Source organism: Polaribacter sp. Q13, from assembly GCF_016858305.2.
In the GTDB taxonomy this organism is placed as follows: Bacteria; Bacteroidota; Bacteroidia; order Flavobacteriales; family Flavobacteriaceae; genus Polaribacter.
In genome coordinates this window covers 1,692,476-1,750,146 of sequence record NZ_CP074436.1, presented here as the reverse complement: position 1 = coordinate 1,750,146, position 57,671 = coordinate 1,692,476, and the positions used below count along the sequence as shown (strand labels likewise).

49 protein-coding genes, 5 tRNA genes and 3 rRNA genes (2 of these 57 running past the window's edge) are annotated in these 57,671 nt (G+C 30.7%); 31 read left to right on the top strand and 26 right to left on the bottom strand.

Features of this window, described 5'->3' with window-relative positions:
* Nucleotides 1-723, top strand: the 3' end of a protein-coding gene (gene gyrA / locus JOP69_RS07330) for a DNA gyrase subunit A (protein ID WP_203394954.1). Its footprint begins 1,794 nt before the window's first position; 723 of the gene's 2,517 nt are visible here — the last part of the coding sequence; the start codon falls outside the window, past its left edge; its stop codon occupies nt 721-723.
* A 22-nt stretch (nt 724-745) separates the two neighbouring features.
* The gene (locus JOP69_RS07325; protein ID WP_203394953.1) at nt 746-1,990 is read left to right on the top strand and encodes a tetratricopeptide repeat protein; all 1,245 of its coding nucleotides are present in this window, start codon (nt 746-748) and stop codon (nt 1,988-1,990) included.
* Between the two features lie 77 nt (nt 1,991-2,067).
* Here the strand turns inward: JOP69_RS07325 and JOP69_RS07320 are convergent, their stop codons facing one another.
* On the bottom strand, nt 2,068-2,838 hold the full coding sequence (locus tag JOP69_RS07320; RefSeq protein ID WP_203394952.1) for a C40 family peptidase: 771 nt from the start codon (nt 2,836-2,838) through the stop codon (nt 2,068-2,070).
* 41 nt (nt 2,839-2,879) lie between these two features.
* Nucleotides 2,880-4,055, bottom strand: coding sequence for an acetyl-CoA C-acyltransferase (locus JOP69_RS07315; RefSeq protein ID WP_203394951.1), 1,176 nt, complete (start codon nt 4,053-4,055; stop codon nt 2,880-2,882).
* 134 nt (nt 4,056-4,189) lie between these two features.
* On the opposite strand from JOP69_RS07315, the gene JOP69_RS07310 reads away from it, so the two are divergent.
* From JOP69_RS07310 to JOP69_RS07280, 7 genes are all read left to right on the top strand, one after another.
* Nucleotides 4,190-6,253, top strand: coding sequence for an HD family phosphohydrolase (locus JOP69_RS07310; protein WP_203394950.1), 2,064 nt, complete (start codon nt 4,190-4,192; stop codon nt 6,251-6,253).
* Nucleotides 6,254-6,358: 105 nt separating this feature from the next.
* A tRNA-Ser gene (locus tag JOP69_RS07305) sits at nt 6,359-6,440 on the top strand.
* Between the two features lie 15 nt (nt 6,441-6,455).
* A tRNA-Pro gene (locus tag JOP69_RS07300) sits at nt 6,456-6,530 on the top strand.
* A gap of 30 nt (nt 6,531-6,560) precedes the next feature.
* Nucleotides 6,561-6,634, top strand: a tRNA-Arg gene (locus tag JOP69_RS07295).
* A 287-nt stretch (nt 6,635-6,921) separates the two neighbouring features.
* Nucleotides 6,922-10,089 carry a site-specific DNA-methyltransferase gene (locus JOP69_RS07290; protein ID WP_203394949.1) on the top strand — a complete coding sequence of 1,056 codons (3,168 nt, stop codon included), beginning with the start codon at nt 6,922-6,924 and terminating at the stop codon, nt 10,087-10,089.
* A gap of 8 nt (nt 10,090-10,097) precedes the next feature.
* Complete coding sequence (locus JOP69_RS07285) at nt 10,098-13,139, top strand: DEAD/DEAH box helicase family protein (protein ID WP_203394948.1); 3,042 nt, start codon at nt 10,098-10,100, stop codon at nt 13,137-13,139.
* Nucleotides 13,140-13,158: 19 nt separating this feature from the next.
* Nucleotides 13,159-13,971, top strand: a complete 813-nt coding sequence (locus JOP69_RS07280) for a hypothetical protein (RefSeq protein ID WP_203394947.1) — start codon at nt 13,159-13,161, stop codon at nt 13,969-13,971.
* A 251-nt stretch (nt 13,972-14,222) separates the two neighbouring features.
* On the opposite strand, the gene JOP69_RS07275 is transcribed toward JOP69_RS07280, so the two are convergent.
* The 9 genes from JOP69_RS07275 to JOP69_RS07235 form a co-directional block, all read right to left on the bottom strand.
* On the bottom strand, nt 14,223-14,972 hold the full coding sequence (locus JOP69_RS07275; protein WP_203394946.1) for a relaxase/mobilization nuclease domain-containing protein: 750 nt from the start codon (nt 14,970-14,972) through the stop codon (nt 14,223-14,225).
* Nucleotides 14,962-15,576, bottom strand: coding sequence for a hypothetical protein (locus JOP69_RS07270; RefSeq protein WP_203394945.1), 615 nt, complete (start codon nt 15,574-15,576; stop codon nt 14,962-14,964). Before JOP69_RS07270 ends, JOP69_RS07275 begins: the two co-directional genes overlap by 11 nt.
* A gap of 9 nt (nt 15,577-15,585) precedes the next feature.
* Nucleotides 15,586-15,927: a plasmid mobilization relaxosome protein MobC gene (gene mobC / locus JOP69_RS07265; protein WP_203394944.1), complete on the bottom strand. Its 342-nt coding sequence runs from the start codon at nt 15,925-15,927 to the stop codon at nt 15,586-15,588.
* Nucleotides 15,928-16,052: 125 nt separating this feature from the next.
* Nucleotides 16,053-16,895 carry a toprim domain-containing protein gene (locus tag JOP69_RS07260; protein WP_203394943.1) on the bottom strand — a complete coding sequence of 281 codons (843 nt, stop codon included), beginning with the start codon at nt 16,893-16,895 and terminating at the stop codon, nt 16,053-16,055.
* 221 nt (nt 16,896-17,116) lie between these two features.
* Nucleotides 17,117-18,322: a primase-helicase family protein gene (locus JOP69_RS07255; RefSeq protein ID WP_203394942.1), complete on the bottom strand. Its 1,206-nt coding sequence runs from the start codon at nt 18,320-18,322 to the stop codon at nt 17,117-17,119.
* Between the two features lie 104 nt (nt 18,323-18,426).
* A complete protein-coding gene (locus tag JOP69_RS07250; protein ID WP_203394941.1) occupies nt 18,427-18,726 on the bottom strand; it encodes a helix-turn-helix domain-containing protein in 300 nt (99 codons plus the stop codon).
* Nucleotides 18,727-18,856: 130 nt separating this feature from the next.
* On the bottom strand, nt 18,857-19,924 hold the full coding sequence (locus JOP69_RS07245; RefSeq protein ID WP_203394940.1) for a hypothetical protein: 1,068 nt from the start codon (nt 19,922-19,924) through the stop codon (nt 18,857-18,859).
* An 11-nt stretch (nt 19,925-19,935) separates the two neighbouring features.
* On the bottom strand, nt 19,936-21,171 hold the full coding sequence (locus JOP69_RS07240) for a site-specific integrase (RefSeq protein WP_203394939.1): 1,236 nt from the start codon (nt 21,169-21,171) through the stop codon (nt 19,936-19,938).
* Nucleotides 21,172-21,699: 528 nt separating this feature from the next.
* On the bottom strand, nt 21,700-22,521 hold the full coding sequence (locus tag JOP69_RS07235) for a transposase (RefSeq protein ID WP_215602686.1): 822 nt from the start codon (nt 22,519-22,521) through the stop codon (nt 21,700-21,702).
* A gap of 40 nt (nt 22,522-22,561) precedes the next feature.
* Between JOP69_RS07235 and JOP69_RS07230 the strand changes: the two genes are divergently transcribed.
* Nucleotides 22,562-23,724, top strand: a protein-coding gene (locus JOP69_RS07230; RefSeq protein WP_203395325.1) for an IS3 family transposase whose coding sequence is annotated in 2 segments (ribosomal slippage) — nt 22,562-22,799 and nt 22,799-23,724 — 1,164 coding nt in all. Because the reading frame shifts where the segments join, the coding sequence is not laid out codon by codon here.
* 204 nt (nt 23,725-23,928) lie between these two features.
* Here JOP69_RS07230 and JOP69_RS07225 read toward each other — a convergent pair.
* A complete protein-coding gene (locus JOP69_RS07225; RefSeq protein ID WP_215602677.1) occupies nt 23,929-24,282 on the bottom strand; it encodes a transposase in 354 nt (117 codons plus the stop codon).
* 1,238 nt (nt 24,283-25,520) lie between these two features.
* Between JOP69_RS07225 and JOP69_RS07220 the strand changes: the two genes are divergently transcribed.
* The 5 genes from JOP69_RS07220 to rrf all read left to right on the top strand — a co-directional run bounded on the left by JOP69_RS07220 (nt 25,521) and on the right by rrf (nt 30,712).
* Nucleotides 25,521-27,038 (top strand): 16S ribosomal RNA (locus tag JOP69_RS07220).
* Nucleotides 27,039-27,122: 84 nt separating this feature from the next.
* Nucleotides 27,123-27,196 (top strand) — tRNA-Ile (locus JOP69_RS07215).
* Nucleotides 27,197-27,279: 83 nt separating this feature from the next.
* Nucleotides 27,280-27,353 (top strand) — tRNA-Ala (locus JOP69_RS07210).
* A 191-nt stretch (nt 27,354-27,544) separates the two neighbouring features.
* Nucleotides 27,545-30,429: ribosomal RNA gene (locus JOP69_RS07205) — 23S ribosomal RNA — on the top strand.
* 173 nt (nt 30,430-30,602) lie between these two features.
* A 5S ribosomal RNA gene (gene rrf, locus JOP69_RS07200) occupies nt 30,603-30,712 on the top strand.
* Together the 16S, 23S and 5S rRNA genes with 2 tRNA genes alongside form the textbook arrangement of a ribosomal RNA operon.
* A gap of 165 nt (nt 30,713-30,877) precedes the next feature.
* Here rrf and JOP69_RS07195 read toward each other — a convergent pair.
* The 3 genes from JOP69_RS07195 to JOP69_RS07185 form a co-directional block, all read right to left on the bottom strand.
* Nucleotides 30,878-31,033 (bottom strand): transposase, encoded by a 156-nt coding sequence (locus JOP69_RS07195; protein ID WP_252191228.1) that lies wholly within the window; start codon nt 31,031-31,033, stop codon nt 30,878-30,880.
* 1,190 nt (nt 31,034-32,223) lie between these two features.
* Nucleotides 32,224-32,373: a fibronectin type III-like domain-contianing protein gene (locus JOP69_RS18800; protein ID WP_203395200.1), complete on the bottom strand. Its 150-nt coding sequence runs from the start codon at nt 32,371-32,373 to the stop codon at nt 32,224-32,226.
* Nucleotides 32,374-32,596: 223 nt separating this feature from the next.
* On the bottom strand, nt 32,597-34,372 hold the full coding sequence (locus tag JOP69_RS07185; RefSeq protein WP_203395201.1) for a long-chain fatty acid--CoA ligase: 1,776 nt from the start codon (nt 34,370-34,372) through the stop codon (nt 32,597-32,599).
* Nucleotides 34,373-35,137: 765 nt separating this feature from the next.
* On the opposite strand from JOP69_RS07185, the gene JOP69_RS07180 reads away from it, so the two are divergent.
* Together JOP69_RS07180 and JOP69_RS07175 are read left to right on the top strand one after the other, a co-directional pair.
* Nucleotides 35,138-35,884: a head GIN domain-containing protein gene (locus tag JOP69_RS07180; protein WP_203395202.1), complete on the top strand. Its 747-nt coding sequence runs from the start codon at nt 35,138-35,140 to the stop codon at nt 35,882-35,884.
* A 244-nt stretch (nt 35,885-36,128) separates the two neighbouring features.
* Entirely contained in the window at nt 36,129-36,281 is a 153-nt protein-coding gene (locus JOP69_RS07175; protein ID WP_203395203.1) for a hypothetical protein, read from the top strand.
* A 263-nt stretch (nt 36,282-36,544) separates the two neighbouring features.
* Here JOP69_RS07175 and JOP69_RS07170 read toward each other — a convergent pair whose 3' ends face one another.
* The 4 genes from JOP69_RS07170 to JOP69_RS07155 form a co-directional block, all read right to left on the bottom strand.
* Nucleotides 36,545-37,477 (bottom strand): peptidylprolyl isomerase, encoded by a 933-nt coding sequence (locus JOP69_RS07170; RefSeq protein WP_203395204.1) that lies wholly within the window; start codon nt 37,475-37,477, stop codon nt 36,545-36,547.
* A 152-nt stretch (nt 37,478-37,629) separates the two neighbouring features.
* Nucleotides 37,630-39,210 carry a hypothetical protein gene (locus tag JOP69_RS07165; RefSeq protein ID WP_203395205.1) on the bottom strand — a complete coding sequence of 527 codons (1,581 nt, stop codon included), beginning with the start codon at nt 39,208-39,210 and terminating at the stop codon, nt 37,630-37,632.
* 5 nt (nt 39,211-39,215) lie between these two features.
* Nucleotides 39,216-40,808 carry a peptide chain release factor 3 gene (locus tag JOP69_RS07160; RefSeq protein ID WP_203395206.1) on the bottom strand — a complete coding sequence of 531 codons (1,593 nt, stop codon included), beginning with the start codon at nt 40,806-40,808 and terminating at the stop codon, nt 39,216-39,218.
* A gap of 175 nt (nt 40,809-40,983) precedes the next feature.
* Entirely contained in the window at nt 40,984-41,670 is a 687-nt protein-coding gene (locus JOP69_RS07155; RefSeq protein WP_203395207.1) for a peptidylprolyl isomerase, read from the bottom strand.
* A 123-nt stretch (nt 41,671-41,793) separates the two neighbouring features.
* Here JOP69_RS07155 and idi point away from each other — a divergent pair, with 123 nt between their 5' ends.
* The 5 genes from idi to JOP69_RS07130 are packed head-to-tail and all read left to right on the top strand — an operon-like array spanning nt 41,794 to nt 44,428.
* Entirely contained in the window at nt 41,794-42,312 is a 519-nt protein-coding gene (gene idi / locus JOP69_RS07150; protein ID WP_203395208.1) for an isopentenyl-diphosphate Delta-isomerase, read from the top strand.
* Nucleotides 42,305-42,718 (top strand): 6-carboxytetrahydropterin synthase, encoded by a 414-nt coding sequence (locus tag JOP69_RS07145; protein ID WP_203395209.1) that lies wholly within the window; start codon nt 42,305-42,307, stop codon nt 42,716-42,718. Before idi ends, JOP69_RS07145 begins: the two co-directional genes overlap by 8 nt.
* 31 nt (nt 42,719-42,749) lie before the next feature.
* Nucleotides 42,750-43,481 carry a 3-deoxy-manno-octulosonate cytidylyltransferase gene (gene kdsB / locus JOP69_RS07140; RefSeq protein WP_203395210.1) on the top strand — a complete coding sequence of 244 codons (732 nt, stop codon included), beginning with the start codon at nt 42,750-42,752 and terminating at the stop codon, nt 43,479-43,481.
* A gap of 3 nt (nt 43,482-43,484) precedes the next feature.
* Nucleotides 43,485-44,186, top strand: coding sequence for an HAD family hydrolase (locus JOP69_RS07135; RefSeq protein ID WP_203395211.1), 702 nt, complete (start codon nt 43,485-43,487; stop codon nt 44,184-44,186).
* Nucleotides 44,183-44,428: a CatA-like O-acetyltransferase gene (locus JOP69_RS07130; protein WP_203395212.1), complete on the top strand. Its 246-nt coding sequence runs from the start codon at nt 44,183-44,185 to the stop codon at nt 44,426-44,428. Before JOP69_RS07135 ends, JOP69_RS07130 begins: the two co-directional genes overlap by 4 nt.
* A gap of 36 nt (nt 44,429-44,464) precedes the next feature.
* Here the strand turns inward: JOP69_RS07130 and JOP69_RS07125 are convergent, their stop codons facing one another.
* Nucleotides 44,465-45,661, bottom strand: a complete 1,197-nt coding sequence (locus JOP69_RS07125) for an IS256 family transposase (protein WP_215602623.1) — start codon at nt 45,659-45,661, stop codon at nt 44,465-44,467.
* An 85-nt stretch (nt 45,662-45,746) separates the two neighbouring features.
* Here JOP69_RS07125 and JOP69_RS07120 point away from each other — a divergent pair, with 85 nt between their 5' ends.
* The 3 genes from JOP69_RS07120 to JOP69_RS07110 all read left to right on the top strand — a co-directional run bounded on the left by JOP69_RS07120 (nt 45,747) and on the right by JOP69_RS07110 (nt 46,767).
* Nucleotides 45,747-46,154 carry a CatA-like O-acetyltransferase gene (locus tag JOP69_RS07120; protein ID WP_252191206.1) on the top strand — a complete coding sequence of 136 codons (408 nt, stop codon included), beginning with the start codon at nt 45,747-45,749 and terminating at the stop codon, nt 46,152-46,154.
* A 28-nt stretch (nt 46,155-46,182) separates the two neighbouring features.
* A complete protein-coding gene (locus JOP69_RS07115; RefSeq protein WP_203395167.1) occupies nt 46,183-46,443 on the top strand; it encodes a hypothetical protein in 261 nt (86 codons plus the stop codon).
* 129 nt (nt 46,444-46,572) lie between these two features.
* Entirely contained in the window at nt 46,573-46,767 is a 195-nt protein-coding gene (locus JOP69_RS07110) for a hypothetical protein (protein WP_203395168.1), read from the top strand.
* Between the two features lie 34 nt (nt 46,768-46,801).
* Here the strand turns inward: JOP69_RS07110 and JOP69_RS07105 are convergent, their stop codons facing one another.
* From JOP69_RS07105 to JOP69_RS07090, 4 genes are read right to left on the bottom strand one after another with little or no spacing between them, the layout of a single operon-like run.
* Nucleotides 46,802-47,257 carry a sensor of ECF-type sigma factor gene (locus JOP69_RS07105; RefSeq protein ID WP_203395169.1) on the bottom strand — a complete coding sequence of 152 codons (456 nt, stop codon included), beginning with the start codon at nt 47,255-47,257 and terminating at the stop codon, nt 46,802-46,804.
* A gap of 10 nt (nt 47,258-47,267) precedes the next feature.
* The gene (locus JOP69_RS07100) at nt 47,268-47,807 is read right to left on the bottom strand and encodes a hypothetical protein (RefSeq protein ID WP_203395170.1); all 540 of its coding nucleotides are present in this window, start codon (nt 47,805-47,807) and stop codon (nt 47,268-47,270) included.
* Between the two features lie 33 nt (nt 47,808-47,840).
* Nucleotides 47,841-48,389 (bottom strand): RNA polymerase sigma factor, encoded by a 549-nt coding sequence (locus JOP69_RS07095; protein ID WP_203395171.1) that lies wholly within the window; start codon nt 48,387-48,389, stop codon nt 47,841-47,843.
* A gap of 43 nt (nt 48,390-48,432) precedes the next feature.
* Entirely contained in the window at nt 48,433-49,887 is a 1,455-nt protein-coding gene (locus JOP69_RS07090; protein WP_203395172.1) for a TonB-dependent receptor, read from the bottom strand.
* 77 nt (nt 49,888-49,964) lie between these two features.
* Here JOP69_RS07090 and JOP69_RS07085 point away from each other — a divergent pair, with 77 nt between their 5' ends.
* From JOP69_RS07085 to JOP69_RS07065, 5 genes are all read left to right on the top strand, one after another.
* On the top strand, nt 49,965-50,747 hold the full coding sequence (locus JOP69_RS07085) for an MBL fold metallo-hydrolase (protein ID WP_203395173.1): 783 nt from the start codon (nt 49,965-49,967) through the stop codon (nt 50,745-50,747).
* 98 nt (nt 50,748-50,845) lie between these two features.
* Nucleotides 50,846-51,199 (top strand): hypothetical protein, encoded by a 354-nt coding sequence (locus JOP69_RS07080; protein WP_203395174.1) that lies wholly within the window; start codon nt 50,846-50,848, stop codon nt 51,197-51,199.
* Nucleotides 51,200-52,009, top strand: a complete 810-nt coding sequence (locus JOP69_RS07075) for a cell envelope biogenesis protein OmpA (protein ID WP_203395175.1) — start codon at nt 51,200-51,202, stop codon at nt 52,007-52,009.
* A gap of 20 nt (nt 52,010-52,029) precedes the next feature.
* Complete coding sequence (locus JOP69_RS07070; RefSeq protein WP_203395176.1) at nt 52,030-52,515, top strand: Rab family GTPase; 486 nt, start codon at nt 52,030-52,032, stop codon at nt 52,513-52,515.
* A 5-nt stretch (nt 52,516-52,520) separates the two neighbouring features.
* The gene (locus JOP69_RS07065) at nt 52,521-54,047 is read left to right on the top strand and encodes an ATP-binding protein (RefSeq protein ID WP_203395177.1); all 1,527 of its coding nucleotides are present in this window, start codon (nt 52,521-52,523) and stop codon (nt 54,045-54,047) included.
* 49 nt (nt 54,048-54,096) lie between these two features.
* Here JOP69_RS07065 and JOP69_RS07060 read toward each other — a convergent pair whose 3' ends face one another.
* Nucleotides 54,097-55,953: an LTA synthase family protein gene (locus JOP69_RS07060; RefSeq protein WP_252191205.1), complete on the bottom strand. Its 1,857-nt coding sequence runs from the start codon at nt 55,951-55,953 to the stop codon at nt 54,097-54,099.
* 50 nt (nt 55,954-56,003) lie between these two features.
* Nucleotides 56,004-57,035: a tRNA (adenosine(37)-N6)-threonylcarbamoyltransferase complex transferase subunit TsaD gene (gene tsaD, locus JOP69_RS07055; RefSeq protein ID WP_203395178.1), complete on the bottom strand. Its 1,032-nt coding sequence runs from the start codon at nt 57,033-57,035 to the stop codon at nt 56,004-56,006.
* A 220-nt stretch (nt 57,036-57,255) separates the two neighbouring features.
* On the opposite strand from tsaD, the gene JOP69_RS07050 reads away from it, so the two are divergent.
* A protein-coding gene (locus JOP69_RS07050; RefSeq protein WP_203395179.1) for a translocation/assembly module TamB crosses the window boundary here: on the top strand, nt 57,256-57,671 show its 5' end (the start). It continues 3,988 nt past the right edge of the window; 416 of the gene's 4,404 nt are visible here — the first part of the coding sequence; the start codon lies at nt 57,256-57,258; its stop codon lies off the right edge, out of view.

Here is a 57,671-nt window from a genome sequence, read left to right as displayed (position 1 = left end):
GTAACAGAAGACTTAAAGGATGAAGACTATGTAAATAGCCATTATGTTATTATGGCAACTAAAAAAGGTCAGGTTAAAAAGACTTCTTTAGAGCAATATTCTAGACCAAGAACTAATGGTATTAATGCAATTACTATTAAAGAAGGAGATGAGTTATTAGAGGCGAAGTTAACTACTGGAGACAGTCAGGTTATGTTGGCTTTAGCGTCTGGTAAATCTATCCGTTTCGAAGAAGCTAAAACCCGACCAATGGGAAGAACTGCTTCTGGTGTTAGAGGAATTACTTTACAACATGAAAATGATGAGGTAATTGGTATGGTTGCTGTAAATGATATGGAAAGTAATATACTTGTTGTATCTGAAAAAGGATACGGTAAACGTTCTAAATTAGAAGATTATCGTGTTACAAATCGTGGAGGTAAAGGGGTGAAAACTTTAAATATTTCTGAAAAAACGGGTAATTTAGTCGCTATTAAAAATGTAGATGATTCTAATGATTTAATGATTATTAATAAATCTGGATTAACAATTAGAATGGCTGTAGAAGATTTAAGAGTTATGGGGCGTGCAACACAAGGTGTTCGTTTAATAAATATTAAAGATTCAGATAGTATTGCCGCTGTTGCAAAAGTTGTCCATGAAGAAGAGGTAGAAGAAGAAGTTGAAGGTGAAACAGAGAATGGCACGGAAATTGAAAATGATTCAAATGAAAATCAAGAATAACAATAAATTAATAATTAGTAAGATGAAAAATCAAATATTAGCGTTAACGGTTGGCTTATTATCAATAGCTTCTTATGCGCAAAAAGACGAAATAAAAGCTGCGGAAAAGGCAATTAAAAAAGGGCAGTTTAAAGAGGCGAAAGCAGCATTAGCTGGATTAAAAGCTACAGAAGATTCAATGGATCCAAAATACAAAGCAAAATATTACTTTTTAAAAGGAACTGCTATTGGAAAATCTGATGTTAAAAAAGCTGCTGAAGCATATAATAAATTAATTTCTTATGAAAAAGAAATAGGTAAACCTAAGTATACTAAAGAAGCACAGCCTAAATTGTCAGAGTTAGTACAGTTTACTTCTAAAAAAGCAATTGATTTTTATAATAATAAGGACTATGCAAAAGCAACTAATAATTTTTATTTAACATATGTATTAAGTCCTACTGATACTTCGTTTTTATACAATGCAGCTTTAAGTTCTTCTTTGGCTAAAGATTATGATGGTGCTTTAAAATATTATAAAGAGTTACAGGATGTTAATTATACAGGTATTGCTACACAGTATATTGCCGTAAATAAAGAAACAGGTAAAGAAGAAAATTTAGGTACCAAAGCAAATAGAGATGCTATGGTTAAGTTTGGTAAATACATAAAACCTAGTAATAAAACAACTGAATCTAAACAAGCAGAAATTATTAAAAACATTGGTTATATATATGTAAACCAAGGAAAACCAGAATTAGCTGTTGCAGCTTTAGAAGAAGCTAGAAAAGCAAATCCTAAGGATTTAAATTTACTATTAAATCAGGCGCAAATGTATATTCAGCTAGAAAAAATGGATAAGTTTGGAGAATTAATGAAGGAGGCTGTAAAAATGGATCCTACAAATCCTACCTTGTTTTTTAATTTAGGTGTTGTTAGTGCTCAAGAAAAACATATTGAAGAGGCTATTGGTTTTTATAAAAAGGCTATAGAATTGAATCCAGAATATGGAGATGCTTATTTAAATTTAGGTGTTACTGTTTTAAATAAAAGAATTGATGTTATTAATGAGATGAATGAAAATTTATCGAACGAAAAAAAATACACAGAATTAGAAGGTGAGTTAAAAGTGATCTGTAAGGAAGCTTTACCTTATATTATAAAAGCAGATAATCTTAGTAGAACAGAAGGTACCGTAAGCACATTGTTAAATATTTACGATACTTTAGAAATGACTTCTGAAGCAGATGCTTTAAGACCAATTTACAAGGAAATGAAAGGTCAATAGTTAAGACTTTTAAGGATAAAAAAAACCGGAACTAATTTTAGTTTCGGTTTTTTTTATATTAAATTTTTATAAAAAAATTATATCATTTTTTTTATAATTCTTAATTTGTGCGTGTGTTTTTGAAGTTCTGCATTAAAAATACCACTATGGTCTAAAGTATCTATTCTTACTTTACCATGAGCATGTATAATATGGTAATCACTTAAAATAATACCTACATGTATAATTTCTCCTTCTTCATTGTCAAAAAAAGCTAAATCACCAGCTTCACTTTCTTCAATAAAACTTAAAACGTCACCTTGGGTAGCTTGCTGTTTTGCATCTCTTAAAAGTTTGTGTCCACAAAGTTTATAAACCATTTGTGTAAAACCCGAACAATCAATTCCAAAAGGCGTTTTTCCTCCCCATAAAAATGGAGAATTTAAATAATTGAAAGCAGTTTGTGCAATGTTTTTTTTAGATTTTTCTTCAGATAAAACAGCTCCTTCATATATATATAAATCTGAGTTTATTTGAAGTTTACCAGCATTGTAAAAAGGTAAATTTGCACCTAAAGGAATTGTGGTTAATTCATTTTTGCTATTGGTAATAAAATCTATCATTTCTCCTGAAAAATACTGTTTTTCAGTTTTTAATTTAAAATAGAAACCTTCTGTAATTTCTAGGTATTGCTTATTGTCTATAAAGCCTTCATAGTTATCAAAAGTCAAACGAATTTTACTCCATTCTTTTTGTTTTTCTATCACTTTAAAAGTTTCACCAAATAAAATCTGACTAGTCATTTCTGATTGGTCTGATTCTTCTGCTCTTAAAGGAACAATGCTTAAGTTACAAATGCCGTATAACAAGTTGTGAGTTTTGAGTGGTAAGTTTTAAATAAAATATTTTATTAAATTCTTTCTATAATAAATGCACTTGCTCCACCGCCACCATTACAGATTGCAGCAGCTCCAATTTTAGCATTATTTTGTTTTAAGATAGAAGTTAAAGCAATTACTATTCTTGCTCCAGAAACCCCTAACGGATGCCCTAAAGAAACAGCACCACCATTTACATTTACTTTATCATTTGAGATGCCTAAAATCTTCATATTAGCTAATCCAACAACAGAAAATGCCTCGTTTAATTCAAAATAATCTACATCATCAATAGAAATATTTGCTTTAGCAAAGGCTTTGGGGAGTGCTTTAGAAGGTGCTGTAGTAAACCACTCTGGTTCATGAGCAGCATCTGCATAACTTCTTATTTTTGCAATAGGTGTAATGTTTAATTCTTTCGCTTTTTCAGCAGACATTAAAACCAATGCAGCACCACCATCATTAATTGTAGAGGCATTTGCAGCGGTAACTGTTCCGTCTTTTGTAAACGCAGGTCTTAGTGTAGGAATTTTATCCATTCTTACATTCTTGTATTCTTCGTCTTCAGAAAAGATAATAGGTTCTCCACGTCTTTGAGGAATTTCAACAGGTACAATTTCATCAGCATATTTTCCATCACTCCATGCTTTTGCAGATCTATTATAAGATTGTATTGCAAATGCATCTTGATCTTCTCTAGAAAAACCATATTCAGTAGCACAAGTATCTGCACAAATACCCATAGGTATATGATTATAAGCATCAACCAAACCATCTTTTTGTAAACCATCTTCCATGGTTATTGGTCCAAATTTAGAGCCTTTCCTTGCATGTTGATAATGAGGAATAGAACTCATGTTTTCCATACCACCTGCAACAACGATAGACGCATCACCTAAAGCGATTGTTTGAGCTGCTAGCATAATAGATTTCATGCCAGAAGCACATACTTTGTTTACTGTGGTACATGGTACTGTATTAGGAATTCCTGCAAAAATGGCTGCTTGTCTTGCCGGAGCCTGACCTAAACCTGCAGAAACTACATTTCCCATGAAAACCTCTTCAACCAAATTGGGGTTTAAGCTTATTTTTTCTAATGCTCCTTTTATAGCGATTGCACCTAATTTAGGGGCAGGAATGGTAGATAAACTTCCCATGAAACTTCCAATAGGAGTTCTGGCTACAGATACAATTACGACTTCTTTCATAAATATAGTATTTACTGTGAGTAAGATTTGTCGCGCTAAATTAACTATTTTTAATCAATTTTAGTTTTATTAATCAACTTGAATTTTTGAGCGTGACTTTTTTATGGTAAGTTTGTAGTAAGAAGATAAAATCTATGAGTAATATAGTTAATAAACTGTACCAAAACAACGCCATTATTTATAAGGTAATATTGTTTTTAGTTGCCACAATTGCAATTGTTTATTTGTTTCCAAAAGGGGGGCAATTTAAATATGATTTTAATAATGGGCAACTTTGGAAATATGATAATTTATATGCCCCTTTTGATTTTGCTATTCAGAAAACCGAAGAAGAAATTACGAACGAGAAAAAGGAGATTACTGTAAATTCAAAAATGTATTTTTTATATGATTTTGATGTAGAAAATAATGTAAAGTTAAATTATAAAAGAAGAATATCTCTTATAAAGGAATCTGACTCATTAAATGTAGATGAGGTTAAAAGGTTATCAGAAATTGGTCAAAAAGTAATTGATAATGTTTACAGAAAAGGTTTCTTAGATGTAGCAAGCCAAGATAGGGTTTCTAATAAAAATGAAATAGTTGCCATTAGAAAAGGAAATGAGGTAGAAGATATCTTATTTAAAAACCTTTTAACCTCTAGGGAAGTATTAGAGATTATTAGAAGTAATTTAGAAAAGGAAAAATCTTTTTATGGTAAAAAAGTATTATTAGATTTGTTATCAGAAATTATTAAACCTAATGTTTCTTTTGATAATTTATATACAGAAAAAGTAATAGATAACTCCATAAAAAACATTTCTTATACCAAGGGAAAAGTTGAATCTGGAAAGTTAATTATATTAAAAGGAGATGTTGTTGAAGGGAAAAAACTAGCCATCTTAAATTCTTTAAAAAGTGAATCTGAGTCTAAAGTTTGGACCGACTCAAATTATAATTGGATTATTCTGGGATATACCATCTTAGTTTCACTTGCTTTATTTATGCTTTTATTATTTTTGTATAAGTATAGAATAGAAATATATCATAACAATAACAAAGTTACTTTTATCTTTTTTAATGTTTTTTCAATGATTTTTATACAAACATTGGTTATTAAGTACAATGCAGATTATTTATATGTTGTTCCTTTAAGTGTGCTTCCAATAGTTTTAAAAGCTTTTTTTGATGCCCGTTTAGGTTTATTTACCCATGTTTTAACCGTGTTACTTTTAGGGTATATTGTGCCTAATAGTTTCGAGTTTATATATTTACATATTATTGCGGGTATGGTAACCATACTTACTGTTTCTGAATTGTATAAGAGAGCAAATTTATTTATTTCAGTTGCTCAGATTACATTAATTTATATGCTTACCTACTTTGCTTTTTCTATAATTAGAGAAGGAAATGCATCTCAAATAAACGGACAATACTTTTTGCTTTTTGCAGCAAACGGGTTGTTGTCTTTTTTATCGATCATTTTAATATATATGTATGAAAAAGTATTCGGTTTGGTCTCTGACGTTACCTTGTTAGAACTTTCTAATACCAATACAAAGCTTTTAAGAGAGTTAAATGAAAAAGCACCCGGTACATTTCAACACTCAATGCAAGTGGCTAATTTAGCCGAAGCTGCAGCCAATGAAATTGGAGCAAATTCTATGCTGATAAGAACAGGTGCATTGTATCATGATATTGGTAAAATGTTAAATCCAATGTATTTTACAGAGAATCAGTCTACAGGTGTAAATCCTCATAATGATTTATCACCCGGAGATAGTTCTAAAATTATTACAGATCATGTTATAAAAGGTGTAGAATTAGCTAAGAAATATAAGTTACCAGATAGAATTATAGATTTTATAAGAACACATCATGGAACCAGTTCTACCTACTATTTTTACATGAAAGAAAAAGAATTAAACCCAGATGTTGTGGTAGATATTAAAAAATTCCAATACCAAGGCCCAATACCCTTTTCAAAAGAGACGGCTATCTTAATGATGTGTGATGCTTCTGAAGCAGCTTCTAAAAGTTTAACAAAACCTACAGCTTTGTCTGTTAGTAATTTGATTGATAAAATCATTAGTAAGCAAATGGCTGATAATCAGTTTTTAAATTCGGATATTACCTTTCGAGAAATAGAAATGATAAAGAAGGTTATCAAGAAAAAACTCATGAATATTTATCATTTAAGAGTAGAATATCCTGAGTAGGAAAAAATATTTTCAAAAAAAATGAAAAAAGTCTTGTGTAATCCTTTTTCTAGTCTTAAATTTGCACTCGCAATTTCAGTGCAGGCTTTTAGTCTGACAACGAAAGGAGAGATGGCAGAGTGGTAATGCAGCAGATTGCTAATCTGTCGACCTTAGGGTCGCCAGGGTTCGAGTCCCTGTCTCTCCGCTAAGAAATTGCACTCGGGGTGTAGCGTAGCCCGGTCATCGCGCCTCGTTTGGGACGAGGAGGTCGCAGGTTCGAATCCTGCCACCCCGACACAGTTGGTCGTAACAACTTAAAAATTACGGGCTCTTAGCTCAGCTGGATAGAGCACCTCCCTTCTAAGGAGGCGGTCGAAGGTTCGAATCCTTCAGGGCTCACTTAAAGTCTTCTTAACCTATCGGTTTTGAAGACTTTTTTGTTTTTAGGGGGACGAGATAGGGGGCTGAAATCACTTTGTTAATTCTAACTACTTATTAAATGCTATAGATATTAGACATTCAATTAGTTGTTTACTTCCGATTTTATTAATGATTGAGGTTTTTAGAAAATATGTGTTTTTTTAATTTTTTGAAAGTTGAATAATTAAAGTGAATATTTACGTCGTTTGGACAAAAATATTTATATTTTTAACTTTTACAAGAACAAAAAACATCCTGCCATAACAATGTCAAAATCAATAGATAACTTAAGATACTTCCTTAAAGAAATGTTCCAATTCAATGAAAATGATTTGGACTTTGGTATTTATAAAATATACAACCTTAAACGTAACCACATAGAAAGCTTTATTGATGGAGATAATCCTAACGATTTAGCACCAACTATTGAAGAAACTTTAAAAGAAGTAAATCTTGCAAATCAAAAAACAGATGCTATAGATTTAGAAAATTTTCTAAAAAAACTAAATCAAGAAAATCTTCTTAATGACCCAGAAGCTAATTACAAACAATTAGAGTTATTTATTAGTACAGAACAAAATCAAGACAAGAAAACTAAACTTACAGAAACCTTAAACACGTTATCTAAATCAGAAGGCATAACAGACGAGCTAAAAGACAAAATCTACAATCATATACTTGGTTTCTTCCAGATGTATTATTCTAATGGAGATTTTGGCTATAATGATCGTAGCAGAGACTTATACAAAGTGCCTTACGAAGCAGATTATAATGGTAGTGATACAATGTTTCATTGGAAACACAAAGGCAGCTTATACATTAAAACAGGTACATCTTTCAACGCTATAAAGTTTGATTTAAATGGCAAGAAAATAGAATACCGTTTAGAAACAAATGAAAATAGCGAAGAGGAAGGAACAAGCCAAAACAACAATAAAGACAGCCAATTAAAACATTATCGTTTTGATAGAATTGAAAAAGTAAAAGACAAAGCGACTAAAGAAACTATTTATCAAGTTGTTTTTAATCTTTCTGATGCATCTACCTCTAAAGTAGAAATTTTTAAAGCTATTTATAAAGAAGTATTTAAAGAAACAGCGATTGACAAATATCTTGAATACACTAAAGACGATAAAACCAAACAAGTCTTTGTAGACCTAACTAAAGACTTTGATAAAGTACAAAACGGTGCAATAAAAGGTTTGTCTGCTTTACGTCAAAAGAAACTGAAAATTGAAAAAGAAGTAAAAAACAATTTTGATAGAGGTGTACGCTTATATGATGAAGAAACAAAACAGTTTACAGATGAAACTTTAAAATCACTCTATACATTAGACCAAAAACTAAACAGTTTCTACATTGGTAATGATGCTGATTATTTTATACACGAAAATCTAAACGAGTTTTTAACCAATGAGAAAAACAGATACGTTAAAAATTACATTTTTGATGATTTGGAAAGCATATACGCAGGTAAATTAGATAATACAACCTTACTAATAGCAAAAGCATTTGATAAAGTAGGTACACGTATTATAGAGTTTTTAAGTACTATTGAAGATTTTCAAAAACACTTATTTACCAAAAAGAAAAAAGTAGTAGAAAGCGAGTATTGTATCACAGCAGATTATATAGATGAAAACTACTACCAAGAAATTTTAGAAAACAAAACGCAACTAAAAGAGTGGCAAAATCTTTTTTCTTTAGAAATTAAAACTATTGAAGATATAAAAGCCAACCCAACTTTAGTGTTAGATACCAAATGCTTTAAACAAATAGACGGCACTAACCCATTTAAAGACAAAATAATATCTGAAATTGATGATTTAGATGATAAAACCAATGGTGTATTATTTAAGTCTGAGAATCACCAAGGGCTAAATTTTATAGAAACTAAATTTTTATCAAAAATAGATTGTATTTATATTGATCCACCTTATAATACAGGGGATGATGGTTTTGCTTATAAGGATAATTTCAAACATAGTTCTTGGATAACTATGATGGAAAACCGTTTGTTTAAGGCAAAAAAGGTTTTAGATAAAGGTGGGTTAATATTTATAAACATCGGCGAACAGGAGTATTTTAGATTAAAATCATTATTAGAAGAAGTTTTTGGTAATAATTCAATATCTACTCTTATTTGGAAAAAGAAAAAGCAACCATCGTTCCTCTCACAGGTCGGAACAATGACGGATTACATATTCGTATATGCTAAAGACAAAGCTCTAATTAAAAAACTATCCATAGACAAAGCAAGTGATGGCACAAGAAGGGTGGATAATGCTTCAAATCCTATTTCTGAAATGCTAATTTTAAAAGGGATTGAAAGTAAGGGGTTAAAAGTAGGTGTAATTAAAAAAGGTATATATCAGAATAAATCTATGTCGACAGAATATCTTGAAGACGTAGTAATAAAAGATGGAATTGTTCAAAATGATTTTAAGGTTAAAGCTAATTTTAGAAATAAACAAGAAGCCATAACTTTATTTAGCAGAGAAAAACTTATTTATATAACTGAAAAATATTCTTTTAGAAGGTATCCTACAGATGAGGAAATGTCAAGAAATAAAAGCATTTCTAACCTTTTGACCGATTGGGGTGATAATCAGGATAGTAATAAAGAAAAAGAAAATTTATATAATGATTTAGGTGAATTTCCTTACCCAAAACCAACTAAATTAATTGAAAACATTGTCAAATCAATTATTAATCCAAACGCATTTGTCCTTGATTTCTTTGGAGGTACAGGAACTACTGCTCATTCTGTTTTAAACTTGAATAAAAATGAAGGTAAAAGAAAATATATGCTTATGGAAATGGGAGACTATTTTGATAAAGTTTTGACTAAAAGAGTTGTCAGAAGAATATTTAGTGAGAATTGGCAAAACTGTAAACCATTAGATAATAATGGTTCGTTGAAACATATCTTTAAATACCAAGTATTAGAGCAATACGAAGATGTATTAGATAATTTACAAGTATATAAAGGAGCATTACCAGAAAACTTGCCTATTAAATATTTATACAAACCAGAAGAAAATAGTTTAGATACTACATTAAATTTATTTACTCCATTTAGCAACACTATTAATTATGGGCAACCTACACAAAAAGGTTTTATAGACCTTACAGAAACCTATAATTATTTACAAGGGTATTTTATAAAGTCTATTAAAACGTATGAGTTAAATAAGAAATACTACAAAGTAATAGAAACAACCAATGGTGTATTAGTTATTTGGCGAGATATTGCTATAAATGAAGATGACAGCACGCAAATAATTGAAATAACTTCTAAACACACTAACATTCATACAATAGAGGTAAATGCAGAATTTGCAACACTTACTTTAGATAAAAGCAATCATCTTAAAGTAGGTGATGAAGATATTGAACTAAAAATTATTTCTAAAGAAATCTTTAACCAATAATAAACGCAATGGAGTTAAAATTATACAACCATCTGCGTAAAGAAGGGTTAACGCATCCAGACGTAGATTTTAGAGAAACAGTATATCAAGATAAATTAGAGTTATATGATACTACTTTAGGTTTAGATAACGATATTTTAAGTAGTGTACAAAAGCATTTAAAAAACTACAATAGTTATTTAAAAAACAATCAAGAGCAAGAGGTAACTTTACGTTATTATCAAATATTAGCGCTATACTTTACAGAGTTGTATCTCACTAAAAAAGAAGAACACGATTTTATATTTTCTAAAGAAAGTTTAGCGTATTGGATGGCTACAGGAAGTGGTAAAACCATCATAATGCATCTTAATATTTTACAATACATAGCACATTGTAAAAATTTTAGAGATTTTGAAATTATAATGACAACCCCTGGTGTAAATCTTATAGACCAACACGAAAGAGAATTAACACCTTTTATTGAGTTTCTAAATACAAAATATCGTAATGCGGTTCGGTTAACAATTGATACTACAGCTGCTTTATTAAACAAGCCAAATGATTTTTTCGACTTTCCTGAAAGCAAATCCTACCGAAGATTAATATTGGTAGATGAAGCACATATTGGTTTAAGTACAACTGGGAATACAGGTACAGATGGTGCTTTTATGACATTACGGAAGCGTTTAAATATAGAAAACAGTTTCTTGTTTGAGTATTCTGCAACCTTTCATAACATTAGTGGAGATTTAGAAAAAGATTACGAAAAGTCAATAGTGTACGATTATAACTATAACTTATTTTACAAAGATGGGTATGGTAAAGATTATTACTTTCAGCAAGTAGGTGATGACGTTTTAGAGAAAAGTTTTGATGATAATCTACATCGAAATCTATCTGTAATTAATGAAAAGATAGACTTATGGCATCACATAGATTATTCCATTCAAAAAGACATATTTAAAGCCTCACAGCATCCAGACAAGCCTTTAATTGCTTTTATGGGTAATACGGTTAACAACAAAGATAAATCTGCTAAAAACGAAGACCCAGAGGTTTCAGATATTACAAACATTGTCAACTTTTTAGCTGATTTATCTGATGAGCAAAAAGTAACCTATAAATACCTTTTTAATGAAGAGTTTACAGGTAAACTTACGCTAACACGAAATCCAGAAACTGATGATGAAATTCTAATGTCTTATGGTAATGGTGGTTATTGGGGAATTGTAAATGTAGGTAATGGAGCAAAGTTTATCAACGATTTAGATAATGATAACGTCATAAAAAATCCAAGAGATAAGGTAATTGTATCTAATATAGAACGCTATTCATTTAAAAATATAGACAGTCAAAACTCACCGATAAACGTATTAATTGGTAGTAGAAAATTTGCAGAAGGTTGGAACTGTTTTAGAGTATCTGTAATTGGTTTAATTAATTTAGGAAGTTCAAAAGGGAATAAGATTATTCAAATATTTGGAAGAGGTGTTCGTATCAAAGGTTTAAAAAATAATGGTAAGCGTACCTTTCCAGCACATAATGAAGATTACTTTAAATTAAAGAATACAAAAGAAGAAGATAAACTTCGTAAAATAGAGACACTAACAGTTTTTTCACTTAAAAAATCATATTTAGAAACCTTTACAGGTGCAGTAAATAAAGAGTTAGAAATTGTAAAGAAATATGAAATTGAGGTAAATCCAAGTATCATAAAACTAAATGATAATACAGAAATTAAGTTTGAAGAATTTAGAAAGCGTATTCCTATTTTTAAATTATCTAAAGTTGAAATTGCACAACGCAGAGTAGCTTTATTGTCAAATAATAGTTTTAAAGTGCAGTTCTATCAAAACGGCGTTAGTAAAGACGATACAGTAAATAATTTTTCAATCAATTTAGATTACAGACCAGATAGAAATAAAGAAGGTGTAAACATTAAAGGGGAGCTCTCAAATTTCTTAAAGGATTATATTGTCTTTATTAATCTAAATAAATTACAAAATATTATTTCAGAGTTTCAAGATGATAATGGGTTGTATATCAATACAAATAGTAAGCAATTAAGCATTAATGATGTTCTTACTTTCATTACTGAAATAAAGTATAAATCATCTTTAGATACAACTAATATTGAACTAATTGAAAATGTGGTTACACAGGTAACCGTAGATTTTTTAAAGAAATTAAAAAACAAAGTAAATTGGTATATTAATAATAGTAATTACGAATATGAAGAGCCATTAAATCAAAGTACAGTAAAATTAAAAGGTGACTTTATTGATAAATATTACATAATTAAAACAATAGAATCTACTAAAGAGTCAAGAGGTAAAACTACGTTTAAAAAGCAAAAAGAAATAGATGAAGAAGTAACTGCTTTTGAAAATGAAATTGATGCCATAGCTGAAAGTTTAAAAATTGATACTATAGGCAATCATATTTATAATCCTTTATTAAGAGAAGTACGTAATAATGTTGATGGTGAGAAAGATTTAAAAATTACACCAGATAAATTAAATGCAGGAGAAAAGAAATTTGTGCAAGATGCAGCTAATTACTTTAAAGATAATACAAGGTTTAAAGCGTATGAAATCTATTTAATGCGTAATGTAGAAACCTTAAAAAGCATAGGGATTTATCTAAATGACGATTCACAAGTGTTTTATCCAGACTTTATATTATGGATGATAAAAGGAGATACCATTTATATCAATTTTATTGATCCAAAAGGGCAAATGGGTATGCAAGATGCAACAACACTTTTAGATAATGAAAAAGTGAAAATTGCAGATAAAGTAAATAATGACACGTTAGTTAGATTGGAAAAAGAACTATCAGCAACACATAACAAAACCTTTATTTTAAACTCATTTTTATTGTTAAGAGATAGTTCTGTATTAGGTTTGAATAAACCAAATGATTGGGTCAAAGAAAATTTAATAGATAAAAATATTTTTAGATTGAATTGGCACGATACTGATGAAAAGGAAAATATAGTAGATGTTGATAAATTACCAAATGATAAAAATTACTTGGATTTAATAATAGAAGGGATAAATAATTGAATTTAATAACAAGTTTAAAATGGCAAAAGTTAGGTTAAGAAAAGTTTATGGTAAAGTAAAGCCTCACGTTATTTGTGATACTAATGTTTGGTATTCTATTGCTTCATCTACTTATAGTAAGCCAGAAGATGTATTATTAATACCTACGGCTTTTTCACTTGAAGAATTAGCTACTTCAACAATGATGGCGCATCATACCAAATACTATCAAGATGTTTTAAAAGCTATTTACAACAATTGTGGTCCTATAATTCCTGAAAACCCATTTGATTTTGTTTTAATGAATAATGATTCAAGATATGATGCAAATGAACAACCAACAAAGCAAATATTAAAAGGTTTTTCATCCATAATGGAGCTTCAGTTAGGTGAAGAGGGAGTTGATGAAGATTTAAGAAGTGAAATTATTGAAGATTGTAAAGACAGTAGAAGACCTTCAAGTGAGTTTGCTGCTTTAGGTAATGATGAATTATTAACCATAAGAAAAAGTATAAATACAGGTATTGGTCAAAAAGAACATTTAAAAAAAGACCCTACATTAATTAATAGAGAGTTTGTAAAGTATATGTTCGATGTTTATGCGAGTAATAAAAAATATACTATAGATTGGGGTAAATTTGATTGGTCGAAAATTGAATTATTTATGGTAGTTACAGAGGTTTTCTTTAAAAAGTTAGAAACCACAAAAAATATGAAAATTGACCAAAACGATATAGTTGATTGGTTTAATTTGTTATATGTTACTCCAGAGGATAAATACTTAACATTTGAAAAAAAGTGGAGGAAGTATATTTTAGATGATGGTCGGATTAAACATTATTTATATTTTTAACACGAGGAGTAGGATAAATACTGTTTTTTACGTTTTAAAAATGATTTGATTTTTCTCTTCATAGCAATACTGAAAAAATCAGATTATTTTTAAAATGAGCCATAGCGGCAGGCGACACACACACACATAGTAGTTTGTATGTTTATTTAAAAGTATAAGTGTATTTTTATATAAGGTTATAAGTTTACAAAAATATAAAGCTATAAATGTATACTTATAGCTTTATATATTGTTCTTTCTCATTAAAAGAATCACCTTTTAAAACCTCTGTATTTTTTGTTCATCTGTTTTTCTTGTTCCTCATATGATAATTGTTTTTCAATTCCTTTTAAAGAATATTTTCTATCAATATCAGAACCTTTTATATAAACCCCTTTTTCATCTATAAAGCCAATTCCTCTTCCTTTTTTAGTTTTAATTCCCATATTTTTTAAATGAAACTCAAAATCTTCAAAAGAATCAGATTGATTAATAGCTGATGCAATTTTTTCTTTTAATGGTGCAATTCTTTTATCATTTTTAATGAAAATTTCTTGTTTTTTTACAGCTTCCAAAACCCGTTTTACTTGTCTTAGTTTGTACTTTAATTCAATCTCTCTGCAAAAGTCCATATTCTGATAATGGGTATAACCATCCTTTACAGCTAAATTATTAGATTGAATACGTGATGCTACAATATGAATATGTTCCTTATTCGAACCTTCTTCATGCATATACACAGCATAAGGATTCTCTTGAAAACCAATCTTCTTAGCATAATCCATAGAGATGTCAATCCAATCTTGGGTATTTAATTTTCCTTTGTCTTCTGGAGCAATTCTTATTTTGATATGAAAAGTATTTTTTACGCATCTATCATTAAGAGCGTTGTTTCTTTCCATCTGAGAGTTTATTTCAGTACTATTTCCAATACATTTATTGGAAGCTATTAATTCTCCTCCACGTTCACAATAAGCGAGTGCATTTGATAAATAGGCTACGGGTTCTAGTTTAGCGATCATTATTGTCAAGTAAATTTAATTCTTCTTTTAATTCTTGCTTTCTTATTTCTCGTTGATAAGTGCTTAAAAGTGTATGATATTCTTTCATAAATAAGGTGTCTTTTTGTTGAACCTTTTTTAGAATTTCATTAGCATTAATAATTTTATCGTTGTTTAATTGTTTTAAATAAACAAAATTATAAAAAACTAGATATTCTTCTCTTTCTTTACTTAACGAACTTTTTTCTATAAAATAAGTAGGAAGATATTTTAAAGAACTCCATATAATAAGTAAGCTAAAAAGCATAATGATTAATGTTTTAGGTTTAAAATGTGATTTACGACCTAGTAAACTGAATTCAGTATAATTATTTACATTAGGAGTTACTGCGTTTTCTTTTATAGAATCAATAATTTCTTTTCTAGTATTTAGATTTTTTTGTCCGAGTACAGATTGGTTACTGATAGTTATTTCTATTAATTCTTTTAGCTGCTTATTCTCTTTTGAGATAACATCACTTAATTCATTTTGGTCTTTTTTATTTACATCTTTAGAAATAGCATCTAATTTATCCACTACTTTTTGCATTAAAGTAAAGATGGCTGTGTTTGTGTTTTCTTCCATAATATTGGTTTATAATTTTGAATTGATTTCTATAATGTGGTTGTTGATTTGTTTAATTTCATTCAAAACAACCTGTTGGTCTGCGATTAAGAATTGGGCATCTGAATTTAATTTTTTTGCTATCTGATTTAAATTATTTCCAATTCTAATTAAGGAAGTCAAATATTTCTTAGTATCTAAATCATGTACTTTTTTTGTGAATATTGGTTTGCCCAATTTTTCTAAAACTGCATTTCTGTAAAAAAAAGAAGGTTTTATTTGTAATGATTCACATTGAATTTTAATGATTTCTTTATCCTCTGCATTGAGGTAAAAAACGACTTTTACTTTATTGTTTAAATTTGATTTCATTTTTCTTTTGTTTTTTTCTTATGAACATTTTCTGTGAATAAGCCAGCGGGTTTTGATTTCTTTTTAGGGCACGAAGTAGGCACTAAAAAGGAATTAAAGCCACGACTGGCAAAGAACTAACTGTATTAATTTCGACACGCTAAATAGCTATTTAGGTCATTGTATTTTTTATAATAGACTCTATTGTCTATCGTTTTACTATTTGTATTTTTTATTAAAAAATTGGTGGCTTTATTTCCGCTTTCATCGTTATCAAAGAACAGTTTTATTGCATTGTAATTATCCAATAAACCAATCGTTTTTTTGACTAAAGAAGTAGAGTTAAGTATGATGAAATTTTCTTTCGGAATTTTATTTTTTAGAGTAAAATATGAGAGTAGATCAGACCAAGATTCAAATACTGAAACAACGTTAGAATTATTGTTTATGGTTGTAATTTCTTTTTTTCCTAAGCAACCTTTAAAAAATTTATTTCTAATTTCAAATCCACCTACATCATTCATAAATCCAATACCATAGTTTTCTTTACTATTAGAAAAAGAATAATGAACTTGAAAACAAAATTGTTTTGCAAACTGCAAATTGATTTTCCTAATGCTTAAATAATCCAATAATTTTTGATTTGTTAATTCAGTTACTTTGTTAATAGAGTAGGTGGGTTTTTGCTCGCTTATAATTTGTTTTGTTTGCTGGTGAATAGAAAAAGTATCTTTAGATAAAATGTCTAAAGCTTCTTTAATTGAACAATTATTGTATTTCATTACAAAATCAATGATTGTTCCTCCAATACCAGAACTATGGCAAAAGAAGATGTTTTTAGAAATATTAGTTTTAAGTGAGGGGGTTCTTTCGTTTTCTCTAAAAGGGGAGTAAAACCAAACTTCTTTAGTATTGGTTTTGCCTATTCTAAAACCTTGTTTTTTTAGATAAGAAACTAGGTCTATTAGCTTTGCTTTTTTACAATTCATTAGTTGTTATTTTGTGTAAATTAAAAACGATTAAAAGTTGATGATTTGATGACGATTCTCTTGTAACCTTTTATTTATATAGGTTAATAGTGTCATCACTTTATCATCAGATCATCAACTTTAATTTTATTCTGTCATCAGTGTTTTTCTTGATGACGTTTTGATGACAGTTTTGATGATGGAAAATCCCTTATTATTACTGAGTTTAAAGTATATAAAGATTAGTCTGTCATCAGGTCATCAAAGTTTTTGCTTAAAAAACTTTTTTGAATCGTAAAATATCTGCCTTTTGTGTCTAAAAGTATGATTTCACCATCGCTAAGAATTACGAATTTTTGGTACTTGAAAGAGTTGTTTTTTTGCTCAATTTTCCAATCTTTTTTTAGCAATACTCGAAGCTGAGTTAAGTCTGTTTTAACCCTTGTTTTTCCAAGAGCATTTAACAAGTCCATTAAGCTAAAATGGACTTCGTCTAGCTCGAATTTTTCCATTATGCTAAAAAGAAGGTGTGCTATTTCTTTTTCAACTCTATTTCTATTATTGTTTACTAATTTCTTTAAAGCAGGTGTGTAAATTTGTTTTGCAGTAAACCACATTCTAGTTTTTCTTTCACTAGCAAATTCTCTATTAAGTGTAAATTGTAGAAAGGCAGGAATTTCGTCAATTAATTTATTTACAAAATTTACATCTTCAACTTTTATTTTTGGAACTTTAATCACCCAAAACCTAGTTTCATCAGAATCTATTTTAATAAAAGAATCTTCTTTATTACTGCACATAATAAACTTACCAAAAAAGTCTACTTCAAAACGTTCCTTTCCTTTTGCTTCAATTTTGTTTTTGTTAGAGGTTGATAAATATTTTATTTTTTCTGTAATTTCTTCTTTTTGTAGGAAAGCTTCGTCTAAGGCAAGTAATAATTTATTACCCCAATCAAGATTAAAATTGCTGTTTAAAGAATGACTATCTAAATAACTCATATTATGTCCAAAGACTTCTTTAAGATATTTTAAAAATGAGCTTTTACCTGTAGAACGTTGTATACTGACCAGACATAAAACAGGTAATATTTGCGAAGGATGTTCGTATAAAAGCTTAAAGTAGTCTAAGCCAAATTCATACTGAGAACCAAAAATGTGTTTAAAAAATAAAAGAGTGTTTTTAACATCACCTTTTTTAGGTGTATAGGTCAATGGTGAATAGGTATTGTAAAAACCATGAACTTTTTTAGTGTACTCAAAATGATTAGGGAAACATATTTTTCCGTTATATTTTGGTATTTTATCTAAATACTTTCTACCATGGTCTTGTATAATAGTAGAAACATCCCATTTTATTAGAACTTCATTAAATTGATTGTTTATAGTTGGGACTTGTACAGTTTTATAAAAGGATGTACCAATCCTTGAATATGGCATATCAGACATATCTATAGAATTTATCCGTATATTTGTCTTATGACAATACGGTAGTTAATATTGTTTTTTTTGAAAATATTATAATGCAATGAGTTCGTACCTCATTGCATTTTTTATAGGCGATTAAAATCTTTAGGATGATTTTTAGCGTATGCCAATAATTCAGCCTTAGAATAAAAAATAGTTCCTTGAATTTGATAATAAGGAATCTTATTTTTCTTCTTCCACTTTATTAAAGTTTGGACGCTCCTATTAAGCATTTTTGCAGCTTGTTGCTGACTGAGTCTATCTTCTTCAGGTATTTCTTTTTGAGGAAGAGATTTTGATGAAGTTTTATTAAACTTCTGAAGTAGTCTTCCGAAAATTCTTTCTAGTTGTTCTTCGGAGAATGCGTATAGTGTATTACCGCTCATAGTTATTAAGTGTTAAATGTTATTATGATTTTTTCAACACTGTAAATTTGAGGTATTAATCATCTTTTTAACTTGTATCCGATTTTTTTATCGGAAATTAAAAGTAATTAAATTATTGGTAATGTTTGTGTTATGTTGTTTTTGTGGGGTTTTTTTTATTTTTTTTCGGGATATAAGATTCTATCTGTTTTACCGTTTTTTCATTTAAGAAACGATATTCTTCTGGGTTAACCCATCTATTGATAGTATCGTGTTCCTCATTAAGCTGAAAATAGTGTTTTATAACTTTAGATAGTCGAGTTTTGTTTTTTCCAATTACTTGATTCAGTTGTAGCACTTTTAAGAATTGTATAAATTTTTTAAGTTCTGGCTCTTTTATTTTACCTTTAAAAGTCTCTGTTTTTTCAGTGAAAGCAAAATCGGAAAAGTGGTTGGTCTTTATACTTGGAAATAAATTTTTTTGAAAAGTGTTTAAAATAACTTCAAATTTACTTTTGGTGAAACCATTAAGAGTTGTTAATTTTTCTTTTTTTAGTAGATGATCTTCAATTTTTAGCTTATTAGCGTCTATTTTACTATTCGATGTTTTTAAATCTTTTTTGATATTTATTATATTACTTTCTAATGAATTAATAGAAAGCTTATTATTTAATGTTTTATTATTTATAGTTACAATATCACTTGTATTTTTATTTACAAGATTTCTTACTGGTTTAAATTCTTCTTCTTTTATAAAGGTTGTCTGAACTTCCTTTACACTAGTTAAATTATCTTTTACGGATTTAATAGTCTGTTTATTATTTGAAGTCTTTTTATTTAAAATGGCAACTTCATCTTTAAGCTTTGTTGTTTCATTAGGTTTTGAGTGTCTTTTTTCACTTGACTCAAGTAGTTGTTTAGTGTAGTTTAGGAATTTTGTATTTAAAGTGCTTTTTTTCCAAATTCCAAATTCGACTAATACCATATAAAGAGGAAAATATGTGTATCCTAAATAAAGTATAAATAAAATAATTCCGAATTTGTAATCGAAAAAATTAATAATTACATTCTTATAAAATAGTTGGTAAACCATAAATAAGTGAATAATTAATAATATAACAAGGTTTATATTGAGTACTATTTTACTGTTGTAAAATTCCTTTTTACAGTATTTAAAGAGATTACTAACGCCTAAACTTATTGAAGCTGGATTTTCCATAGTTTTGTTTTTTAAATTTTATCCCAGTATTTAGTTATTTCATTTATTTTTAACTGATTTGGGATATGAGTGTAGGTTTCAAATGTTTTGTCATCAGTGTTTCCCGTGGTTAGTTTGATAATTTCTAGATTTATTCCCAAAGCAAGACTATTAGATACAAAGGTCTTTTTTGCGGTGTGGCTAGTTATTAAATCACATTTAGGGATTTCTTCATCAATGCGTTTACTACCAATGAATCGAGTAATGTTTACTTTTTGAGTAATACCAGCTTTTGCACATACAATTTTTAGGTATTCATTATATTTTTGAGAACTAATTTTTGGTAATGGTTCATAGATTGTCTCTTTATATTTTAAGAGTATTTCTTTCGAAAATTTATTTAGAGGGGTAATATGGTCTATGGTTCTTGTCTTTTGGATATTAAATCTTATATAATCTCCGTAGATATTAGAACTTTTTAAATTCTTTAAGTCACTGAACCTTAATCCACTAAAACTTGAAAAACAGTATAAATCCCTTACTTTATCTAGTTTAGAGTTTTCAAAATTAAAATTGTATAATTTTTTTAATTCATCTATTGTTAAGTAAATTACTTCAATTCTGTCTTTAGGTGCTTTAAATTTTTTGAAAGTTATGTTTTGGTGATAATCTCTTTCAAAAGCCCAATTCATAAAAGCCTTAATTCCTGTAACTAATTTACCAAAGTAATTGTTTAGTGTATCTCTTTCTTCAAAACAGTATGAAGTCAATTTTTCATAAAAATCTAAATTGATAGAATCAAAGTGCATGGTATAACCTGAAAATTCTTCGAATTCCTGAAAGAATTTTCTGTTAGATTTATATCTTCTAATAGAACCAGGAACAACTCTATTTTTAGATTTATCTATATATTCTTGATATATAGAAAAGAAATCTTTTTTTAAATTATTTTCACCAAAAGATTCGTCATTGATTTTATCAATAATATAATCTTTACCAACTGTAAGATCATTAGATCTTATATATCTAAAAATAATATCAATCTTGTCTTCAAAGTTTTTTATTTTCTGATTATACTCATCATGAAAATTATATTTTTCATTTTTTAGATTAGCTTTAATTCTGTTGTTTTTCCAATCTTTTTCAGACGATTTTACTCCTACTATAGTTTTTCTAGCTCTTTGTCCATTTATTGAGATATCTGCTCTGATAGGGCATAAGCCATTTTTATTTACTTTGTCTTTTCTTAATACAAATTTTAACTCCATTACTTAATTTTAGATTATGTTTAATTAACCTTTATTAAAGGTTATTCTAATAAAATAGAGTTATGTTTAATTCTAGTTTATTAAAAGGGGGACGAAAAGGTTTTAATAAGGGGACGAAACCATGTTTTTGGAAATATATAATTTATTAAAATTGATTATACTATCCCTTATTTATCAAATATATAGAGTTAAATTGTTTTAAACAAGGTTTTATTTATTAGTGAATCCTTCAGGGCTCACTTAAACCTTACTAGAAATAGTAAGGTTTTTTGTTTTATATAGGTTTTGTAAGGGTTTATAGTGCTTTCTGCTCTTTTTAATATTATCACTTCAATCAATTTATTAATCAATGTACACCTTTTTAGGGATCAAGTCAAAAAGTTGTGGGATTTAGAAATTAGGCATAAATATTTGAGAGTCTAAAAAGGAAAAATGGATCAAGTCAAAAAGTTGTGGGATTTAGAAATTAGGCATAAATATTTGAGAGTCTAAAAAGGGATCAAGTCAAAAAGTTGTGGGATTTAGAAATTAGGCATAAATATTTGAGAGTCTAAAAAGGAAAAATTTGATGTTTCTAACACCTCTAAATTGTGCTCTAAAGGCTTTAATTTTAGCATTAAAAGATTCTGCAGAAGCATTTGTGCTTCTATTGTCAAAATAGTTGAGTATATTCTGATAATGTACAGACATTGTTCTAGCAATGCTATTAAAGCTTTTAAACTTTGCTTGTCTTACCTTTTCATCCCATTTAGCAAGTCTAATTAAGGCAACAGTTTTATCTTTTGTTTGATTATAAATCCAGGATAAGTTTTGACATAAATTATATGCCTTTTCTATATCTGGATAATTTTTAAAAAGTATTTCAGCTCTTTCCTGTTGGGTGTTAGTCCACTTGTTACTAGATTTATATAATAGATATCTACTCCTAGCTAATAATTGTTTTAGAGTATCTCCATTTGGTAGTAGTTCAGGAACATATTTTAAGGAGTTGTTTTTAGCGTTTTCTATGGCGTCGTTTTCTTTATCTATTGCTTCCCAACGATGTTTAATTCTTATTTCTTGCAAAGCATCTAAAGCTAATTTTTGTACATGAAAGCGATCTATAACTAATACAGCTTTTGGAAATGATTTTTTAACGATTAACCCCATGTTTCCTGCCATGTCTAAGGTTACTTCGATTACTTTTTTCCGTTGTTTTAAAGCTATTTTATGAAGAATTCTAATAACATCTTCAGCTTTAGTACCTTTAATCATAGCGAGTAAAGCACCTTTCTTTCCGTTCGCATTTTTATTAGTCACGATAGTATATAAATCTCCATTAGAAAATGCTGTGGAGTGTCTACATTTGATGTGACGATTTTTATGAGGTTATAAATTTTATATTTGACTTATGGTAAAAAAGTATGACAATGAATTTAAAGTTATGATTGTAGAACTGTTAAATTCGGGCATTAAGACAAAACAAGTTAGTGAGGATTATGGTTTAAGCTTGAGTATGGTTGGGCGTTGGAAACGCGAATACAAGTTACAATCGGGTGATTTCTCAAAAAAAAAGGAGTTATCTATTGAAGCTCAAGAACTCAAGGCTCTAAAGAAAGAGTTAAAGAATGTAACCATGGAGCGTGACATCTTAAAAAAGGCGGTGAGCATCTTCTCCAAGAGCGACCTATAAGGTATCAATTCATTTTAGAAAACATTGATATATATCCAGTTGAGAAGATGTGTAAATCTATGAAGCTTAGTAAAAATGCTTATTATCATTGGTTTAAAAACAAAGATGTTATATTTTTAAAAACACCTAAAATACATTTAAAAGAAAGGATTAAAATTATTTTTAAAGAAAGTAAAGAAATATATGGTAGTTGTAGGATTCAAAAAAAGTTAGAACGAGAAGGCTTAATTTATTCTCGCTCTTATATCGGACTACTAATGAAAGAAATGGGCTTAAGGAGTGTTTTAAAAAGAAAATTTGTAATTACAACAGATTCTAATCACCAATATTTAATTGCAGAAAACATGTTAAATAGAGAGTTCTCTAGTCTTAAATTAGGAGAAAAATGGGTGTCTGATATTACTTATATTCGAGTTAATGATGATTGGAATTATTTAACAACCATCATAGATCTTGCAGATAGAAAGGTTGTTGGATGGTCTTTAAGTGAAGATATGACGACTCAAAATACGGTAATGAAAGCTTGGATTGATGCTCGTAAAACAAGAAATATTAGTAATAGTCTAATTTTTCATTCGGATAGAGGTGTACAATATGCGTCAAACAAAATAACCAACATTTGTGATTTTAATCTTAAAATAACCCAAAGTATGAGTAGAAAAGGTAATTGTTGGGACAATGCGGTAGCTGAAAGCTTCTTTAAGACAATAAAGTACGAATGGTTATATCGATTTAAATTTACGTCCTACAATCAACTATATGACTCTATAGAAGACTATATTTATTGGTATAATACCCAAAGATTACATTCTAGTTTAGGATATCTCTCACCGCTAGAAATGGAAATAAAATTGAGAGGAATTATTAAAAAAGTAGCTTAAGAAAATAGTCACAAATTTATTAGCTACTCCACTGTTTCATCTATGGAAAGATAACTTCCAATATTTTTAGGAAAAAGCAACCATTGTTCAGCATGCGGTTTTTGGTTCCATTGCTTAAAATCACTTAAATAATCTTTGTATTGTCTCTGTAAGCTCCTTGGGTTAACTCCGTAAAAGTTAGCGACGATACTTGTGCTTGTGGCGTTATTGTTGACTGATTTGTTTTAAAAAAGCAGCAAATTCACTAGTAATCCTAGTGCCTTTTGCTACTAATTGCCAATCTCTTACAACTACTTTCTTAGAACTTTCTTCCACCCAACGTCGTCTAATAACATGTAGAAAAACGTTTTTACCTCGGATTGGAAAATCTTGAATAGTCGCTTCAGGAAAAAAGCCTTTAGAACTTAATTTTAATCCTTTAAATTCTTCTGGAATCGTATTCAATTCGGTGAAATAGAAATGTAGTTCTCCATGTTTTACCTCGTGTTTAGTTAATTTAAAATAATCAACAAGAATTTCTGGTAGTAATAATTTAGCAAGTTCAATTGAAGTATCCAAAATAGAAAGAATTTAAAAGTCAAAGTTCTTCCTTTTTATTTTACTCCACAACTTTTTGTGTTGATCCGGTGTTAGTCCACTTGTTACTAGATTTATATAATAGACATCTACTTCTAGCTAATAATTGTTTTAGAGTATCTCCATTTGGTAGTAGTTCAGGAACATATAAATCTCTAGAAGAAAGGAAAAAAGATCATTTTAAAAAGTCTAAAAGAGTTAAGAGTTATGTGTTTCAAAAACTATTTATAAAGGAGGGATCAAATTTATGTTTTCTATGTTGCTATGTGTTTTAAAAGAATATCATTTTAAGCATTGCAACCCTATATATATATATTGAAGAAGAATCAAGAAGAACTCGCTAATATATAAAGACACAAACAAATTCTTTAGAGCTAAAAAGCACGATTATTATAATAATGAAGCTTCATTTTGAAGATAAAAGCCTCTAGGTAAGCAGAAGAATTACAAAAAAAAGGAATAATAAAAGCATAATACCTTCAAAATTCAACTTCCAACCAGCCTATGATTTCTATGTTTCTATGTGTTTAAAACAATCATCCACTTCCAAAACCACACCAAAACCTAAAACCCGAAAAACAACCTCAAAAAAACCTTCCTCATAAACCATTAAAAACAAGTGTCTTAAAACGCTATGTAAAATTAAACCAAAATAAAGGTAAAAAAATAGTTGTCAGAATAAAAATGAGTTGTAAGTTTGCACCCGCTAACAGGAATATCAGAAAGTTAGCAACGTTCATTGAGGAGTTGTAATTAGTTTAAGGATTAGTAGTTTAACTAAGTAGAGTGTCAAACTTTTATTTAAAAATAAATTAACAATTTCCTTAGGATTATAATTAAAAAGAGTTGTATGTTTGCAGTCCGAAATTTTCGACAAAAACGTTCAGTATTTTTTTAGTTTAAGAGCTAGCAAAAACAAATAAAAAAAAGTTTCTTTTTTTTATTGTCAGATTAGAAATAGTTTGTATGTTTGCAGCCGCTAAGGAATACAGCAAAAACGATCAGAGAAAGTTTGGAATGATAGTTAAAGATTATCAGTTAGTTCGAGTCTAACATTTCTACAAGTTAGGATTTATAACGAGTGTTTGAAAACATGAGTGCGAAGCCTAAAAGTTCATTGAAAATATTGAAATTGACAGCGTAATTAAAGAGTAGAATAACCACATTATTAATTTAATGTAAATTCTTTTGAAACTTATTCATTAAAATATTTAAAATATACAATGAAGAGTTTGATCCTGGCTCAGGATGAACGCTAGCGGCAGGCTTAACACATGCAAGTCGAGGGGTAACATTGTGCTTGCACAGATGACGACCGGCGCACGGGTGCGTAACGCGTATAGAACCTACCTTTTACTGGAGAATAGCCTTTAGAAATGAAGATTAATGCTCCATAGTATTGAGTTCCGGCATCGGGATTTAATTAAAGATTTATTGGTAAAAGATGGCTATGCGTCCTATTAGTTAGATGGTAAGGTAACGGCTTACCATGACATCGATAGGTAGGGGTCCTGAGAGGGAGATCCCCCACACTGGTACTGAGACACGGACCAGACTCCTACGGGAGGCAGCAGTGAGGAATATTGGGCAATGGAGGCAACTCTGACCCAGCCATGCCGCGTGCAGGAAGACTGCCCTATGGGTTGTAAACTGCTTTTATACAGGAAGAAACACTGGTATGTATACCAGCTTGACGGTACTGTAAGAATAAGGACCGGCTAACTCCGTGCCAGCAGCCGCGGTAATACGGAGGGTCCGAGCGTTATCCGGAATCATTGGGTTTAAAGGGTCCGCAGGCGGTCAATTAAGTCAGAGGTGAAATCCCATAGCTCAACTATGGAACTGCCTTTGATACTGGTTGACTTGAGTCATTTGGAAGTAGATAGAATGTGTAGTGTAGCGGTGAAATGCATAGATATTACACAGAATACCGATTGCGAAGGCAGTCTACTACGAATGTACTGACGCTGAGGGACGAAAGCGTGGGGAGCGAACAGGATTAGATACCCTGGTAGTCCACGCCGTAAACGATGGATACTAGTTGTTGGGTGTATGCTCAGTGACTAAGCGAAAGTGATAAGTATCCCACCTGGGGAGTACGGTCGCAAGACTGAAACTCAAAGGAATTGACGGGGGCCCGCACAAGCGGTGGAGCATGTGGTTTAATTCGATGATACGCGAGGAACCTTACCAGGGCTTAAATGTAGTATGACAGGACTAGAGATAGTTTTTCCTTCGGGCATATTACAAGGTGCTGCATGGTTGTCGTCAGCTCGTGCCGTGAGGTGTCAGGTTAAGTCCTATAACGAGCGCAACCCCTGTCGTTAGTTGCCAGCAAGTAAAGTTGGGGACTCTAACGAGACTGCCTACGCAAGTAGTGAGGAAGGTGGGGATGACGTCAAATCATCACGGCCCTTACGTCCTGGGCCACACACGTGCTACAATGGTATGGACAATGAGCAGCCATCTGGCAACAGAGAGCGAATCTATAAACCATATCACAGTTCGGATCGGAGTCTGCAACTCGACTCCGTGAAGCTGGAATCGCTAGTAATCGGATATCAGCCATGATCCGGTGAATACGTTCCCGGGCCTTGTACACACCGCCCGTCAAGCCATGGAAGCTGGGAGTGCCTGAAGTCGGTCACCGTGAGGAGCCGCCTAGGGTAAAACTGGTAACTAGGGCTAAGTCGTAACAAGGTAGCCGTACCGGAAGGTGCGGCTGGAACACCTCCTTTCTAGAGAAAGATGGTGAGTTACAAAAAAAGGTCATTTTTACTCTTTGCTGTTAATTTTATAATATAAGTATTTTAAGCTATTATAGTCTCGTAGCTCAGCTGGTTAGAGCGCTACACTGATAATGTAGAGGTCGGCAGTTCGAGTCTGCCCGGGACTACAAATAAGCAAAAGTACTAAGGAAATTCTGGAAGTAAGAGGATTCTACATTCATAATTTAGAATTTATTCTGAATTTCATAATGGGGGATTAGCTCAGCTGGCTAGAGCGCTTGCCTTGCACGCAAGAGGTCATCGGTTCGACTCCGATATTCTCCACAACGGCTTATAGTTGTTACTGATTTAATTATCAGTGGCGATTCGCCACAAGTTCATTGACATATTGGTAAAATGATATCGTAAGAATCAAATAGATAGAGAACGATTAGAGTAATATCTAATCAAATAATTTTTTTATAAAAATATAAAAGAGTTCATTATAGTGTGGCAACACACTGTAGCAAAAAGTACAATAAGTTAAGTAAGGGCGTATGGCGGATGCCTAGGCTCTCAGAGACGATGAAGGACGTGATAAGCTGCGATAAGCTACGGGGAGGGGCACATACCTTTTAATCCGTAGATTTCCGAATGGGGCAACCCGGCATGTTGAAGACATGTCACCTCGTAAGAGGAGTAAACCCGGTGAACTGAAACATCTAAGTAACCGGAGGAAGAGAAAACAATAGTGATTCCGTTAGTAGTGGCGAGCGAACGCGGATTAGCCCAAACCTATTTTGTTACGGCAAAATAGGGGTTGTAGGGCCACGATATTCGAAGATAAGTGAATTAGAACTGTTTGGAAAGACAGACCATAGAGGGTGATAGTCCCGTAAAAGTAAGCGAATTTTAGATAGTGGTACCCTGAGTAGTGCGGGACACGAGTAATCCTGTATGAATCCACCGGGACCATCCGGTAAGGCTAAATACTCCTGAGAGACCGATAGTGAACTAGTACCGTGAGGGAAAGGTGAAAAGAACCCTAAGTAAGGGAGTGAAATAGAACCTGAAACCGTACGCCTACAAGCGGTCGGAGCATCATTTATGGTGTGACGGCGTGCCTTTTGCATAATGAGCCTACGAGTTACTGTTTCTAGCAAGGTTAATTGATTAAGTCAAGGAGCCGTAGCGAAAGCGAGTCTGAATAGGGCGCTTTAGTTAGTAGTAGTAGACGCGAAACCGAGTGATCTACCCATGGGCAGGTTGAAGCTGTGGTAACACACAGTGGAGGACCGAACCAGTTGACGTTGAAAAGTCTTTGGATGACCTGTGGGTAGGGGTGAAAGGCCAATCAAACTCGGAAATAGCTCGTACTCCCCGAAATGCATTTAGGTGCAGCGTTGAGTAAAAGTTTTATAGAGGTAGAGCTACTGATTGGATGCGGGGGCTTCACCGCCTACCAATTCCTGACAAACTCCGAATGCTATAAAATGTTTCTCAGCAGTGAGGGCATGGGTGCTAAGGTCCATGTCCGAGAGGGAAAGAACCCAGACCATCAGCTAAGGTCCCCAAATATATGTTAAGTTGAAAAAACGAGGTGAAATTGCTTAGACAGCTAGGATGTTGGCTTGGAAGCAGCCATTCATTTAAAGAGTGCGTAACAGCTCACTAGTCGAGCGATTTTGCATGGATAATAATCGGGCATAAACATATTACCGAAGCTATGGATTAACGTTGAAAGACACGTTAGTGGTAGGGGAGCATTGTAATCAGCGTAGAAGGTGTACTGTGAGGTATGCTGGAGTGGTTACAAAAGAAAATGTAGGCATAAGTAACGATAATGGGGGCGAGAAACCCCCACACCGAAAGACTAAGGTTTCCTCAGCGATGCTAATCAGCTGAGGGTTAGTCGGGTCCTAAGGCGAATCCGAAGGGAGTAGTCGATGGATAACAGGTTAATATTCCTGTACTTCTTATAATTGCGATGGGGTGACGGAGTAATGAAAGCACCGCGAACTGACGGAATAGTTCGTTGAAACATGTAGCTATTAGACTTGTAGGTAAATCCGCAGGTTTAGGTGAAGTGTGATAGTACCAAGCGTCTTCGGACAATTGGATAGTGTGCCTAAGGGCTTCCAAGAAAAACCTCTAAGCTTCAGATTATAAGAACCCGTACCGTAAACCGACACAGGTAGTTGGGATGAGAATTCTAAGGTGCTCGAGAGATTCATGGCTAAGGAACTAGGCAAAATAGACCCGTAACTTCGGGAGAAGGGTCGCCCATCTTCGGATGGGCCGCAGTGAAAAGGTCCAGGCGACTGTTTATCAAAAACACAGGGCTTTGCTAAATTGAAAGATGATGTATAAGGCCTGACACCTGCCCGGTGCTGGAAGGTTAAGTGGAGGGTTTAGCTTCGGCGAAGATCTGAAATGAAGCCCCAGTAAACGGCGGCCGTAACTATAACGGTCCTAAGGTAGCGAAATTCCTTGTCGGGTAAGTTCCGACCTGCACGAATGGTGCAACGATCTGGACACTGTCTCAGCCATGAGCTCGGTGAAATTGTAGTATCGGTGAAGATGCCGATTACCCGCAGCGGGACGAAAAGACCCCGTGAACCTTTACTATAGCTTAGTATTGGCTTTGGATAAGTAATGTGTAGGATAGGTGGGAGACATTGAAGCGGCGTCGCTAGGCGTTGTGGAGTCGTCCTTGAAATACCACCCTTTGCTTATCTAGAGTCTAACTCAGAGATGAGGACAGTGCTTGGTGGGTAGTTTGACTGGGGTGGTCGCCTCCAAAAGAGTAACGGAGGCTTCTAAAGGTACCCTCAGTACGCTTGGTAACCGTACGTAGAGTGCAATGGCATAAGGGTGCTTGACTGAGAGACATACAGGTCGATCAGGTTGGAAACAAGAGCATAGTGATCCGGTGGTTCCGCATGGAAGGGCCATCGCTCAAAGGATAAAAGGTACTCCGGGGATAACAGGCTGATCTCCCCCAAGAGCTCATATCGACGGGGGGGTTTGGCACCTCGATGTCGGCTCGTCACATCCTGGGGCTGGAGAAGGTCCCAAGGGTTGGGCTGTTCGCCCATTAAAGTGGCACGCGAGCTGGGTTCAGAACGTCGTGAGACAGTTCGGTCTCTATCTGCTGTGGGCGTTAGAAATTTGCGTGGATCTGACTCTAGTACGAGAGGACCGAGTTGGACTGACCTCTAGTGTACCTGTTGTTTCGCCAGAAGCATAGCAGGGTAGCTACGTCGGGAAGGGATAAGCGCTGAAAGCATATAAGCGCGAAACCCACCACAAGATGAGATTTCTTTAAAGGGTCGTTGGAGATTACAACGTTGATAGGTCATAGGTGTAAAGGCAGTAATGTCATAGCCAAGTGATACTAATAACCCATAGACTTATGTACGCTTCCCGCCGAAAGGCGGGAGCACAGACTCTTTATTTATTACGAAAAAAACGATATTATTTTACCATATGTTAACTTATACAGTTGGCAGTGAAAATAGTCAGCAGTTGGCAGTAGCAGTATTTATACTGAGACTGAAAACTGAATACTAAAACACTGCATACTGAAAATCTTAGGGTGGTTATAGCATTGGGGCTCACCTCTTCCCATCTCGAACAGAGAAGTTAAGCCCAATCGCGCCGATGGTACTGCATTTATGTGGGAGAGTAGGTCGCCGCCTTTCTTTAAACCTCAATTCTTACGAATTGAGGTTTTTTTATGCTCTAAAATGAAATGTTTTGTATTGCTTGGATTCGTTACAAAACTAACATTAGCCATTAGTACTTCTTTATGGTAAGATGCTGTAACAAATTGAGTATCAAACATTATTTCGGGGAACCGTTAAAAATTATGCATATAATTTAGTTAATCTATAGAGGAAGAATTTGACATCTCTTACGCCTCTAAATTGTGTTCTAAATTCCTTTATTTTTGCATTAAAAGATTCAGCCGAAGCATTTGTACTTCTATTATTAAAGTAGTTTTGTGACGGTATTCGTTGCAAACGTGCACTAGCCAATTGTCTAATTCTGAATTTAAAATCTATTTATTTTTTTTAAGATAAGATTCTCCCCAACAATTATTCTTGATCCGTTTTGTGACGGTACTCGTTACAAACGAGCACTAGCCTTGGAATCAGTTATTGTCATTTGTTCATCAGAATATATTTTAGATTCTTATAAGTATTCATTTTGAGGGTCTGAAAAATATCCTATGCTTAATCACACACTACTTTATATTGTTATGTGATTTTTATGATTTTATTTAAAAATCAATTCTTACGCATTGATTTTTCTTTGCTTTAAACTGAAATTATGTGTGTGATTTTGTGACGATACTCGTTAGAAAAGAGCACTAGCCTTGGAATGAGTTATCTTTATTTTATTCATTAGAATTTATTTTAGATTCTTATAAGTATTCATTTTGAGGGTCGGAAAAATATACTATGCTTAATTACACATTACTTTATATTGTTATGTGATTTTATTTAAACCTAAATTCTTACGCTTTGAGGTTTATTTTTTATGCTAAACTCAATTGTTTGTTATGTTTATGTGTGTACTCGTTGTAAACGAGCACGATTCATTGGTTGAAAAGACAAACTGGGTTACAAAAAGGCATTAGGGGTGTAAACATTGGAATGAATAACCTTGGTTTATTTTATCTTATTTTCAAATTCTTTTTATTGTTTTCACAATCTGGTGTTATTTTCGATTCATACAGAGATTAATTTAAGATACCTGAGAAGCTTAAACAAATTTAGTATGACTAATTTTTTTCTTCTCTAGAGCTGGATTCTTATTCGGAATTGTATTCTTTTTTGCGTGAAGGATAGAAGTGTAAAGCCCACAGTGAGGTACGAACGAGGACTTGTAGCGATAGCCTGACCATGCTTTTTTTTGCATGGACACGCCCTTAAAATTCTGTTGTTAGAATATTTGTAACTAGGTTATTTTATTGTTCTTTATATTATGTTTGATTTTGGTTTATAAGGTATTTATGAAGTGCTATTGTTGGTTATTACTATGTTCTCTGTAATGGATTAAAAAAAGCTAATTGAAACTTATTCAATTAGCTTTTTTATGTTGTTTTCTGATTGTTTTATTATCTTTTACTTTACTTTAATTTTTAAAGTTGAAACAATATTATTGACGCATTACCTATAAATAATGGATATTTGCCTTGCTCTACACTCTAGTTAGAAATAGTTTCATCGTAAAAAGCTAAGTCGGTTGTTGTAATGGTAATTTCTACATTTTGAGAGGTTCCTTTTTTGATAAATATTTTTTGAAACCTTTTTAGTTCTTTAAGTATTCTTTTAATCTTAGATTTACAAACGATCAAATTGGGGGTAAAAGTTAGTTTTTCTGATTTAAAGGTTGTTTTATTAACTTTAAAAATACCATATCCCTAATTGCGAACAATTAGATCTTCTTTATTTAATTACTCTATGACTTTTATTTTAAATAATAATTTTCTTTAGTAGTAAAAACACTTTTTTAATCTATTCGTTTCTTTAAAAAAAAAAAGCCTAGAATTTTTATTAAAAAACCTAGACTCTCTTTTATTATACTCTATAAATTTTATCGAATAAATCTTTGTAGATTTCTTTTATGATTGCTCGTTTCATTTTCATTGTTGGTGTAAGGTGCCCATCTTCTATAGACCAGACCTCTGGAGTAAGTTCAAATCGTTTTATTTGTTCCCACTTACCAAAGTTTTTGTTACATTTAGTAACTTCCTTCTGAATACGTTTTATAACAATATCTGACGTTGCTATTTCTTTATTGCTTAAACCAATGTCTAATTTTTTATGCTTAATCCATTCTTTAATAAAATCGAAGTTTGGTTGTATAAAAGCAGCTGGCATTTTCTCTCCTTCACCAATAACCATTACTTGTTCTATAAATAAAGATTGTTTAAGTTCTCCCTCTAATAAAGGAGGAACTACATATTTACCTCCTGAGGTTTTAAACATTTCTTTGGTCCTTCCTGTAATTTTTAAAAAACCATCACTATCAAATTCACCTTTATCTCCGGTGTAAAAATAATCATCTTTTAATACGTTTTTAGTTCTATCAGGATCCTTGAAATAGCCTAACATTACATTTGGTCCTTTTACTAAAATTTCACCGGTTTCTGCAATTTTCACTTCTACACCGTCAATTATTTTACCAACAGTACCAACTTTAAAACCATTATTCCTTTCATCATTTACAGAAATTACAGGAGAAGTTTCTGATAATCCATAACCTTCCATAATTGGCATTCCTGCTGCAGCAAAAACTTTTGTTAATCTGGGTTGTAATGCTGCACTACCAGAAACCATTATTTTTAATTCTCCTCCTAAAGCCGCTTGCCATTTAGAAAAAATTAATTTTCTAGCTAGTTTTAATTGTGTTTCATACCACCAACCATTAACACCATAAGGTTCGTATTTAAGGCCTAAGTTTACAGCCCAAAAGAACAATCCTTTTTTTATACCAGTTAAAGCCTCACCTTTTAAAATTATTTTATCATAAATTTTCTCGTATAAACGAGGTACTGCAGTCATAACGTGTGGTTTTATTTCTTGTGCATTTTCCGAAAGCTTTTCTATGGATTCTGCAAAATAAATAGAAACGCCACAATATTGATATAGATATAAAATCATACGTTCAAAAATGTGGCAAATGGGCAAGAAACTTAAGCCAACAGATTTTCCATAATCAAAAGGTACACGTTTTTCTGAACTTAACACATTGCTAACAATGTTTCTATGAGATAGCATTACACCTTTAGGTTTACCTGTAGTACCAGACGTATATATTAATGTAGCTAAATCATCTGTTTTTACATTACTTTTTCTTTCTTCAACAATATTTTGGGTACGAATGTCTTTACCTGACTCTAATATTTCTTTCCAACTTTTTTCGCCTTTTATGTCATCAAAAGTAAAAACAGATATTAAACTAGTTCTTTTTTTTATCTTATTAACCTTTTTTAGAACTTCTTTGTCGGAAACAAAACAATATATTGATTCTGAGTGATTTAATATATACTCATAATCTTCTTCGGAAATTGTTGGATAAATAGGTACATTTTGTGCTCCGGTTTGTAATATTCCAATATCACAAATGTTCCATTCTGTTCTATTAGTAGAAGAAATTACGGCTATTTTGTCGTTAGGTTTTATTCCTAATTTAATTAAACCTCTGCTAATTTGGTTGGCTTGGTCAACATATTGTTGTGTTGTAATAGATATCCAACTACCACTAGCTTTAGATGTAAATGCTTTATCTAATTTATAGTTTTCTAATTGGTAATAAGGAAAATCAAATAATCTTGTAACTTCTACTGCCATATATTCTTATTATAATTGAAGTAGGCAAATTAGGAATTTTAGATTGATTTAACAAATACTTATTATAAGAGTTTTTTATTATGGATAATTTAAAATTTATACTTGTTTATTTATTTATAAGTACTATTTTCTATTTGTTACTTTATTTTTGATAACTTATTATAATAGAAAATCAGCTGATTTTCTAGTTCTTGTTGATAAATAGTTTTTATAAATAAAAAGCTAGCCTTTTATAAACAAAAAAGCTAGCTATATGTGGTTTTGGTTAGCCCCCTAATTCCAACCTCTTCCAATATGAGCGCAATGTATAATATATGGTACAAAATATTATAGGTATAAATACCTGTTTTTGTTTATTATGGATTTTAAAGCTTTTTCTGTGTACGTTTGTGTCTTTATAGTTAATTGTGTAAACAACTTTCATATTTGTAATATTGAATTCACCAGAAACATTTTTATATTTTAAAAAAATATCTTCAAGACTATCTGATACTTTTGGTTTTAAATCATTGATCGTTGAAGTTTTTTAATTATAAGCTCATTTTTTAGGTATAATAAAGAGATGCTTTTAGTATATTTCAAATATGTGAAATTTATTGGTTTTGTTTCTTAAGGAGTTGATAATTATAATTTCTAGAAGGATATATAAAAAATTTTAATATTTTTTTTATAGAAAATAAATAAAAGAGTAACAATTTAAAAATAAAAGAGTCTTTTACGTAGTATTAACGCAGTTATAATCTTATAGAAACTAAAATAAAATTTATGAAACTTAAATTAATATCCTTTTGCATATCCTTATTATTTATAAATAGTAATTTAAAAGCACAGGAAACCATAAAATTAGATACCAATTTTAATAAAATCATTGTCAGTCCGCATATAGAAGCTGTTTTTATCAAAGGAAATAAAAGTAGTATAGAAATTAAAAGTATTACTGTTCCTCGGCAAAAATTTAAATATGAAATAAATAAAGGAACACTTCAAGTGTATTTAGAAGGAGCCAAAACGTATACTAAAAATAAAAAAGGAGGGACTAAAAACTATCAAACAAAAGTGCCTTTATATAAAAACAGAGTAGTTAAAGTAATTATTACCTATGTTGATGTAGACCTTTTTTCTTTAAGAGGAGAAGAAAAAATCTCATTTCAAACGCCTTTAATACAAGAGGAATGTACCTTGAGGATTTATGGAAAATCAGAAGTTAGTATTAATAAAATTGAAGTAGAAAAATTAGAGGTCTCTCTTTATGGTGATAGTTTTTTAAATATGGAAAAAGGAACTATTAATAAACAAAAAATTACTGCTTATGGCGCAAGTAAGGTAATGGCTTCAGATATTACATCTAAAGAAACTAAAATTACAGCTTATGGCAACGGAACCTTTCAATTAAATGCATCCGAAAGAATTAAAGTAAATTCTTATGGAGAAGCTACGATTCTATATAAGGGAAAAGCACAACTAAAAAAAGGAATCGTTATTGGTGAGTCTACTATAAGAAAATTACTTTAGATTTATAATTATGGCGTTCCCAAAGGTCGGGCTTTTCGCTATATCTTTTTGCAGAAAAAGCAAAAAGGATGCCGCTTCAATCCCTAACGCAAAAAAGCTTTTAGATTTTTATTTGGTGTTTAGTAGGTGTGTTTGTTTTATTCTTTCCAAATTTACTATCTGTTTATTTAACCAAAAATTTACCTCTAGTTTGTTTCGAACTTCTTTTATAGGTATGGTTTCTTCTAAAATGATGTAAGATTATTTGTTAATAGTTTTTTTTGGAGTGGTATTTACCATTGGTTATTTAAATACAAGTATCTCTTTTAATGGATTTGGTGATGGTTTAGGTTCTGCAGCTTGTATTGCACTTTTAGTAACTTTAAGTATTCCCGAAATTAAGAAAAAAAGAAAGTAAAGTAATAGTTTTTTATTGTAAAGAAAAATAAATGCGGTCTAGCATGAAAAAGAAAAATCACAAAAAGAAATCTCAAAAAAAATGAATTAAGAATTCTTACGTCAATTAAATTTTTTGAACATTCTTTTATTGTTTAAAAGCTAGTTTTTAGTATTTACGAAATTTCTTTACACAAGTTATTTGTTAATTTATTTTTTAAATAAAAATAGCTCTCTGAAACCAGAAAGCTATTTTATAATCATTTTTCAGTAAAATATATTTATTTACTTTACATCCATTAATTCTACATCGAAAATTAAAGTAGCATCTGGTGGTATAACTCCTCCTGCACCTGCAGAACCATACGCTAAATTAGATGGAATTACAAAACGAGCTTTGTCTCCCACTTGTAATAATTGAATTCCTTCATCCCAACCAGAAATAACCTGACCTACACCAACATTAAAATCGATTGGTTCTTTTCTCTTATAAGAAGAATCGAACACAGTACCATCTAATAATTGACCTTTATAATGTACAGAAACTCCAGCTCCTTTCGTTGCTTTTTTTCCTGATCCTTTTTGTAAGATTTGGTAACGTAAACCACTTGCAGTTTCATCATAACCGGCAGCAACTGTATCTAACAATGCTTTTTGCTTTGCTTTTTCTTCAGCTTCACGCTTCTCTCTAGATCCTTCAAAAGTTCTAAAAGCTTCAACAGCATTAAAAGCTTCTGCATCTGCCCCAACTCTAATAATTTCTACAGAGGTTAACGCATCACCTTGAGCGATTGCATCTACCACATCTTGTCCTTCAATTACAGAACCAAAAACAGTATGTTTACCGTCTAACCATGGAGTAGGAACGTGGGTAATGTAAAACTGACTTCCGTTTGTTGCTGGTCCAGAATTAGCCATTGCTAATTTTCCTGGAGCATCATGTTTTAAATCAGGATGAAATTCATCATCAAATTTGTAACCTGGGTTACCAGTTCCTGTACCTTGAGGACAACCACCTTGTACCATAAAATCTGGAATTACTCTGTGGAATTTTAATCCATCATAATAAGGAGTTCCTTGTTCTTTTACTGCGTTTTCTAAGTTTCCTTCTGTTAAAGCAACAAAATTACCAACAGTACCAGGAGTTTTTTCGTGTTCTAATTGTACTAAAATCTCACCTTTTGGTGTGGTGAATTTTGCATAAATTCCGTTATTCATAATCTTTAATTTACTTTTTGTTTTCTCGAGCGCAGTCGAGAGTTTGTATTCATTTATTAGTTCTCGACTGCGCTCGAACTGACATTACTTGTAATCTTAAAATATTTTAAGATTTTATTATTGATAAAATGTTGAAAAAAAATCAACATAAATTATTTTTTCGCATTTAAGATGGTTAAACCATACGTAAAACCAATATTTATATTTGTAGAGTTTACGTTACCATAAGGAGACCACATTTGTCCGCCAGCAAAAGTAAATGCAAAATTATCATTTACATGGTAATTAATACCTGCAGTTGGTCTTACTAAAACACCTTCTCCAGAATCTACTCTTCCACCACCAGCTACACCTGCAGCTGCTTCTGCAAATAAAGAAAATCTATTGTTTACAAATCTATTAGATTTAATACCCAAGCCAAAAAGACCATGAGCATAACCACCAGACCTTCCTTCGTAAGCAAAAGAAGCTTCTCCGTTAATATAAAAACGATGGTTTAAATCATAGTTTACTTTTATAGCAATTAATTGTAAATCTACTGTAGATGTTTCTAAATCTTCATTAATTCCAAAGCGATTTACACTAAAGTAAGATTGGTTTTGCACACCAATTTGTATTCCTTGCGTTTTAATAGTACTTAGTTTTTCTTCTGTAAAAGGATGTGTTTTTCCGCCACTTAAGCCATAATATTTTAAGCTGAAACCAGCAGTATAAGCTTCAAAAGTTCCGCCAATAGCTCTGTGATATCCTCCGTGAGCACTCAGACCAAATTGTTTTGTTATTTTTACATCTGCACCAATACTTGGATACATTGTTAATCCGCCTTCAGGATAAATTCTACCACCTGCAGCTCCCATACCAAATTTACCAAACAAATTAACATGTTTGGTTGATACAAAGTTTTTTCCAAGTCCAATAAAAACATCCATAAAACCTGCGGTTAAACCACTATACATGGCATCTACATGTGCATAGGCAAAGGAGTTTTTAGTTAAATAACGTTGGTATTCAAACCCCAAAAGAGATAAAGTATGGTCTATTTCTTTATATTTAGGAGTTGTGCTAGCATCTGTTCTAGAGTTGCGAATAGGAAAAAGGAAATCGAAGGTTATTTGTTGCACACTTTTTCTAGCTGGTTTCTTCCAAAATTTGTCAGTAGAAGTATTTTTCTCTACAAAAGTTTTTTGAGCATCTTTGTAAGATGCTGTTCTAAATGATGTTGGTATTTCTACAAAAAACGAAACATTGTCACTTTTTTGAATTCCGGTAAAAAAGTTTACATACCCATATTGTACCCCAAAAGAATAGCCGTTATCTTTGTATTGTAAACCTATATTTGGGTAGATAATTCCACCACCATTAACCAAACTTCTAAAACCACCACCACCGCCAAAATGGACGTTCGCATCAAAATACAAATTTTTATAGATGGGTGTATTTACGCCTAAATTTACGCCTAGCGTAAATAAGCCACCTTGATCTCCGGTTATGGCTCCATGAAAACCTACTCCTGTATATAACCAATTATTTAAAGGGAAATTATAATTTATTCCAACAAAACCCATTGTTGAATCTAAGTCATAACCAACCTTATCTACAGGTTGATGAACTAAAATGTAATTTAATCGAATAGAATTATGTAATTCTTTACCTTTAAAATCTGATAAATCATAAGTTTGAGAAAAACCATTAAAACAGAGGATTCCTAACAGTAAAAAAAGTAATTTTCTCATCATTATTATTTTTTAAATTCACTTGTAAAATGCAACTTTACAGTTGGATATTTGCTTTGCGTCATTTGTATGGTAAATTCAGAATCTGCTAAAAATACTAACTGACCTTGTTTGTCTTTGGCTAAATAACGTTGCTTTACACGTTTAAATTCTTTAAACTGTTCGTTTTTAGGGTCTTCTGGCTCTACCCAACACGCCTTATGTACATTTAGGTTTTCGTAAGTACATTTTGCACCATATTCATGTTCTAGTCTATATTGTATAACCTCGTATTGTAAAGCACCAACAGTACCAATTACTTTACGACCATTCATATCTAACGTAAATAATTGCGCAACACCTTCATCCATTAATTGATCTAAACCTTTAAATAATTGTTTAGATTTCATAGGATCGGCATTGTTTACATAACGGAAATGTTCTGGAGAAAAACTAGGAATTCCTTTAAAATTCAAATCTTCACCTTCTGTTAAAGTATCTCCAATTTTAAAGTTTCCGGTATCGTGTATCCCTACAATATCTCCAGGGAAAGATTCGTCTACAATTTCTTTCTTTTCTGCAAAAAAAGCATTTGGACTAGAAAACTTTACTTTTTTACCATTTCTAACATGTAAATAAGGCGCATTTCTTTTAAAAGTACCCGATACAATTTTTATAAAAGCCAATCTATCTCTGTGCTTAGGATCCATATTTGCATGGATTTTAAACACAAAACCAGTCATTTTTTTCTCTTTAGAATCTACCAAACGCTCTTCTGCTTTTTTAGGTTGTGGAGCAGGAGCAATATTAATAAATGCATCTAATAATTCTTTTACTCCAAAGTTATTTAAAGCAGATCCAAAAAATACAGGTTGCAGCGAACCGCTTAGGTACTCTTCTCTGTCAAATTCTGGGTAAACCTCGCTTATCAATTCTATTTCTTCACGTAAAGTATCTGCGGCTTTTTTACCAACTATTTTGTCTAATTCTGGGTTTGATAAATCGTCAAACTCAACACCCTCGGAAATAGAAGTTTTATTATCACCAGAAAAAAGATTTAATTTCTTTTCCCAAATGTTATAGATTCCTTTAAAGTCATAACCCATTCCTATAGGAAAACTCATAGGTGTAACACGTAAACCCAATTTTTGTTCCACTTCATCTAATAAATCAAAGGCATCTTTTCCTTCTCTATCCAACTTGTTGATAAAAACCAACATAGGTATGTTACGCATTCTACAAACTTCTACCAATTTCTCGGTTTGCGGTTCTACACCTTTTGCAACATCAATTACCACAATAACACTGTCTACAGCAGTTAAAGTTCTAAAAGTATCTTCAGCAAAATCCTTGTGACCAGGAGTATCTAAAATATTTATTTTTTTATCTTGATAGATGAAAGCTAAAACAGAAGTGGCAACCGAAATTCCACGCTGACGTTCAATCTCCATAAAATCGGAAGTTGCTCCTTTTTTAATCTTATTATTTTTTACAGCACCTGCTTCTTGTATTGCACCACCAAATAGTAATAATTTTTCTGTTAATGTGGTTTTACCTGCATCCGGATGCGATATAATACCAAAGGTTCTTCTACGTGCTATTTCTTCTAAAAAAGTCATCTACAAAATTTGAGGTGCAAAGATAGGGTTTATTCTATAATTTTTTTAGTGATTTAAAAGGTGATGAAAAGAAAAAAAAGAGATAGAATTTACAGGTTTTTACTGACCTTTTATATTAAAAAGAATTCTGTGAATCTCTGTGAAATATCTCAGTGAATCTCTGTGAAATAACTTTTTATTCTATAATTTCGATATGCATTTTTACATCATCTATAGGCCATTCATCAACGCCAACTTTTACTTTAGATATTTTTGTCATGGTGTCAAAACCAGAAATAACTTCGCCAAAAACGGTGTGTTCATTATCTAAATGATGTGCGCCACTTCTTTTCTGAACAATATAAAATTCAAAAGGACTGGATAATTTATTAGGGTTATTGTCCCATTGTCTTGCGGCAGCCAAAGCACCATATTTGTGTTTTCTGTTTTTTCTAAATTCGGGTTTTAACAGATAATTGCCGTATTTTCTACGTTCTTTTTGCGTGTACATTTCATCAGAATTACCACCTTGAATCACAAAGTTTTTAGCAATTCTATAAAAAACTGTAGTGTTAAAATATTTTATTTTGGTTAAGAAAATAAAGTTGGCTCTGTGAATAGGCACATCTTCAAATAAGCGTAGTTTTATTTTACCAAATTCTGTTGTTATCTCTACAATTGTTTCTGGGTTTTGTTTGCCAAATTCAGTTAAAAAAGCTTCGGTGTTGTGGCTGTTTAAACTATCCCAAGCTTTAACGATCTCTTTTTTTACTTTCTTGTTTTTTAGTGTTAAAGTATTTTTTTCTACAGATTTGTTTTCATCTTTACATTGAGAAAATGCGATTAAAGCGATAAGAAATAAGCATCGTAAGAAAAATTTCATAAATAAAAAGCAGTTATAAAGAGTTACAAATATAAACCATCATAATAAAAGAATAGAATAGTCTGATGGCTTTTGTAATTATTTTATGTTTTATTACTCATTGATTTTCTTATTTTTGCTAATATGGAAGAACAAGTAGTTTTAGTTGATGAAAAAGATAACCAGATAGGATTAATGCCTAAAATGGAAGCACACGAAAAAGCGGTATTGCATAGAGCTTTTTCTGTATTCGTTTTTAATGATAAAGGAGAATTAATGTTGCAACAAAGGGCAGCACATAAATACCATTCGCCATTATTATGGACAAATACTTGTTGTTCTCACCAAAGAGATGGAGAAACAAATTTAGAAGCTGGAAAACGAAGATTAGAAGAAGAAATGGGTTTTGTTACGGAGATTAAGGAAGTTTTTTCGTTTATTTACAAAGCGCCTTTTGATAATGGTTTAACAGAACACGAATTAGACCATGTTATGGTTGGTTATTATAATGATGCACCAAAAATAAATAAGGAAGAAGTAGAAGCTTATAAATGGATGACGTTAGTAGATGTTAAGAACGACATGGAAAACAATCCGAAAGAATATACAGAGTGGTTTAAAATTATTTTTGACAAATCTTTTGAAAAATTAGCAAATGCCTAAAGTAAAAGTTTATAGAAGAGCACATTTTAATGCAGCACACAGGTTGTTTCATCCAGATTGGTCGGATGAAAAAAATTTAGAGGTGTTTGGTAAATGTAGCAACCCAAATTACCATGGTCATAATTATGAAATGATTGTGGCTTTGTTTGGAGAGGTAGACCCCATAACTGGTTTTGTGTACGATTTAGGCTTGTTAAGAGAATTGATAAAAGATGAAGTAGAAGAGCCTTTAGATCATAAAAACTTAAATATTGAAGTTGCGGATTTTAAAAACTTAAATCCAACTGCAGAAAATATATCAATAGTTATTTATAATAAATTAAGACCTCATATTCCAGCACATTTAGACATAGAAGTAACATTATACGAAACACGAAGAAATTTTGTGAGGTATTCTGGAGAGTAATAATTTATACTAGTACCATTAAATATAATTTATGAAAATAATTGCCATGATTCCTGCACGTTATAGTGCATCTCGTTTTCCAGGAAAATTAATGAAAGATTTAGGAGGGAAGCCTGTAATTTTAAGAACGTATGAAGCAGCATTGCATACTAATTTGTTTGATGATGTTTATATTGTAACAGATTCTGATGTGATTTTTAAAACGATAGAAAACGCAGGTGGAAAAGCAATAATGAGTACAAAAGAGCACGAATGTGGTTCTGATAGAATTGCTGAAGCAGTAGAAAATATTGTCGCAGATATTGTAATTAATGTGCAAGGGGATGAACCTTTTATTGATGCAGTCTCTTTATCCAAATTAATTGATGTTTTTAAAAAAGACGACAAAAAAGAGATTGACTTAGCTTCTTTAAAAGTACAAATTACCAATAAGGAAGATATAGAAAATCCTAATAATGTTAAGGTTATTACAGATGTAGATAATTTAGCAATCTATTTTTCTAGAAGTGTAATTCCGTATCACAGAGATAAAGATGTTGCTGTTAAGTATTACAAACACAAAGGAGTGTACGCTTTTAGAAAACAAGCTTTAATAGATTTTTACAATACACCAATGACGCCTTTAGAGGCTGCAGAAAAAATAGAAGCCATTAGATATCAAGAAATTGGTAAAAAAATAAAAATGGTAGAAACAGATGTAGAAGCTGTTGGTATAGATACTCCTGAAGATTTAGAAAAAGCTATTCAATTTTTAAAATCATAAATTATGTATAAAATAAGTGAAAACATAAAAGTAATAGCGTTTGATGCCGATGACACTTTGTGGGTAAATGAAACTTATTTTAGAGATGCAGAAGTAGCGTTTGCAAAGTTATTAGCCAAATACGAAACTCAAAATAAAATAGATCAAGAACTTTTTAAAAAGGAAATAGAAAATCTAAAACATTATGGTTACGGTGTAAAAGGTTTTGTGTTGTCTATGGTAGAATGTGCTTTAGAATTGTCTAATTACAATGTAAATCAAAAGACAATAGAAGCTATTTTGAATATAGGCAAGGAAATGATCGATAAGCCTATAGAGTTATTAGATGGAGTAGAAGAAGTGCTGCAATCTTTACAAAGAAAGTATAAGGTAATTGTAGCTACCAAGGGAGATTTATTAGATCAAGAACGTAAACTAGAAAAATCTAATTTGCTAAAATATTTTCATCATATAGAAGTGATGAGTGATAAAAAAGAGAAAGATTATACAAAGTTAATTAATCACTTAGATGTAGAGCCCTCAGAGTTTTTAATGATTGGTAACTCTTTAAAATCAGATGTTTTGCCTTTAATAGCTTTAGGAGCCTCAGCAATACATGTTCCTTTTCATACTACTTGGGTACATGAGGAAGTTAGTGATGAAGAGAAATCAGATTCAGATTATAAAACGGTGGCTAAAATTAAAGAGATATTACGTTTTTTATGAAATATTTAAATATTGATACCTGGAATAGAAAGCAGCATTACCAACACTTTATCAATTTAGAGGATCCTTTTTTTGGAGTAACCGTAAATGTAGATGTAACGGGTATCTTTCATAAATCTAAAACAGAGAAAAAGTCTTTTTTTGTAATGTATTTATACGCTTGTTTAAAAGCTTTGAATAGTATTGAAAATTTTAAATATAGAATACAAGAAGATAAAGTTTTTATTTGGACACTATCCTAAAATCTGTGTAAGTTGAAAAACTCAGGGTTAAATTATTTATAGTTTAATCCTGTTTTCAAATATAGCTAAAAATTGATTAAGTATAATTCCCCAATTTCTAATTGGCATTGTCCACTTTTTAGTACTTTCTCTCAGTGCTAAAAAAACAGATTTCATGACAGCTTCATCGGTTGGGAACGAGAGTTTGTTTTTAGTATATTTTCTAATTTTCCCGTTGAGATTTTCTATAAGATTTGTGGTATAAATTATAGTTCTTATTTCTATAGGGAAATCAAAGAAAACGGTAAGTTCATCCCAGTTATTTTCCCAACTTTTAATCGCATAAGAATATTTAGAATCCCATTTATCTTTAAAATCTTTTAAGGATGCCTTTGCAGCTTCTTTTGTAGGTGCAGTATAGATTTGTTTCATGTCTCTGGTAAACTCTTTTTTGTCTTTCCAAACAACGTAACGACAAGAGTTTCTAATCTGATGCACTACACATATTTGAGTAACAGAATTAGGGAAAACAGTTTTAATTGTATCTGTAAATCCGTTTAAATTGTCGGTTGCTGTGATTAAGATATCTTGTGTTCCTCTAGCTCTAATATCTGTTAAAACACTCATCCAAAAAGCAGAAGATTCATTCTTCCCTAACCATAAACCAAGTACTTCTTTTTTACCATCGGTTCTCAAACCTACAGCAATGTAAATGGTTTTGTTGATGACTTTAGAGTTTTCTCTAACTTTAAAAACGATTCCATCCATCCAAACGATAAGATATGTTGCTTCTAAAGGTCTATTCTTCCAAGCTATAATATCATTGGTGATACTATCGGTAATTCTTGATATAGTACTTGTGGAGATGTTAAAATCGTAAAGTTCTCGTATTTGTTCTTCTATATCACTATTGCTCATCCCTTTTGCATAAAGGGAAATTATAATGTTTTCTATACCTTCTGTAGTACTTTCTCTTTTTTTAACAATCATTGGGTTAAAAGAACTTTCACGGTCTCTTGGAACGTTTATTTCTGTCTCCCCTAAAGTTGTTTTTAGTTTCTTTTTGGTATACCCATTTCGAAGATTAGTTGATTTACTTTTTTGATGTCGATCATAATCTAGGTGAGCATCTAATTCTCCCTCAAGGATCTTTTCTATGCCTCGTTTATGAAGCTGTTCTAAAAAATTAGTAAGTTCTGATCCGCTTTTAAATTGCTTTAAAAAATCTTCGTTTAAAATGTCTTCTGGTTTCATAAGTATGTAAAATTTAAAATTAATAAAAAAATCTCAGGTTAATTAATTAACCTGAGATTTTAAAACTTACACACTTTATGAGACAGTGCCTTTTATTTGTGATGCCATACACGCTTCTGCTACTATGGCAAGAAAAGACCATACTTTTGGCTTTTCATTTATTCATTTTTCTGATGATTTTAACGAGTTTAATGAAAATTACTTAAAAGAAAAGGAACGAATATTAAATTCAACGGATTTATTTCCGCCAATAAAATCTGATAGTTGTATTTATTGTTCAGCGTTACCCTGGTTTTCATTTACAAGTCAAAAAGAACCTGTTTCTGGTGTTAAAAACGAAAGTATACCTAAACTATCTTTTGGTAAAACTTTTAAAGAAAACAATAAAATAATGATGCCTGTAGCAATTTCTGTAAACCATGCATTGGTAGATGGATATCATGTTGGTTTATTTTTTGAGGAATATCAGAAACAATTAGATAAAAACACCTAACTTTGCAAAATTAAATTTTAAATAAGTTATGGCAAGTATAAAAAACTTAAAAAAAGATATCAATTACGTTTTAGGTGATGTTATCGAATATGCATTAGATGTTTCAATCTTAAAAAATGCACCAGAAAAAGGAGATGCAATCATTGATGAAGCTATTGAAACTTTTGATACTTTAGTTTCTAAAGTAAACAACAGTAAAGTAGAAAACAAGAAAGCACACTTTAAAGCGATCAATCTAGAATTAGAAGAAAAAGCGAAAGGTTTGGTAGAAAAGATTAACACTTTATAATCTTAACAAATTTTTAAAGAAATTTTAAGACCATCATTTGAAAGAATGATGGTTTTTTTATTAAATTTGATTAAACATACTAAAACGATTTAGTAAACGTTATATTATTGTATAATTTAATTCTTAAAAATGGCTAGAGCAATGTTTGAGTACACTAAAACGATACTAAAAAAAGTAAGTTTTAATTCAGATTTATTTTGTAAAGAAGTGGAAAAGGCCTTAAGTCGATTGTTACCTTATGAAGTAGATGAGCTAACAATTTGGTTAAAGCAGTTTACATCTAATAAACCAGAATTATATTCTTGTATGGCATTAATTAAGTAAAAAAAAGGAAGCTAAATGCTTCCTTTTTTTTTACTTAATTTTTAGAATTAGCTTTCTTGTGTTTGTATTTATTCATTAATTTTCTACCAAATTCCATTTCAGCAAATTGCAATTGGACTATCTTTTTATAGGAAATTACCTTTTTTATGTTGTTTATAAAATCTCTTTGCGATTCATAAATTTTCTTATCTATAGTTAATTTTAAAAGTATTAATGTTTCTGCTTCGTTTTCAGAAATCATTTTATCTTCTTCTTTCGTAGCATTTTTTATTTTAGACCTAAGATTGTTTCTTAAAGAATATTGTTCTTTAATATACAGGTTGTAGATAGGCCAAAATTTTTCTGCTTCATTAGATGTTAAGCTTAATTGCTCTGTTATATAGGAAACTTTAAGCGCCTTAATTTTTTCTCTACTTACATTCTTGTTTTGAGCAGACGAAGTAAGAGTACAAAAAAGGCCAATACATATAAGTGTGATTATTTTTTTCATATTCTTAATTTTAGTTTATTTCATTTAAAAATGAAGTGTTATCGGTAGTATTAATGTAATCTTCAATGTTTTCATCTTCTAATAAAGAGAAATAAAAATCGTTTTCTTCTAATACATCATTTTCTAATACATTAGCAATATCATTGGTGTTTAAAGTATTAGAATCTAACCAAAATTCAATATCATCATCAGATAAGGAGTCTATAGTTAATTCTTCGTTTTTATTAAATACAAAAGAATTTAATCCGATAAATAAAATTACAGAAGCTGCTGCTGCAATAGGGATCATTTTTAAAACTCTTTCTTTAAAAGAAATAACTTTAGTTACTTTTTTAGTTGATGAAACTTTCGATAAAATTTCACTTTCTAGATCTTTAAAGTAAGAATCTGGAGTTGTAAAACCATTTTCTTTTGTAAAGTTTTCTTCCGCTAATTTGGCTTCTACAGAAACTTCAGTTGTGCTAAAATAGTTTTTAGGAAGAGAAAAACCTGTTTCTTTTCCTAAAATTGAGTTTAAAAACTCTTCGCTATTTTTTATATTGTTTTCCATGATACTTTTTAGACCTTTTTTTTATATAAAGGTTTAATTTGTTTCTTTTTTTATATAAAGTTCAATCTTTTTAACTGCATGAAAATAAGAGGCTTTTAGGGCTCCAACAGATGTTTCTAGTATTTCCGACATTTCTTCATACTTTAATTCATCAAAATATTTCATGTTAAAAACCAATTGTTGTTTTTGAGGTAAAGTAGCAATAGCTTTTTGTAAAATCAGTTGAATTTCATCTCCAGTAAAAAAATCATCGCTCGCTAGAGTAGAAGCCAATTCTTGTTGATAATCAGAAATGTCTACACTTCTTTTTTTAGCTCTTTTATTTATAAAAGTAATAGCTTCATTTGTGGCAATTCTATACATCCAAGAAAATAATTTACTTTCTTGATTAAACTTATCTATATTTTTGAAAACTTTAATGAACGTATTTTGTAGAACATCATCTGCATCATCATGAGAAATCACAATTTTACGAATGTGCCAATACAAGCGTTCTTTATAGAGAGACATTAACTCTCTAAACGCTTTTTCTTTAGTCTGAACATTTTTTAATTGTTCTATTAAAAGAGTTTCATCTGTCAACTATATAGTTTGTAGAGTTTAGACTTAAAATATTTAAAAAGGTTTAATGTTTATTTCTTACTCTAGTTCTAGAATATCCAAAAAGTCTTTTTTGTTTTATAATGTCAGAGATTCCTGGTGGCAGCATTTCTTCCCAACCAGATTCTCCATTTAATATCATTTTTAAAATGGTACGAGAAAAAATATCTAAGATGTCTTTATCAAAGTCATCAATATTAACAAGTTTACCATTATTTTTAAAGAACTTGTATAATTCTTTCATTCTTGGGTGCACTTTTAAACTTTCAATTGTAATATACTCGTCAGATTTTGTATCGTGGTAAGGGTAGGTGTAAACTTTTAAATCTCGATAGAATAATTTACCGAAAGCTTCTAAGATACCTCCACTTAAATTACGGTAATATTTTTCATCAAAAAGTTCTATTAGGTTTTGACCACCCATGGTTAATCCCATTCTTTCTTTCGTGAATTCACTAAAATACTCTACTAATTTAAAGTATTGTTGAAAGCTTGTAATCATTACATTTTGTCCTAGAGAACAAAGTAATTCTGCTCTGTCTAAGAAATCTCTTTCGTTAATTTTTCCTTCTGAGGTTAAATTACTTAGTGTAATCTCAAAAATAACTTGAGTTTTATTTTCATCTACTTTTTTTTCTGCTAAAAACATTTTTTTAGACTTTTCATACATGTCCATATTTACCTTAGTAACAGGTCTAAAACTTCCACGTAAAGCTAAAATGTTTTTCTTATATAATACCTGTGCTGGTAATAAGTTGTTTCCGTCTGGGCCAAACATCACCGCATTGGTCATGCCGTTTTTTAGCAATTGTAAACTCATTAAACGGTTGTCTACATACATAAAACGAGGTCCAGCAAAATTAATCATATCAATTTCTAACTGGTCATTGCTTAAATTATCATAAAAAGATTTTACTAAATCTTTAGGATTATCATTCAAATAAAAAGCACCATAAATTAAATTTACACCTAAAACACCTAAGGTTTCTTGTTGTAAACGAGCATCAGTTTCCTTAAAACGTAAGTGTAAAACTATTTCATTATAGCCTTCTAAAGGATCTAGTTGAAAACGAATACCAACCCAACCGTGGCCTTTGTATTGTTTTGCAAAATCTATAGTAGTTACAGTATTTGCATAACTAAAAAATAATTTATCTGGATGTTTTTGTCTACTTAAACGGTCTTCCATTAAATCAATTTCATGACCTAACATTTTTTTTAAACGTGGCTGTGTTACATAACGATTGTCTTGTTCCACACCATAAATTGCATCAGAAAAATCCTTATCATAAGCACTCATAGCTTTTGCAATGGTTCCGGAAGCAGCTCCAGATCTAAAGAAATTACGTGCAGTTTCTTGTCCTGCACCTATTTCTGCAAAAGTTCCGTATATATCTTTATTTAAATTAATTCTTAAAGCTTTGCTTTTTGTAGTAGGTACACTACTAATTTCTTGATCTCCTTTTAAAGATATTGCCATATAATGCTATTTTAAGGTTCAAACAAATGTACTAAAATAGACAGCTATCAGTCAATTTTTATGTTATTTTTGTTGGAATGAATTTTAGCAAGAAACAACTGAATATTACCTTTTTAGGAACAGGTACTTCACAAGGAATTCCGATGATTGCAAATAACGACCCTGTTTGTTTATCTAAAAACTTAAAAGACAAGCGTTTGAGGTCTTCTGTTTTAATTTCTTGGGACCATGTTTCTTATACGGTAGATTGTGGTCTAGACTTTAGGCAGCAAATGTTAAGAGAAAATGTACAATCTTTAAACGGTGTCTTTTTTACTCATGAACACGCAGATCATATAGGTGGTTTAGATGACTTAAGAGCCTTTTGTTATCAAATAGGGGAGATGCCTATTTATTTAAATGAGAGGACTTTAAGGAGTTTAGAGAAAAGATTCGAGTATATTTTTAGTACAGAAAATAGGTATCCTGGAGCGCCAAGTGTATTGCCAATAATTGTTGATAAAAAAAGTTTTTATGTTGATGAATTAAAAGTAACTCCAATAAAAGTGATACATGGAAAACTACCAATTACAGCATATAGATTTGGAGATTTTGGCTATTTAACAGATGTAAAATATGTTTCTGATGAAGAAAAATTGAAGCTTCAAAACTTAGATGTTTTAGTGGTAAATGCATTAAGGATAGATGAGCATCCAACTCATTTTAATTTGCAAGAAGCGCTATGTTTTATAGCAGAACTTAAACCAAAAAAAGCATATTTAACACACATAAGTCACAAATTAGGTTTTCATGATGCTGTTTCTAAAATACTACCAAATAACGTTTTTTTGGCTTATGATGGCTTAAAAATAACTGTTTAGGTTTTTATAAACTGATTTTTAGTGTATATTTGTTAATAGACCTTTTTTTATAAAAGAGTTAAAATAACCCCCCTTTTAGTAACCAATTTTTAGTATAAATGGAAAAAAATTCAGAAAATAAACAACCGGCAGTTGAAAATCATAAAATTGACGACAGAATTGCAGCAGTAAGAGACTTAATATTTGGTGAAAATATGCAGCAATACAGCACTGAATTTGCTGATGTTTACGACCAAATTAAAACACTTAAAGATCAAACAAATAAAAATCTAGCGGAGTCTGTTACCAATATAGAAAATAAATTAGCAGATCTAGAAAGTTTAATGGAACATAAGTTTCAAGACTTAAATGATGATTTAGATAAAAGATTAGCAGATTTAGATGACGAAAAAGCAGATAGAAAGAAATTAGGAAAAGCTTTAGAGAAAATTGCATTGATGTTGCAAGAATAGATGAAATATACGCCTGCAGATAACAATAAAGACAATCGTTTTGAGTTGCTCAGAGACCTTTTATTAGCTGAAGATAGAGATAAGTTCGATGCTCTTAGTGAAGAAATTATTCTTAGAGAAAAATTATCGAAAAGAGTTTCTCCTCTGGTAGATGAGAAAATTTCTGACCTCCGAGAAAATTTTTCAAGAGATTTTGGAGATACTATTACAGAAACTATAAAAGTTCAAATTAGAGACTCTCAAGATGAAGTTGTAGAAGCCTTATACCCAATTATGGGTAAAATGGTTAAGAAATTTATTGTTGCAGAAATTACAAAGTTATCCGATAGTATTAATAAAACTGTAAAAGAAAAATTCTCTATTCAGGAGATATTAAAAAGATTTTTTAAAGGAAAAAGAAACGATGCTGGTATTGTTTTAGAAGAAGTTTTTGAATTTGTTATAGAAGAAGTTTTTGTAATAGATAAAGAATCTGGTTTGCTTTCCGGAAGCTATTCTAGAGGTAATATAGCCGATAAAGATATGATTTCTGGTATGTTAACAGCCATTAAATCTTTTGCAGAAGATGCTTTTTCTAAAGAAGGTCAGGATTTAGAAAATATTAAATTCGAAACTTTTCAGCTTTCTATAAAAAATTTTAAAACCATTTATATTGCCATTGCAACTTCTGGCGTTTTAACAGAGGAATTAACAGAAGAATTATCTGATAATATAAATAATTTAGCAGAAACTATTTTAAGAGATCGTTCTTATTTATCTGAGGAAGAGCGCTTAAATAAATTAATATTTAATCAATTAATTAAAAAATAAATAATGCCCCCCCATAATTTATGATAGCAAAAAAAGTACTACTCGTTGGTAATTTTGGCGTTGGTAAAACTTCATTAATTAAAAGATTTGTTTTAAATGAATTTACCGAAGATTACATAAGTACTATTGGAGTAAGAGTAAGTAAAAAAGTAGTAGAATATAAAAATGAAACTATTAAATTAATGATTTGGGATGTTGCCGGTACAACCGGTAATGAGAAAATACCAAAAGCTTATTTTTTAGGTTCTAGCGCTGCAATGTATGTGTTTGATGTAAGTAGAGAAGAAACCTATTTAACTATTGAAGAGAATTTAAAAATGGTTAAGGAATTATCTGGTTTACAAAACATAACTATTGTTGGTAATAAAAAAGATTTATTGTCTAAGGAAGAATTAGAAAACGTAGTACAAAAGGTTTCTGTAGATATTGATTTAATTACGAGTGCTAAAGAAGATGAAAATGTAGAAGATGCATTTATGAAATTAACAACTCTAGCTTTAAAATAATAATATTGATACCTGCAAAAATAGAAGATGTTTTTATACATTTAACTACTGATTACTCAGGAGTTATAAAGAGTATAGTAGCAGGGAAGTTTGCCAAAACTACATTTACAATTCTAGAATCTATCTATGATTCTTGTCCTTTTTTAGAAGGAACTTTAGACGCTCTTCCTTTTAACGAGCCATTTCTTTTAGAAGGTATGGTTATTGTTTCTAAGGCTATTGAGTACAATATAGATTTAGAACTTTTTAAAAAGGAAGCTTGCATTGATCTTTTAATACATAATAGAACCAATGTTTATAAATATGTAAATCAGCTTAATCAAAATAGAAACGATATTTTTTTTATAAAAAGAGAACTTACAGAAAAAAATATTGAACTAGAAAAATTGCGTAAAATTGCTGATAAAGCAAATGAAGAGAAATCTCGTTTCTTGGCTATGATGAGCCATGAAGTAAGAAATCCATTGAATTCAATACTTGGGTATTCTGAAATGATTTCATCAGAAAAATTGAATAAAAAGGTTGCTAAATACATTAAAAACTTATCATCTGCAGGTAAAAATTTAAAAGTTATAGTAGATGACATTTTAGATTTATCGCGTATAGAAGCAGGTAAATTACGCTTGGTTTACGAAGAGGTTTCTATAAGAAATATTATTCAAGATTGTAAGAACGATTTTCAGTATTTACATACCAATAAAAAAGTAGATCTTGTTTTTTTAACTTCAGAAAAACTACCAGATATTGTTTTAGGTGATTCAGTAAGAATTCGTCAAATACTTTCAAATTTAATTAGCAATGCTATAAAGTTTACCAATAAAGGAAGTATTGTAATTAGCGTAAAAGTAGTTGCAGAAGCGGAAAATGAGTTTACCTTAATTTTTGAAGTTACAGATTCTGGTAGAGGAATGAATGAAGGTCAATGCTTAAAGATATTTGAAGAATACCAACAAAACGAATTAAATGACTACCGAATATATGGTGGAGCGGGCTTAGGTTTGGCAATTGTTAACCGTTTGGTAAAAGCAATGAATGGTACCATTTCTGTAAAAAGTGAATTGAATGTTGGATCGTCTTTTTTTGTTGAAATTCCTTTTAAAAAATATTCAAAATTAAATAATTCGGTAATACCCGTAGAAAAGATTAAAAAGAAAAATAAAGATTTAAAAGGTAAAAAAATATTGGTGGCTGAGGATGATCTAATGAATCAGACAATTATTAGACATGTTTTGAAAAAAGAAAAAGTGAATTTAATGCTAGTTAATGATGGTTTAGAGGCGCTTTCTAAAATTAAAACAGCGGTTTTTGATGTTGTTTTATTAGATATAAACATGCCAAACATGACAGGTGAAGAGTTAATGAAGAAGAAGGATGTTATTACAAATGTAAATACTACAACTCCTTTTTTAGCATTAACAGCCAATACTTCTACTGAAGATATAGAACGATATTTGACATTAGGTTTTTCTGGTGTAATTTCTAAACCTTTTACAATTACGGATTTTATTGAGAAGATTAGGGATGTTTTATAGATATAATATTTTCTACAATACTTTATAATCAATCTACTATAAAAATAAATTATTTACGATCCATAAAATCTTGAAAAGCATCTTGGGTTATCGCTTTCCCTAAAGAATCTAATTTTAGAGCTTCCGTACCTTCTTCTACTGTTGGTTTTTTACTCATATAATCGAATAAGTAAAACCCATTTTTAGTAAGTGTGCCAAACCCTTTGTTGTAAATATAATGTGCGTATTGTTTATCAGAAGTATTAAAGATGTTTTTGCTAAATTTAAATTCCGCATTGTTTCCTTTTACTAAGTCTAAAAGAGTGTAAGGCAAATCTATTTGACTAGCAATAGTGTTAATTTCAATGCCTTTTTTATTTAAAGCACCTCCCAACCATAACATGGGTATTCTATATTTAGAAGTTGCGTTAAAAGGTCCTTTTTGTTCCGGAATTCTATGTCCGTGATCTGCTAAAATTATAATTAAGGTGTTTTTATACCAAGGTTGTTGTTTTGCAAAATTGATAAATTTACCGATGGTTTTATCTGTATACGCATGGGCGCTTTTAAACTTATCTTCTTCTGTTTTTTTACCAAATTTATAGGTGTCAGGAAACTCAAAAGGTTCATGACTTGTAAGTGTTAAGGCTATTTTAAAAAAAGGTTCATTTTGTTTTTTAGAGAGATCATCTGCAATACGTTGCATAAGCACGTGGTCATGAACTCCCCATTTAGAATTCCAATCTTTTTTATCAAAAAAACTTCCATCTACAAAATCGGTAATTCCGGCATTTCGTAAATAGGTGTTCATGTTCCCAAAATTTAAATCTCCACCATAATAAAAGGAAGTATTATAGCCTAAATCATTCATGTTTTTAGGTAACATGGGTAGGCTTCTTGTTTTATTCGGCATTTTCATAATGCTTTCTGTGGGTTGTGGGTAGTAACCACTTAAAATAGCAGGAATTCCTTTGTCTGTTCTATCTCCGTTTGCGTAGAAATTGGTAAATAGAATACCTTCTTTAGAAAGTTTGTTTAGGTTTTCTGTTACATTAGGTTCACCGCCTAAAGAACCCACAACTTTTGCCGTTAAACTTTCCCAAACTATTAAAATTACATTGGGTTTAGTGGTGTTTAAAATGCTATCTGTATTTGCTGTTAAAAGTAGATTTCTTCTTTTATTGATTAAGCTTTTTGATACTTTATCATCAAAAAATTTATAAGGATTTGTAGTGTTAGATTTATGTGTAAGTGCATTAAAAAAATTCCAGGCGTAGTTTATGGATGCATGGTTTGCAAACATTTTGCTAGAAAAATAAACGTTACTTTGGTTAACTGGTATGGTTTGTAAACCACCTCTAACAGGTATAATTAAAGCCGCTGCTATCAATAAAAAAACAAAAGATTGTAGCCAAAAACTTTGTTCAATTTTATCAATTTTTTTGGTAATAATTTTATTAAATAATTTAATAAAAATAAAAGAAGTGATTACCCAAAAAATAGTTCCAGAAATCTGTTGAAAAGTAGATGCTGAAGCAACCATAATTTCTGGAGTATTCAAGTACTTTAATAAAGAAGTGTCTAAACGTGTGCCCCAAGATTGATATAAATTAGCATCAATAATTAATAATAAACTTAAAAATATAATCAAAATTGCGGAATACCATTTTATAATCGTTCCAATTTTTTTTGAATTGGTAAAAACAGAAAAAATGATGATTAAAAAAGGAATAAAACATAAATAAGCCGCAAAAGAACTGTCTAGTTGTAAGCCGTAAATAAATGTTTTTAAGGTAGTTAAGATGCCTAGGTCTTTCGTTTTATCAAAATAAAATAGTAAGAAAAATAAACGTGCAAATACAAAGTATCCAATCCATAAAAGAAAATAATAGATATTGAATAAAAGTCTGTTTTTTAAAGTTTTCAAGGAGTTAAATTTCTGTTTGTTATTAAGTGATTTCTTTTTGTGATAAAAAATTATGAGTTTTCTGAAACTTTTAAACGCGCTTTTGCCGTTACAGAAATATCAGAATAATTGTTGTTTAAGTATTTTAAATATCCCGTTATGGCAATCATGCCAGCATTATCTGTGGTATACTCAAATTTAGGGATGTAGGTGGTCCAACCAAAATGTTTTTCGGCTAATTGTAAACGATTTCTAATTTCTGAATTTGCAGAAACACCTCCGGCAATAGCAATATGTTTAATGCCTGTTTGCTTTACCGCATTTTTTAGCTTATCCATTAAGATTTCTACAATAGTATACTGAATAGAAGCGCAAATATCATCTAAGTTTTCTTCAATAAAGTTTGGGTTTATTCTAACTTGTTTCTGAATAAAATATAAAATACCTGTTTTTAATCCACTAAAACTAAAATCTAAATCGCCTACTTTTGGTTTTGTAAATTGATAAGCTTTTGGGTTTCCTAATTTTGCGTGCTTGTCTATTAATGGACCTCCAGGGTAAGGAAGACCCAAAATTTTTGCAGATTTATCAAAAGCTTCACCAACAGCATCATCAATTGTTTCTCCTAAAACTTCCATTTCAAAATGATTGGTCACTTTAACAATTTGTGTATGTCCGCCACTAATTGTTAAACAGATAAAAGGAAAAGGTGGTGTTTTACTATTTTCTTCTTCAATAAAATGCGATAAAATATGTGCTTGCATGTGGTTTACATCAATTAAAGGAATTTGTAAACCGATGGCTAGAGATTTTGCAAAAGAAGTACCCACTAATAAAGATCCCATTAAGCCCGGACCTCGCGTAAATGCAATTGCAGACAAATCTTCTTTGGTAATGTTTGCTTGCGCTATAGCTTGTTGTACAACAGGCACAATGTTTTGTTGGTGTGCTCTAGAAGCCAGTTCTGGAACAACACCGCCATATTTAGAATGTATTTCTTGGTTAGCTACAACATTGCTCAGTATTTTTTCGTTACAAATTACTGAAGCACTAGTATCATCACAAGAGGATTCTATCCCTAATATATAAACCTGTTTTTCCATTAAAAATATTAATTTAAAGCAAAATTAAGGATAATTTTAGGTTGTCGTCCTTTTTTAAGAATAGAAATTTAATTCTTTATTAAATTTGCACGTTCTTTGTAAGAACTGGCAATATTTTTGATTAGTATTTAACATATTGTTACATTCATTTTAAATAGAGAGCGTTATCAAAAAAGTTGGAAAAATAATACTGAAATGGCTGGGGTACTTTGTGCTCTTTATGCTACTCATTAGTATTATACTTTCTATTCCTGCTATTCAAACAAAATTAGGGAGTTACGCTACTAAAAAATTGAATGAGGATTTTAATACCAATATTTCTGTAGAAAAAATAGATTTATCCTTTTTAGGAAATGTACAGTTAAAAGGAGTCGATATTAGAGATCATCATAAAGACACTTTAATCTTTGTAAAAAAATTAACAACTTCTATTTTAAACGCTAAAAAAGTTTTAGAAAGTGAAGTTAGTTTAGGTAGTATTTCTTTAGATGGTGCTTATGTGTATATGAAAACTTATAAAGGGGAAAAAGACGATTCTATGGCTGTCTTTATAGATAGCTTTGATGATGGTTCTCCAAAAGACTCTCTTGCGAACCCTTTTATATTAAAATCTTCTAATGTTTATGTAAGTGATTT

What these genes read in the sequence shown, in the direction of transcription:
- JOP69_RS07325 (WP_203394953.1), top strand. Translation starts at nt 746, where the DNA reads ATGAAAAATCAAATATTAGCGTTAACGGTTGGCTTATTATCAATAGCT.
- JOP69_RS07315 (WP_203394951.1), bottom strand. Translation starts at nt 4,055, where the DNA reads ATGAAAGAAGTCGTAATTGTATCTGTAGCCAGAACTCCTATTGGAAGT.
- JOP69_RS07310 (WP_203394950.1), top strand. Translation starts at nt 4,190, where the DNA reads ATGAGTAATATAGTTAATAAACTGTACCAAAACAACGCCATTATTTAT.
- JOP69_RS07290 (WP_203394949.1), top strand. Translation starts at nt 6,922, where the DNA reads ATGTCAAAATCAATAGATAACTTAAGATACTTCCTTAAAGAAATGTTC.
- JOP69_RS07285 (WP_203394948.1), top strand. Translation starts at nt 10,098, where the DNA reads ATGGAGTTAAAATTATACAACCATCTGCGTAAAGAAGGGTTAACGCAT.
- JOP69_RS07280 (WP_203394947.1), top strand. Translation starts at nt 13,159, where the DNA reads ATGGCAAAAGTTAGGTTAAGAAAAGTTTATGGTAAAGTAAAGCCTCAC.
- JOP69_RS07275 (WP_203394946.1), bottom strand. Translation starts at nt 14,972, where the DNA reads ATGATCGCTAAACTAGAACCCGTAGCCTATTTATCAAATGCACTCGCT.
- JOP69_RS07270 (WP_203394945.1), bottom strand. Translation starts at nt 15,576, where the DNA reads ATGGAAGAAAACACAAACACAGCCATCTTTACTTTAATGCAAAAAGTA.
- mobC (WP_203394944.1), bottom strand. Translation starts at nt 15,927, where the DNA reads ATGAAATCAAATTTAAACAATAAAGTAAAAGTCGTTTTTTACCTCAAT.
- JOP69_RS07260 (WP_203394943.1), bottom strand. Translation starts at nt 16,895, where the DNA reads ATGAATTGTAAAAAAGCAAAGCTAATAGACCTAGTTTCTTATCTAAAA.
- JOP69_RS07255 (WP_203394942.1), bottom strand. Translation starts at nt 18,322, where the DNA reads ATGTCTGATATGCCATATTCAAGGATTGGTACATCCTTTTATAAAACT.
- JOP69_RS07250 (WP_203394941.1), bottom strand. Translation starts at nt 18,726, where the DNA reads ATGAGCGGTAATACACTATACGCATTCTCCGAAGAACAACTAGAAAGA.
- JOP69_RS07245 (WP_203394940.1), bottom strand. Translation starts at nt 19,924, where the DNA reads ATGGAAAATCCAGCTTCAATAAGTTTAGGCGTTAGTAATCTCTTTAAA.
- JOP69_RS07240 (WP_203394939.1), bottom strand. Translation starts at nt 21,171, where the DNA reads ATGGAGTTAAAATTTGTATTAAGAAAAGACAAAGTAAATAAAAATGGC.
- JOP69_RS07185 (WP_203395201.1), bottom strand. Translation starts at nt 34,372, where the DNA reads ATGGCAGTAGAAGTTACAAGATTATTTGATTTTCCTTATTACCAATTA.
- JOP69_RS07180 (WP_203395202.1), top strand. Translation starts at nt 35,138, where the DNA reads ATGAAACTTAAATTAATATCCTTTTGCATATCCTTATTATTTATAAAT.
- JOP69_RS07170 (WP_203395204.1), bottom strand. Translation starts at nt 37,477, where the DNA reads ATGAATAACGGAATTTATGCAAAATTCACCACACCAAAAGGTGAGATT.
- JOP69_RS07165 (WP_203395205.1), bottom strand. Translation starts at nt 39,210, where the DNA reads ATGAGAAAATTACTTTTTTTACTGTTAGGAATCCTCTGTTTTAATGGT.
- JOP69_RS07160 (WP_203395206.1), bottom strand. Translation starts at nt 40,808, where the DNA reads ATGACTTTTTTAGAAGAAATAGCACGTAGAAGAACCTTTGGTATTATA.
- JOP69_RS07155 (WP_203395207.1), bottom strand. Translation starts at nt 41,670, where the DNA reads ATGAAATTTTTCTTACGATGCTTATTTCTTATCGCTTTAATCGCATTT.
- idi (WP_203395208.1), top strand. Translation starts at nt 41,794, where the DNA reads ATGGAAGAACAAGTAGTTTTAGTTGATGAAAAAGATAACCAGATAGGA.
- JOP69_RS07145 (WP_203395209.1), top strand. Translation starts at nt 42,305, where the DNA reads ATGCCTAAAGTAAAAGTTTATAGAAGAGCACATTTTAATGCAGCACAC.
- kdsB (WP_203395210.1), top strand. Translation starts at nt 42,750, where the DNA reads ATGAAAATAATTGCCATGATTCCTGCACGTTATAGTGCATCTCGTTTT.
- JOP69_RS07135 (WP_203395211.1), top strand. Translation starts at nt 43,485, where the DNA reads ATGTATAAAATAAGTGAAAACATAAAAGTAATAGCGTTTGATGCCGAT.
- JOP69_RS07130 (WP_203395212.1), top strand. Translation starts at nt 44,183, where the DNA reads ATGAAATATTTAAATATTGATACCTGGAATAGAAAGCAGCATTACCAA.
- JOP69_RS07125 (WP_215602623.1), bottom strand. Translation starts at nt 45,661, where the DNA reads ATGAAACCAGAAGACATTTTAAACGAAGATTTTTTAAAGCAATTTAAA.
- JOP69_RS07115 (WP_203395167.1), top strand. Translation starts at nt 46,183, where the DNA reads ATGGCAAGTATAAAAAACTTAAAAAAAGATATCAATTACGTTTTAGGT.
- JOP69_RS07110 (WP_203395168.1), top strand. Translation starts at nt 46,573, where the DNA reads ATGGCTAGAGCAATGTTTGAGTACACTAAAACGATACTAAAAAAAGTA.
- JOP69_RS07105 (WP_203395169.1), bottom strand. Translation starts at nt 47,257, where the DNA reads ATGAAAAAAATAATCACACTTATATGTATTGGCCTTTTTTGTACTCTT.
- JOP69_RS07100 (WP_203395170.1), bottom strand. Translation starts at nt 47,807, where the DNA reads ATGGAAAACAATATAAAAAATAGCGAAGAGTTTTTAAACTCAATTTTA.
- JOP69_RS07090 (WP_203395172.1), bottom strand. Translation starts at nt 49,887, where the DNA reads ATGGCAATATCTTTAAAAGGAGATCAAGAAATTAGTAGTGTACCTACT.
- JOP69_RS07085 (WP_203395173.1), top strand. Translation starts at nt 49,965, where the DNA reads ATGAATTTTAGCAAGAAACAACTGAATATTACCTTTTTAGGAACAGGT.
- JOP69_RS07080 (WP_203395174.1), top strand. Translation starts at nt 50,846, where the DNA reads ATGGAAAAAAATTCAGAAAATAAACAACCGGCAGTTGAAAATCATAAA.
- JOP69_RS07075 (WP_203395175.1), top strand. Translation starts at nt 51,200, where the DNA reads ATGAAATATACGCCTGCAGATAACAATAAAGACAATCGTTTTGAGTTG.
- JOP69_RS07070 (WP_203395176.1), top strand. Translation starts at nt 52,030, where the DNA reads ATGATAGCAAAAAAAGTACTACTCGTTGGTAATTTTGGCGTTGGTAAA.
- tsaD (WP_203395178.1), bottom strand. Translation starts at nt 57,035, where the DNA reads ATGGAAAAACAGGTTTATATATTAGGGATAGAATCCTCTTGTGATGAT.